This window comes from Pseudofrankia sp. EUN1h (assembly GCF_001854645.1).
In the GTDB taxonomy this organism is placed as follows: Bacteria; Actinomycetota; Actinomycetes; order Frankiales; family Frankiaceae; genus Pseudofrankia; species Pseudofrankia saprophytica.
The window spans coordinates 173014-230171 of the sequence record NZ_MBLN01000077.1; the positions used below are offsets into that span (position 1 = coordinate 173014).

General features: G+C 70.9%; 55 protein-coding genes and 2 pseudogenes (2 of these 57 only partly in view). 23 read left to right on the forward strand and 34 right to left on the reverse strand.

What is annotated here, in order from left to right:
• Positions 1-702 carry the final stretch of an MFS transporter gene (locus BCD49_RS31340; RefSeq protein WP_116439445.1) on the forward strand. 849 nt of this gene lie to the left of the window's left edge, so the window shows 702 of its 1551 coding nt (coding positions 850-1551); its start codon lies off the left edge, out of view; its stop codon occupies positions 700-702.
• A gap of 20 nt (positions 703-722) precedes the next feature.
• Here BCD49_RS31340 and BCD49_RS31345 read toward each other — a convergent pair whose 3' ends face one another.
• The 5 genes from BCD49_RS31345 to BCD49_RS31365 form a co-directional block, all read right to left on the reverse strand.
• On the reverse strand, positions 723-1700 hold the full coding sequence (locus tag BCD49_RS31345; protein WP_083401806.1) for a hypothetical protein: 978 nt from the start codon (positions 1698-1700) through the stop codon (positions 723-725).
• A 122-nt stretch (positions 1701-1822) separates the two neighbouring features.
• A complete protein-coding gene (locus BCD49_RS31350) occupies positions 1823-2467 on the reverse strand; it encodes a LuxR C-terminal-related transcriptional regulator (protein ID WP_027140798.1) in 645 nt (214 codons plus the stop codon).
• A gap of 44 nt (positions 2468-2511) precedes the next feature.
• On the reverse strand, positions 2512-3849 hold the full coding sequence (locus BCD49_RS31355) for a sensor histidine kinase (RefSeq protein WP_007510272.1): 1338 nt from the start codon (positions 3847-3849) through the stop codon (positions 2512-2514).
• Between the two features lie 98 nt (positions 3850-3947).
• On the reverse strand, positions 3948-4604 hold the full coding sequence (locus tag BCD49_RS31360) for a class I SAM-dependent methyltransferase (protein ID WP_007510270.1): 657 nt from the start codon (positions 4602-4604) through the stop codon (positions 3948-3950).
• Positions 4601-4996, reverse strand: coding sequence for an ArsR/SmtB family transcription factor (locus BCD49_RS31365; protein WP_007510268.1), 396 nt, complete (start codon positions 4994-4996; stop codon positions 4601-4603). The genes BCD49_RS31360 and BCD49_RS31365 overlap by 4 nt, the downstream gene beginning before the upstream one ends.
• 100 nt (positions 4997-5096) lie before the next feature.
• On the opposite strand from BCD49_RS31365, the gene BCD49_RS31370 reads away from it, so the two are divergent.
• The 7 genes and pseudogenes from BCD49_RS31370 to BCD49_RS31400 all read left to right on the forward strand — a co-directional run bounded on the left by BCD49_RS31370 (position 5097) and on the right by BCD49_RS31400 (position 11395).
• Positions 5097-5693, forward strand: coding sequence for an ArsI/CadI family heavy metal resistance metalloenzyme (locus tag BCD49_RS31370; RefSeq protein ID WP_007510266.1), 597 nt, complete (start codon positions 5097-5099; stop codon positions 5691-5693).
• 7 nt (positions 5694-5700) lie between these two features.
• Positions 5701-6459, forward strand: coding sequence for an aquaporin (locus tag BCD49_RS31375; RefSeq protein ID WP_007510265.1), 759 nt, complete (start codon positions 5701-5703; stop codon positions 6457-6459).
• Between the two features lie 12 nt (positions 6460-6471).
• The gene (locus BCD49_RS31380; protein WP_007510262.1) at positions 6472-6879 is read left to right on the forward strand and encodes an arsenate reductase ArsC; all 408 of its coding nucleotides are present in this window, start codon (positions 6472-6474) and stop codon (positions 6877-6879) included.
• A gap of 65 nt (positions 6880-6944) precedes the next feature.
• Positions 6945-7187: pseudogene (locus BCD49_RS31385) on the forward strand (FAD-dependent oxidoreductase); the annotation flags it as partial.
• A 68-nt stretch (positions 7188-7255) separates the two neighbouring features.
• Complete coding sequence (locus BCD49_RS31390; protein WP_007510258.1) at positions 7256-8587, forward strand: MFS transporter; 1332 nt, start codon at positions 7256-7258, stop codon at positions 8585-8587.
• Between the two features lie 329 nt (positions 8588-8916).
• A complete protein-coding gene (locus BCD49_RS31395; RefSeq protein WP_071042225.1) occupies positions 8917-10038 on the forward strand; it encodes a hypothetical protein in 1122 nt (373 codons plus the stop codon).
• Positions 10039-10273: 235 nt separating this feature from the next.
• Positions 10274-11395, forward strand: coding sequence for a hypothetical protein (locus tag BCD49_RS31400; protein ID WP_071042226.1), 1122 nt, complete (start codon positions 10274-10276; stop codon positions 11393-11395).
• A 163-nt stretch (positions 11396-11558) separates the two neighbouring features.
• On the opposite strand, the gene BCD49_RS31405 is transcribed toward BCD49_RS31400, so the two are convergent.
• The 3 genes from BCD49_RS31405 to BCD49_RS31415 form a co-directional block, all read right to left on the reverse strand.
• A complete protein-coding gene (locus BCD49_RS31405) occupies positions 11559-12407 on the reverse strand; it encodes a PP2C family protein-serine/threonine phosphatase (RefSeq protein ID WP_007510252.1) in 849 nt (282 codons plus the stop codon).
• 514 nt (positions 12408-12921) lie between these two features.
• Entirely contained in the window at positions 12922-13284 is a 363-nt protein-coding gene (locus BCD49_RS44390; protein WP_007510250.1) for a hypothetical protein, read from the reverse strand.
• Positions 13281-14063 carry a MerR family transcriptional regulator gene (locus BCD49_RS31415; protein WP_027140800.1) on the reverse strand — a complete coding sequence of 261 codons (783 nt, stop codon included), beginning with the start codon at positions 14061-14063 and terminating at the stop codon, positions 13281-13283. The genes BCD49_RS44390 and BCD49_RS31415 overlap by 4 nt, the downstream gene beginning before the upstream one ends.
• A gap of 372 nt (positions 14064-14435) precedes the next feature.
• Between BCD49_RS31415 and BCD49_RS31420 the strand changes: the two genes are divergently transcribed.
• Positions 14436-15485 (forward strand): YihY/virulence factor BrkB family protein, encoded by a 1050-nt coding sequence (locus BCD49_RS31420; RefSeq protein ID WP_007510245.1) that lies wholly within the window; start codon positions 14436-14438, stop codon positions 15483-15485.
• Positions 15486-15554: 69 nt separating this feature from the next.
• Here BCD49_RS31420 and BCD49_RS31425 read toward each other — a convergent pair whose 3' ends face one another.
• On the reverse strand, positions 15555-17084 hold the full coding sequence (locus tag BCD49_RS31425; RefSeq protein ID WP_071042227.1) for an FAD-dependent monooxygenase: 1530 nt from the start codon (positions 17082-17084) through the stop codon (positions 15555-15557).
• Positions 17085-17173: 89 nt separating this feature from the next.
• Here BCD49_RS31425 and BCD49_RS31430 point away from each other — a divergent pair, with 89 nt between their 5' ends.
• The 4 genes from BCD49_RS31430 to BCD49_RS31445 all read left to right on the forward strand — a co-directional run bounded on the left by BCD49_RS31430 (position 17174) and on the right by BCD49_RS31445 (position 21186).
• The gene (locus tag BCD49_RS31430; RefSeq protein ID WP_007510241.1) at positions 17174-17770 is read left to right on the forward strand and encodes a TetR/AcrR family transcriptional regulator; all 597 of its coding nucleotides are present in this window, start codon (positions 17174-17176) and stop codon (positions 17768-17770) included.
• A gap of 83 nt (positions 17771-17853) precedes the next feature.
• Complete coding sequence (locus BCD49_RS31435; RefSeq protein ID WP_007510240.1) at positions 17854-18816, forward strand: LysR family transcriptional regulator; 963 nt, start codon at positions 17854-17856, stop codon at positions 18814-18816.
• Positions 18817-18986: 170 nt separating this feature from the next.
• Positions 18987-19826, forward strand: a complete 840-nt coding sequence (locus BCD49_RS31440) for an MBL fold metallo-hydrolase (protein ID WP_007510238.1) — start codon at positions 18987-18989, stop codon at positions 19824-19826.
• Between the two features lie 121 nt (positions 19827-19947).
• Positions 19948-21186: a sensor domain-containing phosphodiesterase gene (locus BCD49_RS31445; protein ID WP_071042228.1), complete on the forward strand. Its 1239-nt coding sequence runs from the start codon at positions 19948-19950 to the stop codon at positions 21184-21186.
• A 109-nt stretch (positions 21187-21295) separates the two neighbouring features.
• On the opposite strand, the gene BCD49_RS31450 is transcribed toward BCD49_RS31445, so the two are convergent.
• Positions 21296-22822, reverse strand: coding sequence for an MFS transporter (locus tag BCD49_RS31450; protein ID WP_007510234.1), 1527 nt, complete (start codon positions 22820-22822; stop codon positions 21296-21298).
• Positions 22823-22913: 91 nt separating this feature from the next.
• On the opposite strand from BCD49_RS31450, the gene BCD49_RS31455 reads away from it, so the two are divergent.
• On the forward strand, positions 22914-23501 hold the full coding sequence (locus tag BCD49_RS31455; RefSeq protein WP_007510232.1) for a TetR/AcrR family transcriptional regulator: 588 nt from the start codon (positions 22914-22916) through the stop codon (positions 23499-23501).
• Between the two features lie 33 nt (positions 23502-23534).
• On the opposite strand, the gene BCD49_RS31460 is transcribed toward BCD49_RS31455, so the two are convergent.
• Positions 23535-26015: a WD40 repeat domain-containing serine/threonine protein kinase gene (locus BCD49_RS31460; protein WP_071042229.1), complete on the reverse strand. Its 2481-nt coding sequence runs from the start codon at positions 26013-26015 to the stop codon at positions 23535-23537.
• Between the two features lie 183 nt (positions 26016-26198).
• Here BCD49_RS31460 and BCD49_RS31465 point away from each other — a divergent pair, with 183 nt between their 5' ends.
• Both BCD49_RS31465 and BCD49_RS31470 read left to right on the forward strand, forming a co-directional pair.
• Positions 26199-26792 (forward strand): TetR family transcriptional regulator, encoded by a 594-nt coding sequence (locus tag BCD49_RS31465; protein ID WP_007510228.1) that lies wholly within the window; start codon positions 26199-26201, stop codon positions 26790-26792.
• A gap of 40 nt (positions 26793-26832) precedes the next feature.
• Positions 26833-27279 (forward strand): VOC family protein, encoded by a 447-nt coding sequence (locus BCD49_RS31470; protein ID WP_007510226.1) that lies wholly within the window; start codon positions 26833-26835, stop codon positions 27277-27279.
• A gap of 49 nt (positions 27280-27328) precedes the next feature.
• On the opposite strand, the gene BCD49_RS31475 is transcribed toward BCD49_RS31470, so the two are convergent.
• Positions 27329-28225, reverse strand: coding sequence for an LLM class F420-dependent oxidoreductase (locus BCD49_RS31475; protein WP_007510224.1), 897 nt, complete (start codon positions 28223-28225; stop codon positions 27329-27331).
• Between the two features lie 198 nt (positions 28226-28423).
• On the opposite strand from BCD49_RS31475, the gene BCD49_RS31480 reads away from it, so the two are divergent.
• Positions 28424-28771, forward strand: coding sequence for an ArsR/SmtB family transcription factor (locus BCD49_RS31480; RefSeq protein ID WP_007510223.1), 348 nt, complete (start codon positions 28424-28426; stop codon positions 28769-28771).
• Positions 28772-28788: 17 nt separating this feature from the next.
• On the opposite strand, the gene BCD49_RS31485 is transcribed toward BCD49_RS31480, so the two are convergent.
• The gene (locus tag BCD49_RS31485; RefSeq protein ID WP_007510221.1) at positions 28789-29340 is read right to left on the reverse strand and encodes a MarR family winged helix-turn-helix transcriptional regulator; all 552 of its coding nucleotides are present in this window, start codon (positions 29338-29340) and stop codon (positions 28789-28791) included.
• 92 nt (positions 29341-29432) lie between these two features.
• On the reverse strand, positions 29433-30899 hold the full coding sequence (locus BCD49_RS31490; RefSeq protein ID WP_007510219.1) for an MFS transporter: 1467 nt from the start codon (positions 30897-30899) through the stop codon (positions 29433-29435).
• Between the two features lie 298 nt (positions 30900-31197).
• Between BCD49_RS31490 and BCD49_RS31495 the strand changes: the two genes are divergently transcribed.
• The gene (locus BCD49_RS31495; RefSeq protein WP_007510217.1) at positions 31198-31752 is read left to right on the forward strand and encodes a non-canonical purine NTP pyrophosphatase; all 555 of its coding nucleotides are present in this window, start codon (positions 31198-31200) and stop codon (positions 31750-31752) included.
• A 141-nt stretch (positions 31753-31893) separates the two neighbouring features.
• Here BCD49_RS31495 and BCD49_RS31500 read toward each other — a convergent pair whose 3' ends face one another.
• Positions 31894-32262, reverse strand: coding sequence for a DUF4345 family protein (locus BCD49_RS31500; RefSeq protein ID WP_051466326.1), 369 nt, complete (start codon positions 32260-32262; stop codon positions 31894-31896).
• 148 nt (positions 32263-32410) lie between these two features.
• Here BCD49_RS31500 and BCD49_RS31505 point away from each other — a divergent pair, with 148 nt between their 5' ends.
• Positions 32411-33247: an SMP-30/gluconolactonase/LRE family protein gene (locus BCD49_RS31505; RefSeq protein ID WP_071042247.1), complete on the forward strand. Its 837-nt coding sequence runs from the start codon at positions 32411-32413 to the stop codon at positions 33245-33247.
• Between the two features lie 24 nt (positions 33248-33271).
• Here the strand turns inward: BCD49_RS31505 and BCD49_RS31510 are convergent, their stop codons facing one another.
• From BCD49_RS31510 to BCD49_RS31530, 5 genes are read right to left on the reverse strand one after another with little or no spacing between them, the layout of a single operon-like run.
• The gene (locus BCD49_RS31510) at positions 33272-35227 is read right to left on the reverse strand and encodes a flavin-containing monooxygenase (RefSeq protein WP_131803596.1); all 1956 of its coding nucleotides are present in this window, start codon (positions 35225-35227) and stop codon (positions 33272-33274) included.
• Positions 35224-35913: a nitroreductase family protein gene (locus BCD49_RS31515; protein WP_071042230.1), complete on the reverse strand. Its 690-nt coding sequence runs from the start codon at positions 35911-35913 to the stop codon at positions 35224-35226. Before BCD49_RS31515 ends, BCD49_RS31510 begins: the two co-directional genes overlap by 4 nt.
• A 44-nt stretch (positions 35914-35957) precedes the next feature.
• Positions 35958-37139: a DUF1214 domain-containing protein gene (locus BCD49_RS31520; protein WP_007510208.1), complete on the reverse strand. Its 1182-nt coding sequence runs from the start codon at positions 37137-37139 to the stop codon at positions 35958-35960.
• 13 nt (positions 37140-37152) lie between these two features.
• Positions 37153-38307, reverse strand: a complete 1155-nt coding sequence (locus tag BCD49_RS31525) for a sulfotransferase family protein (protein ID WP_007510206.1) — start codon at positions 38305-38307, stop codon at positions 37153-37155.
• 3 nt (positions 38308-38310) lie between these two features.
• Entirely contained in the window at positions 38311-39243 is a 933-nt protein-coding gene (locus tag BCD49_RS31530) for an NAD-dependent epimerase/dehydratase family protein (protein ID WP_007510204.1), read from the reverse strand.
• A 111-nt stretch (positions 39244-39354) separates the two neighbouring features.
• Between BCD49_RS31530 and BCD49_RS31535 the strand changes: the two genes are divergently transcribed.
• A complete protein-coding gene (locus BCD49_RS31535) occupies positions 39355-40254 on the forward strand; it encodes an acyl-CoA thioesterase (RefSeq protein WP_035925025.1) in 900 nt (299 codons plus the stop codon).
• Positions 40251-40862 (forward strand): VOC family protein, encoded by a 612-nt coding sequence (locus tag BCD49_RS31540; RefSeq protein WP_007510200.1) that lies wholly within the window; start codon positions 40251-40253, stop codon positions 40860-40862. Before BCD49_RS31535 ends, BCD49_RS31540 begins: the two co-directional genes overlap by 4 nt.
• A 1065-nt stretch (positions 40863-41927) precedes the next feature.
• On the opposite strand, the gene BCD49_RS31550 is transcribed toward BCD49_RS31540, so the two are convergent.
• From BCD49_RS31550 to BCD49_RS45405, 4 genes and pseudogenes are all read right to left on the reverse strand, one after another.
• The gene (locus BCD49_RS31550) at positions 41928-42692 is read right to left on the reverse strand and encodes a TetR/AcrR family transcriptional regulator (RefSeq protein WP_198536153.1); all 765 of its coding nucleotides are present in this window, start codon (positions 42690-42692) and stop codon (positions 41928-41930) included.
• Between the two features lie 566 nt (positions 42693-43258).
• Positions 43259-44623, reverse strand: a complete 1365-nt coding sequence (locus tag BCD49_RS31555) for a low temperature requirement protein A (RefSeq protein WP_083401810.1) — start codon at positions 44621-44623, stop codon at positions 43259-43261.
• The gene (locus BCD49_RS44395) at positions 44620-45156 is read right to left on the reverse strand and encodes a hypothetical protein (RefSeq protein ID WP_198536009.1); all 537 of its coding nucleotides are present in this window, start codon (positions 45154-45156) and stop codon (positions 44620-44622) included. Before BCD49_RS44395 ends, BCD49_RS31555 begins: the two co-directional genes overlap by 4 nt.
• Positions 45157-45239: 83 nt before the next feature.
• A pseudogene (locus BCD49_RS45405) lies at positions 45240-45452 on the reverse strand (hypothetical protein); the annotation flags it as partial.
• Between BCD49_RS45405 and BCD49_RS45410 the strand changes: the two are divergent.
• A complete protein-coding gene (locus BCD49_RS45410; protein ID WP_232794305.1) occupies positions 45421-45597 on the forward strand; it encodes a DUF6204 family protein in 177 nt (58 codons plus the stop codon). The pseudogene BCD49_RS45405 and the gene BCD49_RS45410 overlap by 32 nt on opposite strands.
• A gap of 116 nt (positions 45598-45713) precedes the next feature.
• Here the strand turns inward: BCD49_RS45410 and BCD49_RS31570 are convergent, their stop codons facing one another.
• The 10 genes from BCD49_RS31570 to BCD49_RS31615 all read right to left on the reverse strand — a co-directional run bounded on the left by BCD49_RS31570 (position 45714) and on the right by BCD49_RS31615 (position 56690).
• Positions 45714-46838 (reverse strand): hypothetical protein, encoded by a 1125-nt coding sequence (locus BCD49_RS31570; RefSeq protein WP_007510189.1) that lies wholly within the window; start codon positions 46836-46838, stop codon positions 45714-45716.
• A gap of 483 nt (positions 46839-47321) precedes the next feature.
• Positions 47322-47663, reverse strand: a complete 342-nt coding sequence (locus tag BCD49_RS31575) for a type II toxin-antitoxin system RelE/ParE family toxin (RefSeq protein ID WP_083401811.1) — start codon at positions 47661-47663, stop codon at positions 47322-47324.
• Positions 47615-48148, reverse strand: coding sequence for a Zn-ribbon domain-containing OB-fold protein (locus BCD49_RS31580; RefSeq protein WP_007510184.1), 534 nt, complete (start codon positions 48146-48148; stop codon positions 47615-47617). Before BCD49_RS31580 ends, BCD49_RS31575 begins: the two co-directional genes overlap by 49 nt.
• Positions 48148-49356, reverse strand: a complete 1209-nt coding sequence (locus BCD49_RS31585) for a thiolase C-terminal domain-containing protein (protein WP_007510182.1) — start codon at positions 49354-49356, stop codon at positions 48148-48150. The genes BCD49_RS31580 and BCD49_RS31585 overlap by 1 nt, the downstream gene beginning before the upstream one ends.
• Positions 49353-50525, reverse strand: coding sequence for an amidohydrolase family protein (locus tag BCD49_RS31590; RefSeq protein ID WP_007510180.1), 1173 nt, complete (start codon positions 50523-50525; stop codon positions 49353-49355). The genes BCD49_RS31585 and BCD49_RS31590 overlap by 4 nt, the downstream gene beginning before the upstream one ends.
• A 99-nt stretch (positions 50526-50624) precedes the next feature.
• Positions 50625-51122, reverse strand: a complete 498-nt coding sequence (locus tag BCD49_RS31595; protein ID WP_007510178.1) for a nuclear transport factor 2 family protein — start codon at positions 51120-51122, stop codon at positions 50625-50627.
• A gap of 62 nt (positions 51123-51184) precedes the next feature.
• The gene (locus BCD49_RS31600; protein ID WP_007510177.1) at positions 51185-52684 is read right to left on the reverse strand and encodes an aldehyde dehydrogenase family protein; all 1500 of its coding nucleotides are present in this window, start codon (positions 52682-52684) and stop codon (positions 51185-51187) included.
• 30 nt (positions 52685-52714) lie between these two features.
• A complete protein-coding gene (locus BCD49_RS31605) occupies positions 52715-53818 on the reverse strand; it encodes an ABC transporter permease (RefSeq protein ID WP_083401812.1) in 1104 nt (367 codons plus the stop codon).
• Positions 53819-53908: 90 nt separating this feature from the next.
• A complete protein-coding gene (locus tag BCD49_RS31610) occupies positions 53909-55423 on the reverse strand; it encodes a sugar ABC transporter ATP-binding protein (RefSeq protein WP_071042233.1) in 1515 nt (504 codons plus the stop codon).
• A 118-nt stretch (positions 55424-55541) separates the two neighbouring features.
• On the reverse strand, positions 55542-56690 hold the full coding sequence (locus BCD49_RS31615; protein WP_083401813.1) for a sugar ABC transporter substrate-binding protein: 1149 nt from the start codon (positions 56688-56690) through the stop codon (positions 55542-55544).
• 285 nt (positions 56691-56975) lie between these two features.
• Between BCD49_RS31615 and BCD49_RS31620 the strand changes: the two genes are divergently transcribed.
• Positions 56976-57158: the start of a TIGR03619 family F420-dependent LLM class oxidoreductase gene (locus BCD49_RS31620; RefSeq protein ID WP_071042235.1), read on the forward strand. 705 nt of this gene lie beyond the right edge of the window; 183 of the gene's 888 nt are visible here — the first part of the coding sequence; its start codon is at positions 56976-56978; the stop codon falls past the right edge of the window.

A 57158-nucleotide genomic window follows, 5' to 3' on the forward strand; every position in this document is an offset into this window, starting at 1 on the left:
ATGTCGCCGGTCTGGCTGTCCATCGGCGTCGGCGCGGCCGTCCTCGTCTGCTTCTTCCGCTACCTGCGCGCCCGAGAGCGAAAAGGCAAGGAGCCACTGCTGCACCGTAGACTCCTCCATGACCGCACGGCCAACCTCGGCCTGGGCGTTCAACTCATCCAGTGGCTCACCATGCAGGGCACCTTCTTCGTCGTCAGCGTCTTCCTTCAACAGGCCTGGAAATACGACGCGATCCGAACAGGCCTGATGCTGACCCCCGCCAGCGTGGGAATCCTGGCCTCCTCCGCGGCGGCCGAGAGGCTCGCCAGACGGCACTCGCAACGCACCCTGATCAGGCAGGGCTTCATCGTCACCACGGCCGGCATGGCCCTGTTCCTAGCCCTGGTCCGGACGACCTCAGGGACCTTCAGCCTCGTCCCAGGGCTCCTCCTGACCGGCTTGGGCGTCGGCGTCATGCTCACCGCCGCGGTCAACCTCGTTCAGTCGAGCTTCCCGGACAGCGACCAGAGCGATATCTCCGGACTGTCCCGAAGCGTCTCCAATCTCGGGTCATCATTGGGAACGGCCCTGGCCGGCTCGATCCTGGTCGCCGCCACCCACCCGGGCGGCCGACCATTCGCTCTATCGCTTACTACGCTGCTGGTTGTCACCGTGATCGGCCTCGTCCTCGCGCTCTTCATCCCAAGCCGCGCAGATAGCTAGCGGCCGCACCATCGAAGGTGTCACAGGCCGCCTTTGAGGGCGCTGAGAAGTGCCGGTGCGGAGTGGGCCGCGGCGGTCACGTTCGCCGTGACGAGGACGCACAGGGCCAGGGTCAGCACCGCGGTCAGGACGCCGAAGGCGCGCGTCACCCGCCTTGCCCTCCGGTCGGCCGGGGCCCTTCTCCACAGCAGCACGCTGACGGTGAGGAGGGCGGCCRCCACGACCGTGGCGACCACGGCCATCGCCACGTGGTAACTAGCGAAGCCGGCCGTCATCACGTCGAGGGCCGGCGCGGTCCGCGCGCCCGCGCGCGAGTCGGCCAACTGTCGCGTGGCCTGGTCGAGCGCGCCGGCGAGCGCCGGGTCGGTCCCGCCCTCCTGCAGCATGGGCACCAGCGAGGAGAACGGCGCCGCCGCGCCCTGGATGTTCGCCATCACCGCCGCGAGCGCGAGCAGCGTGAGCGCCGCCGTGAGAACACCGGCCGACGCGAGACCGGCCCGTCTCACCCTGTCGCTGGCCTTCAGGAAATCCTTCCAGAGCGCGATGGTCAGCACGATGAGGACCACCAGTAGGAGCGCGGAGATCAAGCCCTTGATCAGGTGGAACCGGTACCAGTAGTCGACGACCCGCGCGAGGTGCGGGGAAAGCCGCCGGTTGCCGGAACGCCAGTACTCGACGAACCCGCTGTGCACGGCCGCGATGAGCTGGCGGTGGTTGACGAGATCGCCGTCCCCGGCGCCGGCCGCCAGTCGACTCGGGGCGAGGGCGAAGGCGCCGATGAGAGCGGCGGCGCAGAGGGCGAGTGCCAGCAGCCTGCGGCCTGGGGTGCCCGCCGGGCCGGCGGAACTGCGCGGGGAATGGTGCCGGCTCGATGCTGAGCGGTGGCGGCGGGACAGCCCGCGGCTCGGCTGACTACCGGCGTCCAGGCTCCGGGCGACGCCGCGCGCGGACCGTTCCGGATTCGTGCGTGGACCGGTGGCGGGTGATGATGTGAGCATGGCTTACACGGTGTCGCGGGCGCGTCGCCCGGTCACCGGAGTAGGCCGGACGAAGAAGGTGTGGCAGGCCCTACCCGGCCAACCGGACCATCGCGCGGGAAAGGCCGCGCCGCCGGTCGCCGTCAGGCGCGGAGATAGGCGAGGACGGCGAGCACGCGACGGTGCTGGGCGTCGTCGGGTGGCAGGCCGAGCTTGGCGAAGATGTTGCCGATGTGCTTCTCGACGGCGCTGGCGGACAGCACCAGCCGCTGGGCGATGGCCGTGTTCGAATGGCCCTCGGCCATCAGCGCGAGCAGCTCTCGCTCCCGCGGGGTCAGCGACGCCAGCGCCCTGCCGCCGCGCCGCCCGTCCAGCAGGCGCACGACGACCTGCGGGTCGAGCACCGTCGCGCCGCCGGCGACCCGCTCCAGCGCGTCCAGGAACTCCCCGACCCGGCCGACCCGGTCCTTCAGCAGGTAGCCGACCCCGCCCGAGCCGTCCGCGAGCAGGTCAGCCGCGTAGGAGGTCTCGACGTACTGGCTGAGCACCAGCACCGGCGAGCCGGGCAGGCGCGAGCGGACGTCGATCGCCGCCCGCAAGCCCTCATCCGTGTGCGACGGCGGCATCCGGACGTCGACGACCGAGACGTCCGGGCGGTGTCGCAGCACCGCCTCGATCAGGGCCGGGGCGTCACCGACCGCGGCCACCACCTGGTGGCCCTCCTCGGCGAGCAGCCGGATGAGGCCCTCCCGCAACAGCACGGCGTCGTCGGCCACGACGATCCGCAGCCCGCCCTCGGGCACGGGTCGTTCGGGCGTCTCGTCGGCGGCCGTCAGCGGCACGGTAGTTCCGCGGTGATCGTCGTCGGGCCGCCGCACGGGCTGGTGAGGCGGAGCTGGCCGCCGACCGCCTGCACCCGGTCCCGCAGGCCGCGAAGCCCGTGGCCCTTGTCGAACGCGGCGCCGCCAGCCCCGTCGTCGGTCACCCAGATCCGCAGCAGCTCCGCTTCATGACGGAGCCCGATCACGCACCGGCCGGCCTGACTGTGCTTGGCCACGTTGGTCAGTGCCTCGGAGACGACGAAGTACGCGGCCGTCTCGACGGCTGCCTCCGGCCGTCGGCTCAAGGTTCCCGCGTCGAGCTGGGCGGGAACCGTCGAGCGCATGGCCAGCTCGGCGAGCGCCGTCCGCAGGCCGCGATCGACGAGGATCGGCGGGGCGATGCCCCTCGACAGGGCCCGCAGCTCCTCCAACGCCTCCTCGGCCTGGATCATGGCGTCGGCGAGTGCTTCCCGCACGGTCTCGGGCCTGCGGTCGAGATGGCGCTGCGCACGGCCCAGCTCCATCGCCAGCCGGACCAGGCGTTGCTGCGGGCCGTCGTGGATGTCGCGCTCGAGCCGGCGCAGCGCCACCGCCTCGGCGGTCAGCGCGGCGACGGTCTGCGCCCGGGCGGTGTCGCGCTCCTGCTCCAGCCCGCGGATCCTGCGGTGCCACCGGGAGGCGTCCGAGAGCAGCGCCTGCCCGAGACCGGCCTGCACGGCCACGCACGCCCTGGTCAGCAGCGGCAAGGCCAGTATCAGCAGCAGCCCGACCACGGTCCCAAAGATCATCCGCGTGGTCGGCGAGGTCAGGCCCAGGCTCACGTCGACGTGGTACGGACCGCTGCCCGTACTCAGCGTCATCGGCGGCGGCTTCCCAGCGGCCGTGCCCCAGTTGCGCACCGCGGTCGTCGCGGCGCCGACGCCGACGAGCCACCACAGCGCCGTGATCACGGCGGTGATCAGGGCGACGGGCGGCAGGACCATCGCGTGCACCAGGCCGAGCCACAACCCCAGGTCCGACGCGGCGGCGGCGCCGCTCGGCCTCGGCTGGCGCCCGAGCCGCTCCGGGCCGGGTGCCGCCGCGCGGACCCGGTCGATCCGCCACCGCTCCAGATCGGCGGACCAGTACACCGGCGCCGCGACACCGGCCGCGACCGGTGCCCTTCCGATAACCCGACCCAGCATTCCCACGCACAGACCGCCGAGCACGATCAGCGGGCCCGCGACCGAGCTGACCGGACCCGTCAGCAGGTACAGCGACTCCTTCAGCGTGCGACGCGCTACCCGGGCAACGGGACCGGCACCCGGGAAGGACCGGCCCCAAGCCGCGGTGGAGAACGAGCCGGCCATGGTTTCAGCCTAACGGCGTCCCTTCGTCATGGGGTGTGCTCGCGGCTCGTGACCTTGTGGCCGGGTCTGGGCGGGGCAGAGGGCAGACCGGGGCTGTGTCAGGAGTGGGTTGCGGTGGCTGGGTGGTCCGCGCTGCCGTCGCCGTCGGTGTGATCGGCCAGCGTGAGCCAGGTGAACGGCTGTGTCCGGCCGTTCGGTGTGTGGTGTTGTTCGCGGCTGGTTCGCACGACGTGCAGGTCGGGAAACTGGGCGGCGAGTTCGTCGGTGCTGTAGCGGGCGGTGGGTAGCCCGGAGCAGGCTGTCGGGCCGTCGGCCGCGAACGTTCCGATGATGGCGTGGCCGCCGGGTGCGAGCGCCTGGCGCAGGACGGCGCGGTAGCGGTCGCGGTCGGCGGGGTCGGTGAGGAAGTGGAACACGGCGCGGTCGTGCCAGAGTTGGTAGCGCCGTTGTGGCCGCCATTCCAGCAGGTCGACGGTGAGCCAGTGCACGTCGGCGGCCCGCGGCCCGAGACGGGACCGGGTCACAGCGAGCGCGTCGGCGGCGACGTCGAGCACGGTCACGTCCGTATGGCCGGCATCCAGCAGCCGGTCGACGAGCACGGACGCCCCGGCACCGACATCGATGACCGCATCACGCGGGCCGACGCCCGTGGCCTCGACCAGGGCCAGGGAGCTGGCGGGTTCGTGCTGGTACCAGCTGACCTCGGTCACCACTGCCCGACCGTAGACGTCGTCCCAGTGCGTGCGCTGTGTCATCCGCCCAGCATCGCGGCGAGTGCCGCCATGGCGCCGGGTACGGGGCGGTAGTAGGCCCAGACGCCGCGCTTGTCGCGGGTGATCAGGCCGGCGTCGACGAGGACTTTCAGGTGGTGGCTGACGGTGGGCTGGGTGAGCCCGAGGGGTTCGGTGAGTTCGCAGACGCAGGCCTCGCCGCCGTCACGCGCGTAGATCATCGACAGCAGGCGCAGCCGGGCGGGTACGGCGATCGCCTTGAGCACGGTGGCGAGCTGCTCGGCGTCCGCGGCCGAGAGCGGTTCGCGGGCAAGGGGCGCGCAGCAGCCCGAGAGCGCCCCGGCGAAGGGGAAGGGCGCCGTCTCGGTCCGTGGGGCGAGGACCGGGCTCGCGGCCGGTGGGGATGTCGTCGCCATGGCTCCAGCATGCCTCAGGGATTGACAGCCGTCTATCTCGTCGGTCATCCTCTGCTCGTCAAGACATAGACCGTTGTCGATGCGATCGTGGAGGTGCGTGATGGCGAGGGTGCAACTGGCGTTGAACGTCTCGGACGTCGAGGCGGCGGTGGAGTTCTACGGGAAGCTGTTCGGCACCCGGCCGGCGAAGCGCCGGCCGGGATACGCGAACTTCGCGATCGACACGCCGCCGCTGAAGCTGGTCCTGATCGAGAACCCGGACGTGCGCGGTACCGGGGTCGCCGGGGCGCTCAACCACCTGGGTGTCGAGGTCGAGAGCACCGACGAGGTGTCCGCGGCCGCCGCCCGGCTGGCCGGGGTGGGGCTGACGACCGCGGTGGAGGAGAACACGGCCTGTTGCTACGCGCTGCAGGACAAGGTGTGGGTCGACGACCCGGACGGCGCGCCGTGGGAGGTCTACACCGTGCTGGCCGACGTGGCCGAGATGGCACGTCCAGCCGCGACGCCGTCGGTGGCCGAGCGCGCCGACGGGCCGGGCTCCGCCTGCGACTGCGGCCCTGTCTGCGCTCCCCCCGCGACGGCCGAGAAGCCAGCCGCGACCCCGACGGCGGTCGAGGCGGAAGCATCGCCGTCGGTAGCGGCCGGCACGCGCACGCTGCTGGCGGTCGAGCCGGCTCCGTCCGGCTCGTGCTGCTGAACCGCGGGTGACGAACGCACCGGCTGGCCAGCCGCCGTTGGCGAGACGGCTGGCCGCCGAGGCCCTGGGCAGCCTGCTGCTGGCAGCCCTGGTCGTCGGCTCCGGGATCGCCGCGCAGCAGCTCAGCCCCGGACAGGTCGGCCTGCAACTGGTCGAGAACGCCGCGGCGACCGCCGCCGGCCTGTACGCGGTCATCCTGATGGTCGGACCGGTGTCCGGAGCCCACTTCAACCCCGTCGTCACCGCGGTCGACGCCGCGTTCGGCGGGTTGTCGTGGCGGGACGCCGCCGCCTATCTGCCCGCTCAGGTCATCGGCTGTGTCACGGGCGCGATCCTGGCGAACCTGATGTTCGACCGCCAGGCGGTGTCGATCTCCACACACCACCGGGCCTCCGGCGCGCATCTGCTCGCCGAGGTCGTCGCCACCGCCGGACTGATCCTGCTGATCTTCTCGCTGGCGCGGTCCGGCCGCGGGGAACGGGCGCCGGCCGCGGTGGGTGCCTACATCGGCGCGGCGTACTGGTTCACCAGCTCCACCAGCTTCGCCAACCCGGCGATCAGCGTCGGGCGGATGTTCTCCGACACCTTCGCCGGCATCGCCCCCGTCTCCGTCCCACCGTTCATCGCCGCTCAACTGGTCGGTGGCGCTGTCGGCTACGGCCTGGTCCGCCTGCTCTACCGGTCCGCGCCTGACGGGCCGGGGCAGGCGGACGCCCGGCTGTCCGGCGCTCGGCGGCCGGGCCGGTGGCCTTTCCTCGCCCCATGAAGGGACCTGTCCATGTCCGACAAGCCGTCAGTGCTGTTCGTCTGCGTCCACAACGCCGGCCGCTCCCAGATGGCCGCCGGCTTCCTCACCCACCTCGCCGGTGACCAGGTAGAGGTCCGCTCCGCGGGCTCCATGCCTGCCGAGAAGGTCAACCCGGTCGCCGTCGCGGCGATGGCCGAGGTCGGTATCGACATCGCCGCCGAGACCCCGAAGATCCTCACCGTCGACGCGGTCGAATCCTCGACCGTGGTCGTCACCATGGGCTGCGGCGACACCTGCCCGGTCTTCCCCGGCATCCGCTACGAGGACTGGAAACTCGACGACCCCGCAGGCCAGGGCATCGACGCCGTCCGCCCCATCCGCGACGCCATCCGTACCCGCGTCGAGAAACTGCTGGGCGAGCTCCAGGCCGCCGCCTGACGCCAACCCCACAGCCCCGCCCACGCCGAGCGGCCGGACCGACGATGTCAATGTGAGAGGTGGGTATGGCGGGTTTGCCGGTGGCGGTGATCGGCGCAGGGCCGCAGGGTCTGGCGGCTGGGGCGCATCTGCTGGAGCGTGGTCTGGAGCCGTTGGTGTTCGAGGCCGGCGACGGTCCCGGGGCAGCGGTCGCCGCGTGGGGGCATGTGCGGTTGTTCTCCGCCTGGCCCGAGCTCGTCGACCCAGCCGGCGCCCGGTTGCTGACGTCCACGGGGTGGAACGCGCCGGTTGCGGGATATCCGRCCGGCTGCTGCGCGCCACCCGTCGAGGTGCCCGCGATCGGCCGCGCACCCGCGTCGGCGTAGGCGGGACGCCGGTGCTCGGCACCGCCGCCGCAGGCCGGACGGCGGCCGGTCCCCGGCGGGCGCTGGTCGCACTGTGCGTCACCGAGATCGTCAGCTACGGGGTGCTGTACTACGCGTTCCCCGTCCTCGCCCAGGGCATCGCCGAGGACACAGGCTGGTCACGCACGGCGGTGACGGCGGCGTTCTCGGCCGGGAACCTCCTCGGTGCCGTAGCCGGCGTGCCCGTCGGACGGCTGCTCGGGCGGCGGGGGCCGCGGCCGGTGATGACAGCCGGCTCGCTCCTCGCCGTCGCCGCGCTCGCGGGCGTCGCCGAGGCCCCGTCGTACGGTTGGTTCCTCGCCGCCTGGCTGGTGGTCGGAGTCGCGATGGCCGGAGTCTTCTACCCACCGGCGTTCGCCGCGCTCACCGGCTGGTACGGACCCAGACGCCTGCCCGCGCTGACCACCTTGACGCTGGCGGCGGGCTTCTCGAGCACGATCTTCGCGCCCCTCACCGCCGCGCTCACCACCCACCTGAACTGGCGAGAGGTCTACCTCGTCCTCGCCGCGATCCTCGCCACCATCACGATTCCCGCCCATGCCTGGGCACTGAGCCCACCCTGGCGGCCCGACCAGCACCCGGCCCCCAGCCACACCGGACCGGACCCGGCGCCGCAGCGCAGGGACGATCGCCAGGTGCTGACCAGCCGGCTGTTCCTGCTGCTCGTCGCGGCGATGACGTTGAGCGCGTTCGCGCTCTACGCCGTCGTGGTCAACCTCGTCCCGCTCCTGACCGGCCGAGGCCTGTCGACGACCTTCGCCGCCTGGGCGATCGGGCTCGGCGGAGCCGGCCAGGTCGCCGGCCGGCTCTGCTACCGCCCCCTCGCCACACGACTGACCGTCCGCGGCCGGACCGCCGCCGTCATCGGCGCCGGCGGCCTCGCCATCCTCGTCCTCGGCATCCTCCCCGGCCCGGCCTTCGCGCTGGTCGCAGTCGCCGTACTCGTCGGAGCGATACGCGGAATGTTCACCCTCGTCGAGGCCACGATCGTCGCCGACCTGTGGGGAACCCAACGCTTCGCACGGCTCAACGGCGTTTTCAACGCCCCGGTCACCGCCGCGACCGCCCTCGCCCCCAGCATCGGCGCCGCCCTCGCCGCGGCCATGGGCAGCTATCCACTGCTGTTCGTCACCCTCGCCGCCGCCGGAGGGCTCGGCGCCGCACTCGCGACCGCCGCCACCACCGCAACCACCGCAACCCCGCGACCCACCGCCGCCGTCCCCGCCGGCAACCGCCCGGACGGCGCCGCGGGCGACGGCCACCACCACCGCCCGACGACACCGGTCCGCGTCCGGGGCGAATAACGCAATCTCACCCTCGCCGTCATATCAATCAGGCGGTGACGGCTTTGTGCGGAGAAATTGCCGCTCTACGTTCTGGTTGGACGAGCCCTTCGTGCCCCCGCTAGGCTCTGCGTGCCGGTCGACGTATGGGTCCCAGGTCGACGACGACGGCTTCCGCGACACGTCGATTCGGAACGATGGGAACCGCTCGCGCCGGGCGAATTCCTGATGCCCACCAGTTGCGGTCGACTCGACGACCAACATTGCCGCCGCCTTCCGTTTTCGAAGAAGGCGACGGCGGCCCTGTCATGCCTGCACGACTCCTTTTCGGAATCATTCGGAGGTGCCCGATGGAACTCCTGTCGACCCACACCCACCTGACCAACCGCCAGGTCGCGGAACAGATCATGGAGTCGATCAAAGAACGCCACGGCGTCGACCTGCGGGCGATCTTCGCGAACGACGCGCTCAGCGAGCGGAAGAAGGCCCGGCTAGCCCGGGTCCGGCTCCTGGAAGCCCTGCTGGACGAGGCGAGCCAGCCGAACTCCGGCGCGGTGGACCTCGACGCCGCCGATTTCGACCAGGACACCGCGCTGGYCCGGATGCTGGACACCGAGGTCGACATCGAGCCGAACCTCTCGCTGACCCGCAGCGACGCCACCTACGTCATGGGCCTGCGCGGCGACGGCGTACGCGAGTACCTGACGACGCTCACGAAGCGCTTCGAGAACATGCAGACCGCCAAGACCCCCGGCCAGCTCGCGATCGAACTGACCGCCAGCGGCCTGATCAGCGTCGGCGTCCCGATGGCCTACGAAGTGATCAAGGCGCTGCGTGCCGGGCAGGCGATCGCCGTCGCCATCCGGACCGGCATCACCAACATCGGCCTCAAGACCGCGATCGGCGCCGTCGTCGTGATCCTCGTCGGGTTCCTGCTCTACATGTTCCTCGACAACCCCAAGAAGATCCTCGGAATGGTCCTCAACGACACCGACGAGCACCTCGTCGTCAAGAACTGGGAGAAGGGCGTAGATGGGAAGAAGGACGGCGACCTGTACATGGCCTTCGGCCACATGGCGTCCTTCATGCAGGACAACGAGGGCGGCCTGGTCTCACCGAAGGTGCAGATCAGGGCCCGGGTCAACTTCGGGCCGAACGAGCCGGACAACCTCGTGTTCGCCGGCATCTACTTCGCGGACCGCAACGTCGGACTGCGCGGCGCCGAAGGGGTCATGATCTTCAGCTCGCCCAAGGTCAGGATCGCCCACCTGTTCGCCTGCCCTTACTTCGAGGACAACGGCACCTACCTGGGCTTCGTCAACGAAGGCGAGGACATCGAGAAGATCTACAACGACTTCTACGCCAAGCGCCAGGTCTCCATGTCCCGCACCGAACGCAACTACCGGCTCGGCGCCAACGTCAACGCCCCCAGAGGCGGCGTCGTCTCCTTGATCGCCTCGATCGTCCAGTAAGCACCCAGCAGCGACTCACGAACACCACGTTCGGCACCGCCGGGAAGCCCGACGACAGGAGGCAACCGGCGCTGGCGAAAGCATCAGACCGGTCGACCTCGTAACCGGACCGGTCGCGAGAACCGGCGAGGACCGGTATGCGCCCCGTCCATCTGTGGCCGGATCGCGCCGACCGGTCCTCGCCTGGCTCGGTCCTGCGCGCCATCTCTTTGTCGAGATCATTCGGAGGTGTCTGGTGGAACTCTCGTCGACGCATTCCCACCTGAGCGACCGGCAGTTCGCGGAACAGATCATGGAGTCGATCAAGGAACGCCACGGCGTCGACCTGCGGGCGATCTTCTCGAACGACGCGCTCAGCGACCGGAAGAAGGCCCGGCTCGCCCGGGTCCGGCTCCTGGAGGCGCTACTGGATGAGACCAGTCAGCCGAACTCCGGCGCGGTCGGCCTCGAAGCCACCGACTTCGACCAGGACACCGCGCTGGCCCGGATGCTGGACACCGAGGTCGACATCGAGCCGAACCTCTCACTGACCCGCAGCGACGCCAACCACCTCATGGGCCTGCGCGGTGACGGCGTCCGCGAGTACCTCACCATGCTGGTGAAACGCTTCGAGAACATGCAGACGGCCAAGACCCCCGGCCAGCTCGCGATCGAACTGACCGCGAGCAGCCTGGTCGCCGTCGGCGCGCCGATGACATTCGAGGTGATCAAGGAGCTGCGTGCCGGACAGGTGCTCACCACCGCCATCCGGAACGCGATCACCACCATCGGCCTCACGACCGCGATCGCAGCCGTCGTCGCGGTCCTCACCGGACTCCTGCACTACCTGTCCCTCGACAACCCCAGGAAGATCCTCGGAATGGTCCTCAACGACACCGACGAACACCTTGTCGTCAAGGACTGGCAGGAAGGCGTGGGCGGCAAGAAGGCAGGCGACMTCTACATGGCCTCCGGCCACATGGCCTCCTTCATGCAGGACAACGAGCGCGGCCTGATCTCGCCCAGGGTCCAGATCGGAGCCCGCGTGAGCTACGGGCCGGACGAACCAGACACGATCGTGTTCGCCGGCATCTACTTCGCCAACCGGAACTTTGGACTACGCGGCACCACAGGCGTCATGATCTTCAGTTCGGCCGCAATCAGGGTCGCACACCTGTTCGCCGTCCCCTACTTTGACGACAACGGCACCTACATTGGGTTCGTCGACGAGAGCGAGGACATCGAGAAGATCTACAAGGACTTCTACGACAAGCGCCAGGTCTCCATGTCCCGCACCGAACGCAACTACCGGCTCGGCGCGAACGTCAACGCGCCCAGAGGAGGCATCGCCTCCTGTATCGCCTCGATCGTCCAGTAAGCACCCAGCACCCAGCATGGCCGCGGCGACGACCTCGGTTCGCGCGTGCTCACCGCATCCCGAGGACGTCGCTTCGGCGGCTACGCATCCCGACTCGGCCCCGAAAGCAATGGCGAAGGATGACCATGCGATCAGTACTCGACAAGGTCGGCGAGGGTCCCGGTCAGCTGACCCGCAGTGCCACGACGGTGATGTCGTCGGTGACGACGCTGTCGCAGTAGTCGAGGGCGGCCTGCACGACGGAACGCGCCACGAGGCCCGGTTCGAGCCCACCGACGCGGGCGAAGTGCCCTCGCAGCCGAGGCTCGCCGTATTGCTCGTCGCGGCGACGAGCCTCCGTCACCCCGTCGGTGTAGAGCAGCAGCGTGTCGCCCGGCCGCAACCTGAACCGGTACTCGTTCAGCTGGGGGTCGGCGGTGACGCCGAGCGCGATCCCGTTGGTCGTGATCTCGCGCACCGTTCCGTCGCGGCGACGTACCAGCACCGGCGGATGACCGGCCGAGCACAGTACGGCGCGGTAGCCGCGCACCGCTGGGCGCAGCGTGATGCAGACGGCGGTGAGGAAGCACTCGCTGTCGGGCGCGGCATCGAGCATCGCCGTGTTGAGATAGTCGACGATTCGTCGCGGCGCGGTCTCCCGCCTGGAGACCTCCCGGACTGTTCGTAGCGCTGCTTGGGCGACGCGAGCCGCCTGCAACCCGTTGCCGCACACGTCGCCGATGACCAGCGCGCAGCGCTCCTCGTCGAGGCGCGCCCGGCCGAACAGGTGACGTCCTGAGCGGCCACGGCCGGCGCCGGACCGAAACAGGCCGAAGAAATCACCGGGAACGCCGTCACGGCCGGCCCGGCAGCGTGCCGCGACCTCGACGCCCGGTGGCCATGGCGACTCCACGAGCGAGCCGCCTGTCGAGCCGCCGGTCAAGCCGGCGACGGGGTCCGGTGCGTGCGGAACTCGCGGCCGCGGCACGCGGAAGGCCAGGTACGTCTTGATCGTGCTGTCGACCGCGAACACGGCGGGTACCCCCAGCTGACAATATGGTGACGCGGACCGTTCTCCGGGCACCAGAAAAGGCGGTGCCGGACGGACAGCCGGTTCGCCTGACTGCGCGGTCTGATTCCCCGCGCCGGTTCCCAACGCCGCACGAGCGACGCACAGCTGACCTTCGCGCCCACTCCTCGCCTCTCTCACAGCGGCCCGGTCGCGGGCCTCGCGGAGCGACATTCGCCGGTACTGGATCGCTACGCCGCCGAATTTATTCGTGCACTGTTGAGGAGGAGTGAAGACTTTGTGGAAGGTTCGCGGCGGGCCGCTCGCCGTCGGAGAACTCCCGCACGGGTCGGCGTCGACCACTGTCGGCCGCTGGGAGTCGTTCCGGTGCGAGACGGGGCATCGAGGCCGCCCTGGCCTGCGTTGGGTGGACGAACTCACCGATGTAACGTCGCCTGCCACCTAAGGGGACAACGGCGGCCGCGAGTTGGCGGTCCAGCTCCTCCGCACGTTCACCTGCCGGTTCGTCCCGGCATCCTCACGACCCACTGACACCATCGCGCCCACGACGCGCGGCGGTGTGGCTCTCACCGTGGGAAGGTTCTCGCCGCATTCCGATGGTCCGCGGGGTGGGCAGGCCCAGGTCCACCGGTCCGGGAGCCGTCCGGCAGGCCACCAGGCGGCGACGGCGGACCACCGCGGCGCCGGCAAGCATGGCGGCGGCCACCACGGCCACCACGGCCAGCGCGGGAACCCAAACGGCGGCGACGGTCGCCCCGGCACTGACCGCGCCGAGCACCGCGAGGAGCGGGCCAGCGCAGCACACCGCGCAGGCACCGAGGGCTGCCGCTGTGGCGCCGATCGTCGACCACGGGCGGGAGCGGCCAGCCGTTGGACTCATGCGGACACCCCGAACAGGTCGGCGAGCAGGGCGGTGGCGGTCTCGGGAGCCCGCACGGTCAGGACCAGCGCGGTAGGAGCGAGGTGAAGCGTGAAGGCGAAGAACGCGCAGCAGTCCTGCTCAGCCGCGGCGAGCGCGGTGACCCGCACGGCGAGATCCACGCCGGGTGGAAACGTCACGCGGAGCCCGTCGGCTATCTCCTCCCGACCGACCGCCTCGCCAAGCAGCTCGCGCCAGTGGGCGGCCCGGTTGGCCTGCTCGTCACCGCCGAGAGCGCAGGCGACCGGCGCGTCGCGCCAGGCCTGGTCGTCGGCAGCGAGCCCAGGCCGGACCGGGGACAGCGTGAGCGGCACCGGACCGGCAGATGAGGGGCCGGTCGTGGCGAGGCAACCGCAGCCCGGGCCGCAACCACCCGCGGGCGCTGCCCCCGCGAGTTCGGTGTGGAATGCGGCCAACCGCGCGGCGAAGGCCGACAGTTCGGCCGCACGCTGGTCGGCGTCGACGATCCGGGCGGCGACCAGCGGCGCCATCCGTTCCCGGACCGCCGCGCACACCCCCTGCTCCCACACCCTCAGCAGGTCGCCGATCTCCTCCAATGACAGCCCCAGCAGCTTCCCGGAGGAGATGAACGCCAACCGCTCCACCGCCTCCTCGCCGTAGACCCGGTAACCCGACGGAGCGCGCTCGGCAGACAACAGCCCAGCCGACTCGTAGAACCGCAGCGTGCTGGCCGGCACGCCGACGCGATCCGCCAGTTGTGAGATGCGGTAGGTGCCCATGACCGGACCGTAAACGTTCGACCCGACTCGAAGGTCAAGCCAGCCATGAACCCAAACAGCCATGGAACCCAAAGCTGACGTGGCCGCGGACCCCCGGCTTGTCGCGGTGCCGCCGTGGGCTGCGCCGCGTGGGCCAGCCGGTCCCATCACGACCAGCCTGGGTTGGTGCACCATCAGGTCCAGGCCGACTGGGCCGTGCCCTCCGCGCCACCGCGGCCGCGGCGCACCGTCTTCTGTTCCAGACGTCCAGACTGACATCACAGCCGCCTCCGTTCGCCCGGCGGCACGAACGCGCACAGCCGGGCGTTGACGGAGCCGAACGTGTCATGCGGGGGCAGCACGAGCGCGACCCGCCAGCGATGAGGAGAGCAGATGTCGCTGAGCGGGCGCCTGGACCAGGCACAACGGCGGTTCAGGGCACTCGGCTATCCCATCGCCGTGATCTACAAGTTCTACGACGATCAGGGCGGATATCTCGCCGCCCTGATCACCTACTACGGCTTCCTCTCGCTGTTCCCGATGCTGCTCCTGTTGACGACGGTCCTCGGCTTCGTGCTGCACGGCCACGCGGGCCTCCAGCAGGACCTCGTCAGCTCGGCGCTCGCCCAGTTCCCGGTCATCGGCGCCGAACTGCGTAACGACGTCACACAGCTCAAGGGCAGCACGCCAGCGCTCGTCGTCGGCATCGTCGTCAGCCTCTACGGAAGCCTCGGGGTGGCCCAGGCACTGCAGCACGCCCTGGACAAGGTATGGGCCGTGCCGCGGCAGGCACGGCCCAACCCGCTGCGCTCCCGCCTGCGCAGCCTCGGACTGGTGGGTCTGCTCGGCATCGGCGTCCTCGTCACGGCCGGTCTCTCGACCATCACGACCGGGGCCGGTCTCCTCGGGGCCGACATCGGCCCTTGGTCCCGCCTCGTCGCAGGCCTGCTGTCCACCGCGAGCAACGCCGGGCTGTTCCTGCTGGCGTTCACCCTGCTGACGGCACAGCGGCCCGCCGTCAGGGACGTGTGGATCGGCGCGATCGCCGCCGCCGTCGGGTTCCAGGTGCTGCAGACGGTGGGGGCCTACTACCTGAACCACAAGCTGCGCGGGGCCAGCCAGGTGTACGGGACGTTCGGCCTCGTGCTCGGCCTGCTCGCGTGGATCTACATCGAGGCCGTCATCGTCGTCCTCGCGGCCGAGGCGAACGCCGTGCGACGCCGCCGGCTGTACCCACGCGCGCTGATGACCCCCTTCACCGACGACGTCGAGCTCACCGAGCAAGACCGCCGGGCGTACACGTCCTACGCGAGGGGCGAACAGTTCAAGAAGCACGAGCGGGTCGAAGTGACTTTTCACGAGCCCTCCGCTCCCCCGCGCCACCCTGCCGGGAACACCGCGGATCCCCGCGAGTCCGGCCGAGAAGCCGACGAGGCGGACTAACCCGGATGCCCGTTGTTCGAGGGCAGCAGCGCGACCTCGGCCCGAAGAACTCGGCGCCGGCCGGCCAGTTCACCGGTCGTGGCCAGCCGCCACCAGGTCGGACGCCGAGTGGACCGCGGGCTTGCCATCCGGGCGCAGCGTCAGTGAGCCGCCGGCCGGGATCCCGAGGGCTTCGGCGGTACGCCCGTCGAGGCGCCACACCTTGATCGGGACCCGCGCGGTGAGGGTGGCGCCGAGCGCGGGTCCGAGCGCCTGTCGGTCTGYCGCCATCATGTCCGCGGCCGGTGYGTCCGGGCCGGTGAGCACGGTCAGGCCTGGCCCGAGCAGATCGAGGGTGGAGATTCGCCCGGAGACGCCGGTGCCCCGGTGCGTGGCGACGCCGCCGTCCGTGTCGCCGTTCTGGTTGCCATCCGCGTGGTCGACCCAGGCGTGGGTCACCCGGCCGCCGAGGTCGAAGTCCAGCTCCTCGGCCGGGTCGCGGTAGGAGCCGACGGACTGCGCGGACAGCGTCGTGTTGCGGCGGCCGACCGGCTCGCGCTCGGTCTCGTAGCTGTCCAGCAGTTCGGGGGACGCCCAGCCGAGCGTGACCCAGGCCAGTTTCCAGCCGAGGTCGTGGCCGTCGTGGACGGCGGTGTTCAGCCCGGTGCCCCCTCGCGGGGTCATCCGGTGCGCAGCGTCGCCGACGAGGAAGACCGCGCCGTCCCGGTAACGGCGGGCCATGGCGGCGTCGAAACGGAACGTTCCCGTGCGCAGGACGGTCGGCCGCAGGCCCGGCAGGCCGATCGCCGTCGCGATCTGGTCGGCCAGGACCTCGTAGGCGGGCGTGGGCGCGTCGAGGTCGCAGTCCTGCCCGAACAGCCAACGGCCGTCGCCGGCGGGGAGCAGGACGCCGCTCGCCTCCGGGTTGGTGACCGTGTAGATCAGGTGCCGGCGTTCACCGAGGACGTCCCACAGTGACCCTTCGGGAAGCGTCGCCGTGAACAGGGTCGCGCGGGCGCCGAGCCACGGCGAGCCGAGCACCCCGCGCGGGCCGTCGCCGCCTTCCACCTCCTCCGTCTCGATCCCGATCGCGTTCCGGACCGGGCTGCGGGCACCGTCGGCGGCCACCAGGTAATCCGGCCGGTACCCGCTGACCGCGCCGGTGCCGACGTCGCGAAGCGTGACCTCGACAACGCCGTCGGCCTGCCGCACCGCGACCAGCTCGGTGCCGAACCGCACCTCGACGTGGGCGAACCCGGTGAGGTGGTCGAGCAGGACCGCCTCCAGGGCGTCTTGCGGAACGCAGGCCGGCGCGGTGGGGCTGAGCCGGGCCACCACGTCGGGGTGGGGCCAGACGGTGTCGAGCTCGATCCCGTGCGGCGAGACCAGGCTCGGCCCGATCCAGGCCTGCCAACGGACGTCGACCCCGCCGGCGCGGACCCGTTCCTCCAGGCCCCAGGAACGGACGAGCTCCATGGTCCGGGTGCTGATCCCGGTCGCCCGGGGAAGCGGAGACGGCTCGGGCCGGCGCTCCACCACCAGTGTGGGCACCCCGTAGCGGGCGAGGGTGATGGCGGTGGCGAGCCCGGCCGGGCCGGCCCCGACGACGAGAACGGTCATGATGACCCCATTTCGCGCGACAGCTTGTCTTTCGCTGCACATGCTGTCTTCCATCGGGCAGACCGTCCATCGAATGTAAGGTTGGCGTCATGACCACCCGGCGGTACGAGCAGCGGCTGCGGGCGCAGAGCGCGGAGCAGACCCGGCGGCGCGTCCTCGACGCGGTGTACGACCAGCTCCCGAAGATCCCCAGCGTGGACGCGGTGGCCCGCCAGGCCGGGGTGGCCCGCTCGACCGTCTACCTGGTCTTCGGCTCGCGCGCCGGGCTGTTCGACGCGCTGCTCCAGGACGTCAGCGAACGGGGCGGCTTCGCCGACCTCGTCCGGGCGGTGCAGGACCCGGACCCGCTCACCCACCTGCGCGGCGCCGTCATCGCCAGCACCCGGATCTACGGCCGGCAGCGGGACGCGCTGGTCGCCCTGCGCGCGGAGGCGGCCGCGCTCGAGGGCGCGCTGGAGCGGACCGAGCAGAACCGGCTGGGCGGGCTGGTGCACCTCGCCAACCGGCTCGACGAGAACGGCCTGCTGGCCGTCGCGCCGGACGTGGCCGTCGACGTGCTGTGGGCGCTCACCGGCTTCGACGCGTTCGACGCCCTGCACACCGGCCGCGAGCTGTCGGTGGACGACGTCGCCGCCCGACTGCTCCTCACCGCCGAGCGCACCCTCCTGCGGGTCCCGCCAGCCTAGGGCGCTTCCGGCAGCCAGCTTGCCTCCACGTCCGATTCATCCCTCGTTGCGGCGGCCGGCCTACGGTTGGCCCGGGAGGTGGAATGGACACCCGGCTGGAGCTCAGGCAGCTGACGTACTTCCTGGCTGTCGCGGAAGAAAGGCATTTTGGGCGGGCGGCCGCCAAGCTGTTCATCGGCCAACCGACGCTGAGCCAGCAGGTACAACGCCTCGAGCGCCACCTCGGCGTGCCGCTGCTGGCGAGGACCTCGCACGACGTGCGGCTCACGCCGGCCGGGGAGGCCTTCCGCGTCGAGGCCGAGCGGGTACTGGAACACGCGCGCAGGGCCGTGGAGGTGGCGCGCGAGGCCGCGTCCGGCCGGCTGGGGAAGATCACGGTCGGTTTCAACTTCGCCGCCGGCCAACAGGTCCTCCGGCCGACTCTTCGCCGGCTGGGAGCGGACTACCCGGAGCTCTCGACGGTCCTGTGGGAGGGCCTCAGCGGCCCGCAGCTCGCGGCCGTGTCCGACGGCAGGATCGACATAGCGCTCATCTACTCCGGCATCCCGCCCAGACCGCTGTTGGCCCGGCGGGTCTCGACCGCCTCGCTCGTCGCCATGGTCTCCCGTGACCATCCCTGGGCCACCCGCGCGCAGGTCGACTTCGCCGAGCTCGCCGACCAGCCGATCGTGCTGCTGCGCCGGGAACGCAGCCCGGCCATGCACGACGCCGTGTTCGCGGCGGCCGAGCGCCGCGGGATCTCCCTGACGGTCGCGGCCGAGGTCGAGGACAGCGGGGCGACGGCGGTGATGGTGGAGACGCTGCGGGCGGTCGCCTTCGTCTCGGACGCCCGACCCCGGCGGCCGACCGACGACCTGGTCGCGATGCCGATCGTGAACCCGGTCCCCCGGGTCGACGTGCGGGCCATCTGGCGCCCGGACCCGCGGCCGGCCGTCGGTGCCTTCCTCGCCAGCCTGGCGGCGGTCGCCCCGCTTTCCTCGCCGCCCGACGACCGGGAGGCGGCGCCCGCGGCCGCCCCGGCTCCCGAAGGCGACCAGGGCCAGTAGTACAGGCGATCGGGCGGCGTGAACGGCGAGGACGTCAACGATTCAAAATCGGATTCGCGATCGACCGATCGCCTGTCTGTGATTGAAGCCCGGTTTCCCCGCTGACACCATTTCACCGGAGTCGACCGGCCGAGGTCGGCTGAACCCGATCTGGAGAAATGGGACCACGCATGCGGTTGACCGTTTTGGGCTGCCGGCAGGGAATGCCCGCGGACGGCCAGGCCAGCTCCGGCTACCTCGTGTCGACGGGGTCGGCCCGGCTCCTGCTGGACTGTGGCCCCGGCGCGGCCACGGCGCTCAGCGCCCTCGCGCACCCGAGCGACCTGGACGCGATAGTCATCAGCCATCTTCACGCGGATCACTGCTACGACCTGTTGACCCTGGGCAAGACCCTGCTCTCCGGTCGTCTTCGTGACCCGAAGCTTCTTCCCACTCTGCGCGGCGCGGCCCAGGTCGAGTGGCCTCCGGTCCCGCTGTACGTGCCGAAAGGCGGCCGGGCCAGGCTCGACATCCTCGCCTCGGTCTTTCCCGTCCCGTCGTTTCCCATGCTGGACCGGTCGTTCGACGTCGCGTTCGTGGTCCATGAATACGAGCCGGCCGACATTTTCACCATCGGTGACTGCGCGATCAGCCTGCATGGGCTGAACCACTCGCTGCCCAACTGCGGGACGCGCATCGAGAGCCCGGAAGGATCGTTCGCCTTCACCGGGGACACCGCCTACACGCCCGATCTCGTCCCGCTCGCCCAGAACGTCGACCTGTTCCTGTCCGAGGCGACCCTCGAGAAACCGGACGTGACCTCGCACGGGCACCTCTGCGCGGCCGAGGCGGGCGACGTGGCCGCTGCCGCCGGCGTGGGGCAGCTCGTTCTGACCCACTTCGTCACCGCCGACGAGACCTGGCTGAAAGCGCGCAAGGCCGACGCCGAGCGTGCCTTCCGGGGACCGGTCCATCTCGCCGCCCCCGGCCGCACCTTCGAGGTTCGCCCCTCGGGAGCGGAGCGCCGATGAGGTGGACGTCGCCGCCGCGATTCGGCTACGTAGACCGCACCTGACTCGGTCGGCGCTCGCCCAGGGTGAGCGGGTGTGGAAAATACGTGGTCGGGTAGCCCTGGCATCGGGGAGGAGACGGATGTCGAGCTGCCCGAGCTGTCTGGGGCCACACTCCGAAGTTCAGGAGCCGAGTGCGGCCGTCACAGACCTGCTCGAACTGCTGCGACGGCGGATGCGGATGGATCTGGCCGGGCTCGGTCGGGTCGACGGCAGTCTGCTGATCATGCAGGAGGCCAGCGGGAACGCTCGCATGTTCGGGTTGACGCCCGGGGCCAGTCTGCGCCRCGAACAGGGACTGTTCGGACGTGTCCTGACCGGCGAGCTTCCGACGCTGGGCCGGAACACCCGCCGCGACCCGCGGACAGCTGACTCCCCTTCCGTCCGCGAACTCGGCATCGGCGCATACGCGGCGATGCCGGTCTTCGACGCCGATGGCAACGTCTACGGCGTGGTCGGATGCATCAACCGGGAGCCACGGCCGTCCCTCGGGCCCCGCGACATTCGGTTCCTACGCCTCCTGGCGGACTTCCTGACCGAGTACGTCAGCGACCTGCACAGGATGTGGGAGACGCGCAGCCTGATCTGGCGCCACGTCCATGACGTGATCGACGGCGGCGGCCCGCAGATCCACCTGCAGCCGATCGTCGACCTGAGCTCCGGCCAGCCCGTCGCGGTGGAGGCGCTGTCCCGGTTCTCGGACGCCACCCGCCCGGGACCGCTGTTCGCCGACGCCACGGCGGTCGGCCTGGGTGCCGAGTTGGAGATGACCGCCATCCACCGCGCCCTCGCCATGCTGCCAGGTCTCCCCCCTGGCGTGCGCCTGGAGGTGAACGCCTCGCCCACGACCGTGACCAGCGGACTGATCGACAGTCTTCTTTCCACCGGCGCCCCGCAGCGCCTTGCTCTGGAGATCACCGAACACGAGCACGTCGGCGAGGACCACGACCTGCTCGCCGCCGTCGGCACCCTGCGGGCCCATGGCGTGCACATCGTCATCGACGACATGGGCACCTGCTACTCGGGCCTCAAGCTTCTGCTCCAGCTACGCCCGGACGTGATCAAAATCGACCGGTTCATCGTCCGCGGCATGTCCACCGACTCCGCTCACTGGGCCGTCGCCGAGGGCATCGCCAGGATCGGCCACGGCATCGGCGCACAGGTCGTCRCCGAAGGCATCGAATCCCGCGCCGACCTCGACGCCGCGCGCGCCGCCGACGTCGACTACGGCCAGGGGTTCTTCCTCGGCCGCCCCACCGCCGACCTCGCCGCCGCCTGCCTGGCGACCCAGCCCGCGCTCGCGTCCGCCGGCCCGTACTGATCGGCCCGCCCGGACCGCTTGTCAGCCGAGCGGCGCCGCCACGTGGACGGCGCTGTTACGTGAACGGCGCCGTCGACGTGGACGGCGCCGTTCACGCGGGAGGTGCTGGTCACGCGAGCACCGAGCTGGGCGTCGGCTCGGGCTCGACTACCTGCGGGCGCTGACGTCCCGGCAGGGCGGACGCCGCGAGCGCGCCGGCCCAGCAGACGGCCGCGCCGACGACGCACCCGAGGTGGAACGCGGACTGGAACGAGCTGTTGACGGCGTCGACGAGCGGGCCGCCGCCGGCCTGCTGGGCCACCTCGAGCGCCGTGCCCACCGATGAGGTCGCCTGGGCGAGCAACCCGGCGGGCAGCTGCGCGAGACTGGAGTCGCTGAGGTGGCTGGCGAAGATCGAGGCGTAGACGCTGCCGACCACGGCCACGCCAAGGGTGCCGCCGGCTTCCCGGGTGGCGTCGTTGATGGCTGATCCGACGCCGGCCTTGGCCGCCGGGAGCACGGACAGGATGGACTCGGTCGCCGGAACCTGGGTGAGTCCGAGACCCAGACCCATCATCACCATCTGCCCGACGATCAGCAGATAGCTCTCGTCCAGTGGTGAGGCCGCGATCCAGGCGAACGAGCCGCCGAGCAGAGTGAGCCCGGCCATCACGACGGGACGGGTACCGAACCGGGCCACCAGCAGCGGTCCGGCCGCGGAGCCGGCCGCGATGGTGCCCGCGACCGGCAGGATGCGCACGCCGGTGGACAGCGGGCCATAGCCCCGCACGAACTGGAAGTACTGGGTCACCAGGAAGATGAAGCCAAACAGGGCGAAGAAGGCCACGGTGACCGACATGCTCGCCGCGGTAAACGCCCGGGTGGCGAACACCGACACGTCGAGCATCGGGTGCGCGACGCGGCGCTCGATCATCACGAACACGGCGGCGAGCACGGCGGTCGCGACGAAGCCGGCGATCGTGAGCGGGGCGTGCCAGCCGCGGTGCGGCGCCTCGATGATCGTGTAGACGAGCAGGCCGATCGTCGCGGAGCCGGCCAGGACGCCGGGCACGTCGATCCCGGGAGCCGCCGGGTCGCGCGATTCGGGGACGAGCCAGACCGCGAGCCCCGCGGTGACGATCGCGACGGGAACGAGCGCGACGAACACGCTGCCCCACCAGAAGTGCTCGAGCAGCAGGCCGCCGACGACGGGGCCGGTGGCGACGGCGACGCCGGTGACGGCGCCCCAGATCCCGATGGCCTTGGCCCGTTCGCGCCGGACAGGGAAGGCGTTGGTGATGATCGACAGTGTCGTCGGGAAGATCAGCGCCGCGAACACGCCCATCACCGCCCGTGCGGCGGTGAGCTGCCCGGAACCGGTGCACAGCGCGCCTAGCCCGCTGGCGGCCCCGAAGCCGAGCAGACCGATGATCAGCGCGGGGCGCCGCCCGAACCGGTCGCCGAGGCTGCCCGCGCCCAGGACGAGGGCAGCGAAGGCGAGGTTGTAGGCGTCGACGACCCACTGCAGGTCCCGCGTGCTGGCGCCGATCTCTCGGGTCAGGGACGGCAGCGCGACGTTCACGAGGTTGGTGTCGAGGTTGATCGCGAAGGTCGCGAGACACGCGACCGTCAGGACTGCATATCGGTTACTCGCCATCCCAGATCCTTAGCGTCGACAGCCTCAATGTTGACAGTGGGTACTTCGGGCATGGTGGACCGGGGAAGTTACCTGTGTCAACATCTAGGCGATGCCTTATCACCACGGAAATCTGCGCGAGGCGCTCATCGCGGCCGCCACGCAGCTCGCCGCCGAGCACGGCCCCGACGCGGTCGTGCTGCGCGAGGCCGCGCGCCAGGTCGGCGTCTCGCACAACGCCGCGTACCGACACTTCGCTGACCGCGACGCCTTGCTGCGCGCCGTGTCCGCCCGGGCGATGACCGAGTTCGGGCAGCTCATGGCCGACCGGATCGCCGCGGCCGCCACCGGGGACGGCGCGCAGGAGGCCCTGGCCCGGATGGAGGCGTCAGGGCGGGCCTACGTCGAGTTCGCCACGACCCGTCCGGGGCTGTTCCGCCTGGCCTGCGCCCGGTCGCTCAGCCTCGACCCGGACGCCGTCGTCAACCACCCCTACGCCCAGCTCTCGGAGCGCCTCGACGAGTTGGTCTCCGCCGGGTTGATCACACCCGACCGGCGCGAGAACGCCGAGATCGCGGCCTGGTCCGCGGTGCACGGCTTCGCCATGCTCGTCCTCGACGGCCCGCTGAGCACGGTCTCACCCGAGGAGCGAGAACGCGGCCTGGCCGAGGTGCTCCGAGTCGTGCGCGAGGGCATCTGAGATGGCCTCACGCGGCCGCCGGTCGCGCACCGACTAGTCGCACACCGGTCGATACGCGATTTCCGGGAGGTAGGTACGCCATTCCCGCGGGCTGAGAGCGTCAGCCGGGACGCCGCAGAGCCGGCGGAACACGTGGTCGGGATCGAGGTCCCACAGCCGGACGGTCTTGTCGGTGCTGGCGGTGGCGAGGATGCCCCCCGCGGGGCTGAACGAGGTCGCGCGTACCGGGCCGGTGTGGCCGCCGGTGAGCCTGCCGAGGCGCACGGGGGCATGCGGGTCGCGGACGTCCCACAGCCAGACTGTCGTGTCGTAGCTGGCGACTACCAGCAACGGACGCGCCGGATCGAACGCCACGGCGGAGATCAGCGCGGTCGGGCCGGCCAGCGGYTGACCGAACGGTCGCGGATGGGCCGGGGCATGGACGTCCCACAGCCGGGTCTGCGTGCCGGCCGCGCTGGCCAGCACCTGCCCGCCGAGGCCGAACGACGTCGCGGTGAGCTGGYCCTGGTGGTCGAGCGGCGGGCCGACGGGCTCGATGTGGCCCAGGTCGTGGGTGTCCCACAGGCGCGCGGTGCCGTCGGCGCTCGCGCTGGCCAGCACGGCGCCGTCCGGGCTGAACGCGACACCGACGACGGCGTCGCCGTGGCCGGTCAKCGGCTGTCCTACCGGGACCGGGCGTGCCGGGTCGCGGACGTCCCAGATCCGCACGGTCCGATCCTTGCCGCCTGCGGCGAGCAGGTGGCCGTCCGGGCTGAACGCGAGCGCCCGGACCGCGGAGGTATACAGCTCGGGGCTGGGATGGCCGGTCAGCGGCGGGCCCGCGTCGACGACCCGGGCCGGGTCGCGCACGTCCCACAGGTGCACCGTGCCGTCGTCGCCGGCGCTGGCGAGCACGGCGCCGTCGGGGCTGAAGGCCAGCGCGGCGAGCCCGGCGACGTGCCCCCGCAGGGGTTCGCCCACGGGCGCCGCGCGCAGGGCGTCGTCGATGGTCCACAGCCGCACGGTGTGGTCCACGCTGGCACTGGCCAGCAGGCGTCCGGTGGGACTGAAGGCGACGGCGTTCACTCCGGCGGTGTGGCCGGTGAGCGCCGGCCCGATGGGCGCCAGCGGGGCCGAGGCGAGCAGGCTGGCCACCGCTTCGGGGACGGGAGAGACGCGGTACGCGGCGAGGGCGAGCCGGCGGGCCAGGTCGGGCTGCCGGTCACGCACCGAGTCCGCGGCCGCGGCCGACCTGCGCGCGATGTCGTCCGCCGACGGTGGGAGGTCCGGGGCGCTCGGGTGTGCGGTGCTGGCGGCCGACTGCCGGTCCGCGGTGACCGTAAGCGGTACCGCGACACCGGTGGCCACGGCAGTGGCCACCGCCAGCGCGGCGGCCACGACGAACCGCGGCCGGCGGGAGCGGCGCCGTCCGAGGCGCCCACCGGCCGCCGACGGCGACGCCGGAGTCGGAGTCGGAGTCGGCTCCTCGACCGTGACCTGCCTGGTCTCCTCGGCGCGGCCGGGGCCGTCGGACTCCGCCGCCGGGCCGGAGTCGTGGCCTGGATCCGGGCCGGCGTCGTGGCCGAGGTCCTGGCCGGTGTCGTCGCCGGTCGTGGCGTTGACGACGTCGATGCTGACCTGGACGGGATATCCGCAGGAGGCGAGCCAGTCGGAGCCGAACGCACGAACGGCGGCGTCGGTCAGGGCCAGGGCGCACGAACGGCCGTCCGGGAACCGCGAGCCGGGGTCCTTGGCCAGCATCCGTTCGATCACCGTGGCGACGGGGCCGGGCACATCGTCCGGCAGCCCTGCCGGCGGCGCCTCCAGATGAGCCTGGCGAAACCCCTCATAGGTCGACGGCGCCGGGTGGAAGGGATGCCGGCCGGCGAGGAGCTCGTACAGAACCACGCCGAGCGCGTACAGGTCGGTCGACGGTCGAAGCGGGCCCAACGTGAACTGTTCCGGAGCCATGTAGCGCGGAGTTCCCGCGGTCTTGCTCGCCGCCACGGCCGAGCCCTCGAACGCCTTCGCTATGCCGAAGTCCGCGACCTTCACGGTCCCGTCGGCGGCCATCAGCAGGTTCGTCGGTTTCACGTCACGGTGCAGCACGCCACGCTCGTGCGCGTGGTGCAGCGCGTCGGCCACCGCGAGCCCGAGCCCGCACACCGCCGGAGCCGACAGCGTCCCCGTGCCGGCCCGAGCACCGGCACCGGCACCGGCACCGGCACCGCGTAGGCTGCCCCCGCTCACCAGCTCCATGACGATGAGCGCGAGGCCGTCTCGCTCCACGAAGTCGAACACGCGCACCACATGCGGATGATCGAGCCCGGCGAGCAGGCGCGCCTCGGCCTCGCCCGTCAGCCCGGCCTCGGCCGGCTCCCGGGAGTCGGACCACGCCGGCATCGCCTTGATCGCGACGTCGCGGCCCAGCCGGTCCCGCCCGGCGATCACCAGGCCAAACGCCCCTCGCCCGAGCTCACGGTCCACCGTGTATCCGGGCAGCGCGGCCCGCACGACGGCGCGGTCGATGAGCATGCGCCCTCCCCCGACCCGCCCTGCCCGCTCGCACATCCACGCCCAGCGTCGCTCCGACGCCGTCACGTGACACCGATTGTCCCATTGGCGCTTGTTTGGTCGCCATCGGCGAGCCAAAGCCGTCGCCAGGGCGACACTCCTCAGAATTGACAGTAGGACTGCCATGACGGCAGTCTTACTGTCATGACGTCAGGTTCACTGTCGGAGGCACGGTCGGCGCTGGTCCGAGACCGGGTGCTCGACGCCGTGGCCGAAATCCTGGCCGCCGGCGAGGAGCTCACCTTCGCCAAGGTCGCGAAGGCGGCGGCGGTGCCCGAACGAACCGTCTACCGGCACTTCCCCTCCCGCCAGGCGCTGCTGACCGAGATCTTCGCCTGGGCGAACCGCCGGATCACCTTCGACGGGCCCCTGCCGGCCGACGGCCGCGAGGCCGCCGCGCTCGTTCGGCACGTGTTCGCCGGGTTCGACGACATCGCGCCCGTCGTCCGCGAGCTGCTGATGGCCCCGGAAGGGCTGCCCGCCCGGCTGTCCGACAACGACCGGCGCCGGGCCACCGCGCGCGCGGTGGTGGACCGGGAGGCGCCCGGCCTGGACGAGGTCAGCGCTCGCCGGGTGGCGTCGATCGTCCAGGTGCTCACCGCCGCGGCGACCTGGCAGACGCTGCGCGACTACTGGGACCTGGACGGCGCGGAGGCCGGCGAGGCCGCCGCGCTGGCGCTGGAACTGCTCCTGGAGGGCGCCCGGGCCAGGGCCGCCGGCGATTCGCCGGCCAGTTGACCGCCAGTCACCACCACAGCAACCATTTCAGGAGGCATTCATGACCCTCGTCCAAGGCGTGAACCACGTCGCCGTCATGACCGACGACCTCGACCGCTTCGTCGATTTCTACGCACAGGTCTTCGACCTGCCCGTGGTGTTCACCGAGGAGACGCCGGCGTTCCGCCACGCGATCCTGCGCACCGGCCCGAGTTCCTGGCTGCATCCCGCCGAGGTCTCCGGCAACCCGCATGGCGCCGCGATCCCCGCCATGTTCGACCGCGGGCATCTGGACCATCTCGCGCTCGCCGCCGCGTCRCCGGAGGCCTTTCAAGCCGCCCGCGACCGCCTCGTCGCGCGCGGCATGAGCGACGGCACCATCGAGGACCTCGGCGCGTTCCACAGCTTCTGGTTCCGCGACCCGGACGGCATGCGAGGCGAGGTCACCCTCATCACCGATCCGGAACTGCGCGGGATCCACGAACCTCGCCCCCTGGTGGCCGGCTGACCGGTCCCAACGGTGATCAGGTGCTCGCTTGGCCGGGTCGCCGGCCGGCTCAGAGGAGTGCGCCGGCGAGCTCGCGCCATTCCGCGCGGGTGGGCCAGCCGGCGCGCTCGGTCGGGTTCGCTCCGGGCACGATCGCCTGGACGACGACGTGGTCGGCGCCCGCCTCGAGATGTTCGGTGACGCGCTTCGCCACCTGCTCGGCGGAGCCCCGGGCGACGAGCGCGTCGACGAGCCGGTCGCTGCCGTCACCCGCCACGTCGTCGTCGGTGAAGCCGAGCGCGAGCAGGTTGTTGACGTAGTTCGGGAGCCGCAGGTAGTAGCGCACGGTGGCACGTGCCAGTGCCAGCGCCTCGGTCGGGTCCTCCCTGAGCACGACCTTCTGCTCCGGCACGAGCAGCGGTCCGTCCCCGAGGATCCCGCGGGCGAGGTGGGTGTGGTCGGGGGTCGTGAGGTAGGGATGCGCCCCCACGGACCGCTCGCCGGCCAGCCGCAGGGCCTTCTCCCGCAACGCGGCCAGGATCCGGCGGTCGGCGGGTACCGGCCGCGGCGCGGCGTCGAGCGCGTCCAGGAAACCGGCGAGGAAGCCCAACGGCCGGGTGTAGGTACGGCCCAGCGGCTGCACGTTCGCGGCGTGGCCGGCACCCAGGCCGAGCAGGAAGCGCCCGGGATGCGCGTCGGCGAGGCGGTGGTAGTTGACCGCGAGCTCGTCCGGTTCGACCGTCCACACGTTGACGATTCCGGTGGCGAGCACGAGCCGGCTGCTGGCGGCGAGCAGATGTTCCGGAAGCCGCAGCGCCGGGTCGGACGACCCGAGCCAGAGCGCGCCGAACCCCAGGGCCTCCAGCTCGGCCACCGCGTCGGCGGCGTCGTCCACGAGCCGGCCAGAAGGATCCGCCCAGGCGAACGACGGGCTCCAGATGCCGATCCGGCCGAGGTCCAGCGTCATKACGTGCTCCTGTCGTCGTGGTGGCCCGGCTGTCCCGATCGCCTCGTCCAGCCGGTCACCGGCACACCCACATTATGTTCGATGTGGATCGAACACTGGCCGAGTGTACGATACGAATCGAACACTCGCGAGAGTCAGGGGCCGCGCGGATCCGGAGCCGGGCGGGTCTCCAGGAGGGTCCGGGAGGGAGGCGACGCCATGACGCCCGCGGCACGTCGAGCGCAGAGCCTGCGGCACACCGACCCCGGTGAAGTGACCCTGCAGGACGCGCTGGAGGCACTGGCCGACCCGGTCCGCCGGTCGATCCTGCGCACGCTCGCGGGGGAACCGGACTTCTCCCGCGCCTGCGGCACCTTCGATCTGCCGGTCGGCAAGGCCACGGCCAGCCACCACTTCGCCGTGCTGCGCGCCGCCGGGCTGCTGGAGCAGGTCGACCAGGGCTCGCGCCGGCTCAACCGTCTCCGCCGGGCCGAGTTCGACGACCGATTTCCCGGGCTGCTGGCGCTGGTCCTCGCCGAGCAGACGCCGACGGCCGCTGGGCGGTGACGGTCGGAACCCGCGGGTCAGTCGCCGGCTGACGGCGCGGCGGCGGTTGGCGTCGCGGCCGTCATGGTGGTCGCACGGTCGAGAGCGTCGTTGAGGGCGCCCAACTCGGCGGCGAGGGCCTGGACGCGGTCGGGCCCGAACTCGGCGAGCGCCTTCTTGAAGACCTCGCCCCGCAGTGTGCCTTCATACAGATAGGCGCTGTCACCCCGCGCGGTCGGCCTCAGCAGGCGGCGCCGGGTGCCGGGAACGGAGTGGAGCTCGATGAGCCCACGGCCGATCGCCGACTTCACCTGGCGGCTGACCGTGGACTGCTCCAGCTGCAGCACGTTCTCCAGGTCCCCCATCGACAGCGGGCCCATCTCCGTCAGCGCCCACAGGATCCGGAAGCTGGACCGGTCGAGGATCGACCCCTCGGGCGTCTGCACCCGCCGCCTGCTGAGCCGCAGGACCTCCCGTCCGATGGCTCGCAGCAGCGTCTCCTCGATGGGCGGTTCGGCACCTGTGCGCGGCTCKGTGCCCATGGGCGGTTCGGTGCCTGACGGGGCGCCCTCGCCGGCGTTCACGCTCACCCGTCCCACCTCGCAAGTGCCCTCGTCCGACGTGCCCCGATGATGTCCTCCCCGAACCGCGAGCGGCAAGGATGGGCGGGGTACGGCGCGGTTCAGACGGCGGAGGTGACGTTCTCCCTGTCGGCGGGGGCCGCTGCCGTCGCGGCGGCGGCGGCGCCGTCCGCCGACCGACGGCGAGGGATGAACGCGGCGAGCACGACCCCGAGGAGGGCCGCGGCGGCGCCAACGACGAAGCACAGCGTGAACGCGTGCTGGCTGGGCAGCTGTGCCGACCCGAACGCGGTGGTGTTGCTGGTGAGCAGGGTGCCCATGAGCGCGGCGGCCACGCTGCTGCCCACCGAGCGGGACAGGGAGTTGAGCCCGACCGCGGCCGCGGCCTTGGCCGGTGCGGTGGCGTCGAGGATGAGGGTGGGCATGGCCGCGTAGCCGATGCCGACGCCGGCCGACGCGACGCAGGTGACGATGAGCAGCTGCCACGGGGCGCCCGTCAGCAGGGTCCCCAGACCGTAGCCGGCGGCCAGGACGAAGGCACCGATCATGAGTGTGGCCTTGGGGCCGATGCCGCCGATCAGCGCGCTGGAAATCGGGGCGAACAGCAGCATCATCAGGCCGGCGGGCGCCATCCACAGCCCGACCGCCTGGATGGACTGCCCAAGGCCGTAGCCGGTGCCGTCAGGCAGCCCGAGCAGCTGCGGGATCACGATGGACTGCGCCATCATGCCGAAGCCGACGGCCACGGCGGCGACGTTGGTCATCAGCACCGGCAGCTTCGCGGTGGACCTCAGGTCGACCAGCGGCTCGGCCTGACGCAGCTCGAAGACGCCCCAGGCCGCCAGCACGACCAGGCCGGCGGCGATGGCGCCGAGCGTGCGGGGGCTGCCCCAGCCCCAGGCGGTGGCCTTCGAGATGCCGATCAGGAACGCGACGAGACCCACCGCGAGGCAGAGCGCGCCGACCAGGTCGAAACGGCCGCGGTGGCCGTCGTGGACGTGTGGGACCGCGACGACCACGAGCACGAGCACCAGGCCCGCCACGACCGTCGAGACCCAGAACAGGGCGTGCCAGCTACTGACGTTGACGATCCACGCCGCCAGCGGCAGGCCGATCGCGCCGCCGACGCCCAGTGTCGCGCTCATCGTGGCCAGGGCGGTGGGGGCCATGCGCGGCGGAGTGATCTCCCGGATGAGTGAGATCCCCACCGGGATGAAGCCGAGCGAGATGCCCTGCAGGGCGCGGCCGACCAGCATCGGCGTCAGCGTGTTCGAGAGCGCGCACACCAACGATCCCGCGACGAGCAGGGCCGCGCTCACGATGAGCACTCGCTGCTTGCCGAACAGGTCAGCCAGGCGGCCCGCGACGACCATGGCCACCGCGGCGGCCAGCAGCGTGATCGTCACCACCCAGGGAGCGTTGGCCGGCGAGGTGCTGAGCAGGTGCGGCAGCTCCGACTGAATCGGAATGACGAGCGTCTGCGTGAAGGAGACCGTCATCCCGCCGGCACACAGCACAGCGACCGACACGGCCGGCGGCAGGTTCCGGGCACGTGAAGCAGGAGGCATGATCTTCCTTCCGCGAACGTCAACATGCATGGTACATGCATGCATGGTCCGCCGAGGCTGGTCCGCACCACAAACGGAGGGAGATCCTCCACAGGTTGTCTGATCGTCTGACCACCAGAAATTCGATCACCGGCAGGCGACGGGCGCACCAGTGCTTACCGTCTCCCTGGAGTAGCTGTGTGGCACGCATGCGGGCCGACCGGCCGACGCGCCACCAACGCCGAGCCCTGCCCACCGACTTCACCCAGCACTGCCTTCGCATCAGGAACTCACCACCATCCCCCGAAGGAATACTTAGATGATCGAGCGCATCTCACTGATCACGGGAAACAAAGGCAAGGCGGCCGAGTACGCCACCCTGCTGGGCATCGACGTACGGGCCGCCAAGGAAGACCTGATCGAGATCCAGTCTCTCGACGTCGCGGCCGTCGTCGAACGGAAGGCCGCCGACGCCTATGCCAAGCTGCGCGGCCCGGTGCTCGTCGACGACACAGGCCTGACCGTGAATGCCTGGAACGGCCTCCCCGGGGCACTCGTCGCCTGGTTCCTCGGCTCCGTCGGTACCCAGGGCATCCTCGACATGGCTGCCAGCCTGACCGACCGCGCCGCGAGCGTCACGACCGCACTCGGCTACGCCGACGCGAACGGAATCCGAGTCTTCACCGGAACCCTCCAGGGAACGCTGGCCACCGAACGGCGCGGCACAGGCGGCTTCGGCTACGACGAGATCTTCGTACCAGCCGGCGGAGACCTGACCTTCGCCGAGATGTCCAGCGAGCAGAAGAATCTCGTCTCCCACCGCCGGCGCGCGGTCGACGCCCTGCGCGCAGAATTCGGAATCCCCGGCTCCTGACCGTCGCGACACCGCATCGCCATCCCGCTCGACGCGAGGTCGTCGTCCACGGAAGATCGGCCAATCAACAGGCAGGACATCCTGGCGGCCCATGCCTCCGGTGTCGGCCGTGGGAGGCGGACGGTGCGCGCTGCCTCGGTCTCAGTCGGCCGTCGTCTCTCCCGCCGCGGGCCTGGATACCAGCGCCGCTGTGCCCAGCCCGACCTCCATGGCGAGGGAGAGCCAGAAGATCCAGTCGGTGCGCGGGCGGTCGATCTTCAACGAGACCAGCCGGGCCGCGGCCGCGCCCAGCCAGGTCACGCCGACGGCGGTGCGGGCAGCCGGAGCGCGGCTGACCAGCGCCCATCCGCCGAGAGCCGCGTAGGTGCCACCCAGGCCGGCCCTCGTTTCGGCGCGGCCGCGGCCGGTCGTGGCTGGCAGGTCGAGCGCGGTGGCGAACCTCACCGGCATGACGACTCCGGCCGCCCCTGACATCATCAATGCCGCGCTGCTGAGCCGGCCCGTGTCCATACCCGGACGCTAACACGCACCGCGCCTCTGGGTGATCATGGCCGAGCCACGCGCGGGCCCGATCGGTGCGGGAGCGAGCGAGGAGGAGGGGGCGATGAGTTCCGGCGCCCGGCCCGGTCTGTCCCTGTACCAAGCCGAGGGAGGCGGGATGAGCGCGCCCCAGGTCCTGATGGACGGCGTCATGTTCGGTGAGTCGCCCCGCTGGCACGACGGGCGGCTCTGGTTCTCCGACTGGGGGGCCAACCAGGTGATCGCGATCGGTGCCGACGGTGGCCACGAGGTGGTGGTGACCGTCCCCTCGTTCCCGATGTGCATCGACTTCCTGCCCGACGGGCGGTTGCTCGTCGTGGACTCGGCGCGGCGACGGCTGCTGCGCCGCGAGCCGGACGGATCCCTGGCCCAGCATGCCGACCTCGCCGCGGTCTCGGAAAAGCCGTGGAACGAGATCGTCGTCGACGCCCGGGGCAACGCCTACGTCAACACCATCGGCTTCGACTTCCCCGGCGGCGACTTCGCTCCGGGCCTCATCGTGTTCGTCACGCCGGACGGCGACGTCGGTCAGGTCGCCGACGACCTCGCGTTCCCCAACGGCATGGCCATCAGTCCTGACGGCGCGACGCTCGTCGTCGCCGAGTCGTACGCGAACCAGCTCACCGCCTACGACATCGGCGGCGACGGCGGCCTCGGCGACCGGCGGGTGTGGGCGAAGACGCCCGGCGACCATCCGGACGGCATCTGCCTGGATGCCGAGGGCGCCGTCTGGTACGCCGACGTCGGCAACCAGCACTGCGTCCGGGTGCGCGAGGGCGGCGAGGTGCTGGCCACGGTCGACCTGGATCACGGCGCGTTCGCCTGCGCGCTCAGCCGCGACGAGGACCCCCRCCTGTTCGTCGTCGGCCAGACCTGGGGCGCAGGCGGACCGACGCAGTCCAGCGGCCGGGTCGTGGCGTTCCCCGCGCCCGCGCCCGGCGCCGGCAGGCCCTGACCGGCGCGCTGGTGAGGAGCTCCCTCACCGGGCGCGGACGGTGTAGTCCTCCGGGTCCGGGGCGCGAGTGAGGCGCCAGTAGTCGTAGAGGTTGAACGGCCAGTTCTGCGCGATGCGCCCCTTGGCGTTGCGGTACCAGGTGTTCACGTCGGAGACGCCCCACGCACGCTGGTCGGTGGCCATGTCGATCCACCGGTTGTAGCGGTCGTGTGCCTCCGGCCGGCAGTCCAGGGAGGCGGCGTCGCGCTCGAGCAGCATGCCGACGCATTCGGTGATGTACTGGGCAGCGCATTCGGAGAAATAGATGATGCTGCCGTTGACCACGATGTTCGTGTTCGGCCCGTACATGAGAAAAAGATTCGGGAAGTGCGGCACCGTGATACCGAGGTGGGCACGGGCGTCACCATCCCACCAGTCGTGCAGGTCGAGGCCGTCCACCCCGATCACGCGCATCGGCGTCAGGAAGCGCGAGGCCTGGAAACCGGTTCCGTAGACGATGACGTCGTGGTCGACGTGCCGGCCGTCGGCCAGCTGAATACCGGACGGGGTGACCCGCTCGATCCCGGTGGTTTCCAGGGTGACGTTCGGGCGCTGCAGGGTGCGCGCGTAGGTGCCGTTGTCGGGGAGCATGCGCTTCGCGCCGTACGGATGGGTCGGCAGCACCTTGGCGCGCAGGGCCGGGTCGGGGAACGCCACCTCGTACCACGCGGTCAGCCGCCGCCGCGCCACGTCGTTGGCCGCGCTGACCGAGTTGTTGGACCGGTCCCAGCCGGGATCCACGACGGTCTGCGGGAGCGTGCCTTCCTGGAGCCGGCCGAAGGTGCCCAGCCGGTCCCAGCGGGCGTAGTCGGGTACGTGCCGCAACAGCCACTGGATGCCGGCGGGCAGGTCGTCGAGATAGTTCGGGATCGGCAGCAGCCAGGGCGCGGTCCGTTGGTGCACGGTCAGCGCGCCGGCGCGCTCGGCCAGCCGGGGCACGAACTGGACGGCGCTCGCGCCGGTGCCGATGACCGCGACCCGCAGCCCGGTGACGTCGACGTCCGGCCGCCAGCGGGCCGAGTGGAACGATGGCCCGCGGAAGCTGTCGATCCCCGCGATGTCGGGCAGGCTCGGGCGGTTGAGCTGGCCGACCGCGCTGACCACCGCCTCCGCCTCATGGGTGCTCTCGCCGCCGGAGGCGTCCCGTACGCGCAGCGTCCAGCGACTCGTCCGCTCGTCCCAGCGAGCCTCGACGACCTCCGCCCCAAAGCTGATCAGGCCGGCAAGCCCGAACTTCTCGACACAGCTTCGGAAGTAGTCCAGCAGGACGGGCTGGGTGGAGTTGAACTGCGGCCAGTGGCCGGTCTGCGCGAACGAGTAGCTGTAAAGGTGGTTGGGCACGTCCACCCGGCAGCCGGGGTAGGAGTTCTCCAGCCACGTCCCCCCGACGTCGGGGTTCTTCTCGAAGACCCGCACGTCGACGCCCGCCTGGTTCAGCCGGTGCGCCATGACGATGCCGGACGTCCCCGCGCCGATGACGGCCACGCGGAACCGGCGCCGCGGTGCCCTGCTGGCGGCATGCCACCCGGGCGCCCGTGGATCCAGGCCGCCCAGCGCCAGCTCCTCCTCGAGCAGCTCCAGGTAGTGGTCGTCGAGGTCCGCCGGCGCGACGACGAACTCGACCAGCGCCCGCAGCTGCCGGGGAGTCGGATCGACGGGCCGCGGGCAGCCGCGGTCGCGGTAGCGGATCAGCGCGTCGGCGGCCCGTTCGCGAGATCTCGCCGCCATCTCGGCTGGGTAGCCGTAGTCCGGAGCCATCCACGGCAACGCCGGGTCGGGCCGGATGTCGTCGGCCAACAGATCATATTCGCCGGTGAGGTGCGCGACGGAGGCGAGAAGCGGCCCCACCGGAGCCTGGCCGGCATGAGCCCGGATGGTCGCGTCGTCGGCGTCGATGTCCTCGCGGGTGAAGTCCAGGCGCATGGATAGCGGCCCGCTCACCCGGCCGGGCGCTCGTCCGATCGCTCGGCCGGCGGCCAGAGCGGTGACGGCACCTCGAAGCCCAGCGGGCCGTTCCAGCGGTTGCGGGCGGCCACCTCATGCACGGGCCGCCGCGCGGCGACGCCCCAGCGTCCGGTCGGGTAGCCGAAGCTGACGCAGCAGGCGTTGATCCACCCCTCGTCGGCGGGGACCTCGAGGATCTTCAGCACCTCCTCCTTCGCGAACGCGCCCAGCACGCTGGTCAGCGAGCTCCCGATGCCCTCGGCTCTGGCGGCCAGCTGCGCGTTCCAGACCGCCGGGTAGATCGATCCGCCCGTCGGGTCCCGCTGCACGAACGCGAAGAGGAAGAGCGGCACCTCGGCGAAGTGGTCGGCCAGCCAGTCCGACGAGCGCTGGATCCGCAGCAGTGTGGCGCTCTCGTCGTCGTCCGGGTTCGCTCGGGYGGCGGCGAGACGGTCGGCGTAGAAGGTCTCCCACAGCCTCGTCAGGGCCTGTCGGTAATGGACGCCCAGCTGGCCCTTGACCGCGGGATCGTCGACGAGCAGGAAACGCCACCCCTGGGTGTTGCCGCCGCTCGGGGCCCGGATGGCCGCGTCGAGGATGCGGGCCTGGGCGTCGGCCGGGATCGGGTCGKGGCGCACCCGCCGCATCGCCCTCGTCGTGTAGAGCGCCTCGTGGATCTCCATGCCGGTTCTCCGCTTCTGCTGTTGGGTCTTTCCTGGTGAGTCGGTCACCAGATTCGGCGAAGCTGGGCGCCCTCCCGGCGGACACGCAGCTGTGCCGCGCGCTCGGCTGGGTTGACCTGGGGTGTGTCGGCCGGCAGGTACCTGCGCAGGTCGGCGAACGGTACCTTCCTGATCGTGGGGTCGGGATGGTCGCTGGCATGGTTCCAGCGCAGCTGGATGACCCCCCAGGGGTAGTCCGCCTTGTCGAGCCAGTTGGGCACACCCGGGTCGAGCCGCGAGATGACGGCGCGGAACCTGCCGTCGCCGTCGAGGCGGGCCTGCGTGTCGTTGAGGCTGGACTGCCGGTTCACCCAGTCGACCGTGCAGAACCGGTCGTCGGCGACGAGTGCCTGCCAGTAGCGGCTCCGCCTGGGCAGCTCGGTCTCGATGATCAGCGCTTCGTCGTCGCCGATCTCGTGGATGCCGTCGTAGTAGACCTGCGCCGGCAGGCCACCCATCTCGTCGATCTTCTTGGAACGCAGCAGCGTGTTGACCCCGTGGTGCTCGCGGTAGTAGCGCACCAGCTTCATGTCGAAGGCGATCATGCCTTCGACCCAGGCGGCCAGATCGGAGAAGCGCCGGGCGACCTCGCCCGGCGACATGTCGGTGCCCCCGTCGTCCAGCCGGTTGATCGCGACCCGGGCGTCCTCCTCCCGGACCCAGTCGCACGAGCACTTCCGCATGAGCAGGCGACGCGTGGTCGGCTCCAACCGCCACCAGTCCCCTGTGTGGCCGTCCGGCCGCTGGGCGCTGAGCAGCACGCTGAAGCGGCCGTCCGCGCCGAGCTGGAGATCGTCCAGGTCGTGCGTCGCCGGGACCGGACCCCCGCTCATGTCCGCCGGGCTCATGATGTCGAAGCTCTGCTGGGTGATCTCGACGAACCGGGTCGTGCCGCGGTAGCCGGAGATCTCGTACACGCCGTCGGCGGCGACCTCGGCCGTCGAGTAGACGTAGTCGGGGTCGGGGCCGCCCTGGTTGAACGCGTAGTTCCACAGCGGCATGAACACGGGCCGGCGGGCGTCGGTGTAGACCCGGCACAGGTAGCCGCCGGCCAGGATCGACAGCGCGAGCTTGTTCATGTCCTGCGTCTCGGCCTCGGAGGCGCCCCCCGGCCGCCACTGGGCGATCAGGTTGTCGGCGACGCCGTCGAGAGCCTTCATCTGCTCGGACCACGTGGGCAGGCTCATCGTCCGTATCCCCTCAGCGTTCGACCTTCTTGCGCTCGACCTCGATGCCGAAGCGCCGGATGTAGAACTCGTAGTCGGCGCGGATCTGCTCCTCGTCCAGCCCGAACTGCTCGGCGGTGTAGTGGTGGACGCCGTGCGCCCCGGTCCGGTTGGCCGCGTGCCAGTCGGCCATCGCGCGCTCGACCTCCGGCCGCAGTTCGAGGCCGAGAAAGTCGTAGACCCGCCGGACTGTGCCCATCGGGTCGGCGACGAACTCGCGGTGATGCACGTCGAAGAACCGGTCCTCGCCCAGGCGGGCGCGCGCGGCGACCGCGTTCTCCATGCCGACGCGCAGATGTTCGCAGATCTCCTGGCCGAGCCGCCGGTGGTCGCGCTCCCCCGCCGCCGGCGGGAGGATCGCGGACACGATGCTGGCGTAGGACGGCACCGCCTTCGCGGGGTCGCGGTGCGTCATGACGAACCGCGCGTCCGGGTAGGCGGCGGCCAACGGCTCCAGGTGGAACTTGTGGTGTGGTGCCTTGAACAGCCAGAGGTCCGGCGGCCGGCGCGACTGCAGGAGCTTGATGGCGCGCCGGTGATGCTGGAACGTGTCCGCCAGGTCGGCGCCACGCCACCAGGCGTGGTAGCCGTACACCGGCAGCGTCATCTGCTGGCCGTGGAACGACATCCCGAGGATCTCGCTGTCCTCCATCGTCGCGTCGGCGTCGTAGAGGTGCATCGCCTTCAGGTCGGCGGAAGTCTCCGCGTACTCCTTGACCAGCGCCAACCGCCGCGGGTCCGTCAGCTCGGTGTCGAGCTCCGGCGGCGGGCACGGCTTCGACTGCTCCCAGCCGCGCAGCCCACGGAACTGCGGATCGAGCGACAGGATGTTCGCGAGTGCGGTCGTGCCGGTCCTCGGCAGGCCGTTGACGTCCACCGGCCCGCGCACGGGCAGATCCTCGATCTCGGGGTGCTCGCGATACCACGCCTCCAGTTCGAGACGGTTGACGAGCCGGCGGTGGAAGACCCCGATGACGGCGGCGTCGGTGTCCGGGCTCAGGTCGCCGTCGCGATCGAGGCTGTCGAGCAGCACGTCGAGGCCCTCGCGGAAGTCGCCTGGGCCGAAGTCGGTGAGACCGGTCGCCGTGACCGCCGCGTCCAGCAGACGCTCGCTGGTCGGGTAGCGCATCACTCAGCTCCCCGCCACGCCCACGCGCACCCGGTCGGGGTACAGGCGCTCGACGACGCGGCGAAAGCCCTCCCGCCATCCGACCTGGCAGGGGCCGGTGATCGAGACGCGCCTGGTGGAGTCGCCGACGGAACCGATGGAGGCACCCGGGATCGGGTCCACATCCACCTCGGCCCGGGCGCCGAGGAGCTCGCCGAAGTACGCCGACCACTGCTGGACGCTCACGGCCTCGTCGCCGCACCAGTTCACGATCGTCGCCGGCACGCTCGCGGCGTCGAGCAGGGGCTCGACCTGCGCGCAGATGTCGTCGTCGTGGATCGGGCTGTACGGCATCGGGTCCCACCGGGTCCTGACGTGCTCCCCGGCCGCCACCGCAGCCAGGTGCCAGACCGGGAGGCCGTCCTCGTCGCTGTACGCRCAGCCCATCCGGGCGATGGTCACCGGGAGGTCGAACGACCGGGCGCAGTACCGGGCCACCGCCTCCTGGGCGATCTTGGAGACGGAGTACGGCGCCGAGGGGGGCGCCATCGCGTCCCCCAGCGGATCGCTCTCCTGGAAGGCGTGCCACGGGTCGGGGTGCGGCTTGTAGGTCGAGACCGTCGACATCACGAGCGCCGACTTCGCGGACCGGCAGTGCTCCAGCAGGCGGCCGGTCGCCTCGGCGTTCACCCGGATCGCCCGGTCGTAGTCGTCGGCGCTGAAGTCGGCCGCCAGGTGCAGGAGGTGGGTGAAGTCGGTGGGCAGGTCGTCGAGCGGTCCGTCGGCGATGTCGACGGCCCTGGTCGTGACGCCGAGCGCCTCGACCTTCGCCCGCGCGGACGGATCGGTGAAGCGGGCGATGCCCCAGACCTCGTTGTCGCGAGCCAGCGAGCGGGCCAGGCCGTAGGCGATGCGGCCGGCCGGACCCGTGATCAGGATCTTCTCGCCGGCTAACACGGTAATCGTCCTTCTTGGCATCCCACGGGACGTGGAGCCTAGTTTGGAGGAWCGACCGGCGCGAGGCATGGATATTTGATCCAAACCGTGGACGGATGGTGTGATGGCCGCGTGAGCATCGACCCCGCCCTGCGCCAGACGGTCCTCGATTCGCTCGACGGGCTGCTCGCCGCGTTCGAGCTCGAGCCGCTCGGCGCCGACCGGTTCCGGGTCCGCTCCGAGCCGCCCCGGTTCAACCGTGTCTTCGGCGGGCAGTCGCTCGCCCAGGCGCTCGTGGCGGCACGCGCGACCGTCACCGGCCAGGAGCCGTCCTCGCTGCACGCCTCCTTCGTCCAGGCCGGCAAGCCGGGGGTCGCTGTCGAGCTGGTGGTCGACCGGGTGCGCGACGGCCGGTCGATGTCGACGCGTCAGGTGACGGTCCGCCAAGGCGACCGCGTCCTGTTGGCCGCGATCGTCACCTTCCACGCGAACGGCCCCGGCCCCGAGCCCCCGGTCGACCCGTCGGTCCCCACCGCGGACCCCGAACTGCTGCCGCTGCTCCAGGACTGGGCGGTCAAGGCCCCGCCGGAGCTACGGCCGCAGGCACTGTTCTGGGTCGACCGCCCGCCGCCGCTCGAGATGCGGCTCGCCGAACCGGTCGTCTTCATGGGCGGCACTCCGGCCGCCGGGCCGCGCTCGCACTGGATGCGCCTGCCCCGCGACGTCGGCGCCGACCCGGGCCTGCACGCGGCGCTGCTCACCTACGCGAGCGACTACTTCCTGCTCGACATGGCCTTCCGGTCCTATCCCGACGGCGCCACCCCGGACTACTCGTCGGCCTGCAGCCTCGACCACACCATCTGGCTCCACCGCCCGGTACGGTTCGACCGCTGGCACCGGCACACCCAGGAGGCGGTCGTCGTCGCGGGTCACCGCGGCCTCGTGCGCGGCGCGATCCACGACGCCGACGGGCGCCTGGTGGCCACCGTGGCTCAGGAGGTGCTCGTGCGCCCGAAGGGAGCGTCGACGTGACGACCGAGATCCCGGCTGGCCCGTTCCCGCCGCTAGCGTTCCAGCACCCTCTCTTCCAGCAGCCCTGGCCGGAGGGCGAGTACCGGCTGTTCCAGCTCGGCTTCGTCGTCGACGACCTCGTCGCCGCCGCCCGCCGATGGGCGGCGGTGTTCGGCGTCGGCCCGTTCCACGTGCTGCCACCCATCGAGCAGGCCTGCACCTACCGTGGTGCCGCCACGGGGATCAACCTCCAGGTCGGCGTGGCCCAGGCCGGCCCGGTCCAGATCGAGCTCATCACCCAGCGCTGCGACCGCGACAGCATCTTCCGCGAGCAGGCCCTCGCCGGCCGGGCGGGCTTCCACCAGCTCTGCACGGTCACGCCCGACTACGACGGCAAGCGGGCCTTCTACCAGGGCAACGGCTACGAGCTCGCCTGTGAGCTCACCTCCGCGGATGGCATCCGCGTCGGCTATTTCGACACGCTCGAGGACTTCGGGTTCGTCACCGAGGTCGTCGAGCGCACCCCGGGATTCCTGAAGCAGCTCGCGCGCGTCGCGGCCACCTGCGCCCAGTGGGACGGCACCGACCCCGTCCGCCTTCTCACCCGCGACGGCTACCGCGTGCCCTGACCGGGAACTCATGATCCTCCGGTCGTGGTTCGAGCCCCACCCGCCCCACCACGCTTCGCGATGAACCGTCCGACCTGCATAAATAGGTTCGACCTATCGGCGTGAACGACCCGGATGGCGGCAAACGGGCAGGTCCTCGGGTCGGACTGGTGGTTCGAGTCCCTCCTGGCTCCCGAGCAATCGACTACGAACGGTAGCAATTGGTGACCACGGTCTCGCCGGGTAACAGCGGGCGCGGTTCCGGTGTGGCATCTGGGGTGTGCGAACAGTCCCCGTCGAGCATTTCCAGGATCTGCCCGAGGTCCAGAACTGGGCGGGGCCGGCAGAACAATGACCCCGCCAGCCCTGACCGGTGCCATGGGAAGGACAGCCCGCCTCGATTCCAAGTTCCGGCCGCGGCTGCGTGTGGCTGCCGCGACCGGGGCTGGTGACGGAACAGCCGCCGGAGTGGTGATCTGGCTGGCAGCGAGGCTGAAAGGGCGGAGCCGAGCGATGGTCAGGGTATGTCGAGGACGTCGTCGACAGGCCGGCGCGGGGTCGCCAGACGTCCCGCGGCCGGGTCGGGGTATCCGACGCGCAGCAGCATCTGGACATGGCCCGTCCCTCCGGCCGTCTCGCCGAGCAGGGAGCGGGGAGAGTGATGTCGACGACCTGGCCGAGCGGGGAGGCGGCAGCGCCGCGCGCAGTCGCGGCGAGCAGCAGCCGCCCAAACGCCGTGCCCGCGAGGAACTGGTCGGCCGGCCGGTCGAAGTGGGTGCCGACCGCGATGACGGTCGGACGTTCGACCGTGAAGTCCGCTACCCGCGTGCCCGCCTTGTCGATCACGTCGAAGTCCCGCAGCACGAATAGCGACTCGCGGGTCTGCGCCGTGGTGACGACCGAGTAGCGCGGAATGCCGTCTGCCGCGTCGCGCTCGGCCCGGCTCCACGACGTCAGTTCGGCGACATAGGCAGGATCGTGGCTCTCGATCCAGTCGGTGTGTGCCGGCAAGACAAAGCCGCCGACGCGGCTGAGGTGATCCTGGACCCGAGCAGCGGCCCGACCCGCCTGGCGACGCTGGCACGGCTAGCCTCGCGTGGCCGGATCGTGGTCTAAGGCAACATCGCCACCTTCGAGCCGGTCACCGTGTCGGCCAACGAGCTGCTGACGCATGGGCAGTCGCTGACGACCTACAACAGCTGGCCGGCAGGTAGACGGGCCGGGCGCTGAGGCGAGGTTGGTCGTGTCGATGAGGGCGGCGGTGTCTGCGGGTCGGGTGTCCCACCGCAGGAGGTCGGCGGTGAGAGTGCCGATCGTCCAGTGTTCCCACCGCTCCGGTGTCCACCCGCGGTCGGCGGTGAGCGCCAGATACACCTCGAAGCTCACCAGAGCGAAGAGGATGTCGGCGGCCTCGTCGACTGACAGTCCGCCGCGTAGGCCCTGCTTGGCGGCGAGCAGTTCGGCGATGACGCGATATGCGGTGAGGCGTTGCCGCTTGTTGACCTCCCATTGTTCGGCCATGTCCGGGTCGGCGCCGGCGGCGTCGCGGACGATCCGCATGAGTGGACCGACCCTGGTGAAAAGGGCCCGGCAGTGTGCCATCCAGAGCGCCAGCGCCTGATGGGGGTCGGGTTCGTCGCGCACCTGGTCCATCCAGGGCCGGTCCAGGACCGCCACGGGTTCGTCGTCGCCGGCCGCGAGGATGTCGACGCCCTCCTTGAGCACGGTCCGCTTGTTGCCGAAGTGGAAGTAGACGGTCTGGACCGCCACCCCGGCCTGCTCGGCGATCTCGTCGAGTCTGGTGGCGGCGTACCCCTGCCGCAGGAACAGCTCCAAGCCCGCGTCGATGATCCGCCGCCTAGTGGCGCGGGCCTGCTCCCCGCGTCGATCCGCTCGACCGTGGAGTTGACGAGATCGGTGAAGTAGAGGGCGCCGTCAGGGTCGATCCGGTAGATCACGGCGCTGCCGGAAAAGGAGTTGCTGGACACGTACAGCGTGCCGTCCTTGCTCACCGCCACGGCCTCCGGGTCGAAGCCCTCGATCTCGATGCCTCGCCGACGTAGGCGGGCCCGGGGCTGGGCGGCCGGGTGCGGGTAGGTGCCGGGGGGACGGACTGCACGGCGGGGGTGGTTCCGGCCGCGGCGGGCGTGCCCGCCGGCGAGTCGTCCGAGTGGCTGACGATGAACGCGGTCATCCCCACGGCCATAAGAACGACGACGGTGACGAGGACGGGCGGGATCAGCCAGGTCCGTCGGCGGCGGTGCCCCGCGGGGCACCGCCGCCGACGGGAGCCGGGGGGACTACGCCGGAGGGGGTGACGTCGGTGTCGCCTGGCGGCGCGCTGATGACGCCGCCCGGGCGCGTCGACCCCCACCCGCTGCACGCCAGGTCGCATGAACTCGGGCCGGTGTCGGCCCCTATCGGCCGGGTTCCTGGCGGGGTTGCGGGACTGGTTCGGCGAGGTCCGCCGGGGTGAGGTGCGCGAGGCCATCATGGTGGCGGATGACGTCCCGCGCTTTGGCAAGGCGGACGTCGTCGAACGCGGTCACGCCGGCCATCGTCACCGTGACCAGCCCGAGTGCGGCGAGCGCGGGCAGACGGCTCAGCGCGGGGATGATCGCGAGCAGCAGCACAGCGACGACCAGCCTCGGCAGATTCGGCTTTCCGACGTTGCGCCACCGGATGGAACTGACACCAATGAGATACAGCGCCGGTCCCAGCCCGAGCGTCACGGCGGCGAGACCCTTGACCGGATCGGTCAGGTCATGGTCGGTCGTGTCCGCGACATAGCCGGCCACCTTCTTTATGCCGAGCGCGGTCGTCAGGATCCCGAGGACCAACAGGAAATGCAGGTAGGTGTAGGTGTCGCGGGCCATCGCCGACCGGGCGGCGCCGGTTCGTCGGCGCAGGATCCGCTCAGCGACGAGCGCGACGACGTCGAAGTACAGCCACCACATCGTCGCCGACACCGCGATCGCCAGCGCCATCATGGCGAGAACGGCCCAACTCACCGGATACGCCGCGGCGCCGGCGCCGAGGGCGACGACGGACTCGCCCAGTGCCACGATCACGATCAGCCCGTGCCGCTCGGAGAAGTACCCCGGGGCATRCACCCGCCAGCCCTCGCCCGCGGTCACGAAGATGCCGCCGTAGTCGACGGCGAGCGCGGCGAGCCAGATCAAGGTCCGAGTCCCGCCGTCGGCGAATGCGCCGACGACGAGCAGGACCGCGGCCACGGCGACGGGCACGGCCGCAACCACGATCTGGCGCAACAGCGCGGCATCCCCACGCGCCGCTACCGCGTAAACCAGGAGATGCTCGACGCGGACGACGACGATCGCCAGCGCGAGCACCACCGGGGCGTCAAGGCCGCCGGGCAGGTCGTTCCACGCCTCCGGCACCGCCAGCGACGCCGCGGACATCGCCATCATGGCGGCGATCAACGCCGCCCGCAGCACACCTTCGTCTGCCCGCGCCTGATTGCCCAGCCAGGCGTAGCTCATCCAGGCGAACCACAGGATCGCGAGGAGCAGCAGGCCGCGCAGGGCGCCGCGCGCTGTCGGGTCGTCGGCGACCAGCGCGGTCACCTGGGTGAAGGCGAAGACGAAGACGAGGTCGAAGAAGAGCTCGAGGGTGGTGACCCGGTGCGTGGAGTCGGTCGGGACGATCCGGCCCGTCATCCTCACCGGCGCCCGGCGCCGGCCGGCCGGCTGGGCCGGGACGTCCGGGCTGTCGCCACCGGCGGGGCCAGCGGGCGGGGGAGCCTGGTCCGATGCGGTCACGGGTGGAGTCCTCCCACTGCGGTCACCGACAATCGTCGGCCGCCGGGAAACGATCCGCCCGCGGCCGGCGGGCGGGCCAGCGGATCGGTCCGCCCAGATGGGCCGCTGTTCATCGGATCTTCCAACCCGGCCCGGCTACTCATCACGTCCGTTTGCGGTCGGCGGCGGCTCGCTTGCTGGCTGTTTCGGCCCGCGATCGGTCTCATCGGAAGCGCCGTGTGGTCAGATCGGGGCTGGGTCGTCCTCCCGGTTGATCGTGAGGTGCTACTGAAGCTGCCTTCTCCTTGGCCGACGATCTCCGGTTCGACGGGTCGCTGCCCCGCCGGCCAGACACGCACGGCGCGGTAGGGGTAGCCGTCCTGGCCAGGCGCCTCCCAGTCCAGCTCGACCTGCTGCCCGGCATGCAGGCTGCCGTAGCCGCCGATCAGCAGGTGGCCGAACTGGGCCCAGCAACCGCCGGGGGTCTCCGGTGAGTCGATGACTCCCCAACCCCGCTCGTTCGACAACTCCCGAACGGTGCCGCGCGTCGTCACGAGCCGATCATCCCACAACCGCAGCAGGATCGCGGCGGCCCGCCAGCGACCCCGCCGTCCAGCCCGGCCAGCAGCTCCAGGTTGGCGGTCCGCTCGGGCGCGGGGTCGATGCCCACGTCGCGCAGGATCTCCCAGACCGTGGACGGAGCAACCTTGATGCCGAGGACCAGGAGTTCGCCGTGGATCCGCCGGTAGCCCCAGCCGCTGTTCTCCCGGGCCAGCCGCAGGACCAGGGCGCGGCCGTTCTTCAGCTTCCGGTTCCAGATCACCGCCGACTCCGACGCGGAGGCGGCGATCGGCCAGGCCGAAGGCCGCGCGCGGGCCTGGCTGGACGAGCATGGTCACGGCTACAAGCATCTGACGAGCCGGGTCGACGAGGTTCCGCGGACCCCGCCCGGCGCCCGGGCGCGCCGTGAGCAGCGCCGCAACCCGCGCGCCTGACCTGCCCTGAAGTCGATCACCGGGTGGACCCCACCGCGCTGCCGGAACGCGAATGGCGGGAGCTGGCGCCGGCGCTGCGGGACCTCGCCCCGACGCGACAGTGCGCCGCTCCCGCCCTAGCCGACCTTCCCGGTCGGTGGAGGGCATGCGGCCGGTGGCGCATCCGCGAAACCCGTGGCCAGGTAGCCGCCGGCGGCCTGGCGCATGGTGACCCGCAGCCGGTGCCGGATGCCGATCTCCCCGGTGGGCTCGGACTGCCGTATCGTCTCCCGCTCGGTCTCGTCCACGCAGCTGTCCACCGCCACGGCGCCGTTCTCCTGTGACACCCCGGTCACCATCAGATGCAGCGGGCCACGGGTGGACCGGCCCGGGTCGCTCCGGGACTGGTCGAGAATGGTAGTCAGTGTGCCGAGAAACTCCGGGTCAACCCGATCCCGCAGAGCGCTGAACTCGGCGCGGTTGCCTTCCTGGATCGCGGCAAAGGTGGCCCAGAACGCGAGATGATCACGAATCACCGGGCTCGTCGGGTCCACCGCCGCCGCGGTCGTCATGCGCACTGAGCCCGCGACGACGGGAGCAGCAGCCGGGGCCGGGATGTCGGCCGGCTCCCCGGCTGGTGGCGAAGTCCCCGTCCCGTCCCAGGAGGTGAACGCCGCCAGCGCGGACACGAGCTGACGGTCGGTTGGTGCGCTGAACACCTCCGCGCCGGACCACGCGACCTTCACCGAGGTCGGACATCCAGCCGCGGCCGGGTCCACCGGGATGGTGGCGACGACCTTTCCCGAATGCGCCTCGCGCACCGTGATCCGGTAGGAGGTGCGGAAGAACGGCACCCGGTCCTGGCTGCCGATGTCGAACCGGCAGGCGACCTCCGTCGGCGTGCGGTCGGCCCGCTCGGCGCACGCGACAAGCTGGGTCCGCGCCGTCGGCGACTGGAACGGCTCCTGCTCGGCCTGGCCTACGTTGCTCAGCACCCGGATGGGGAACGTCGGCCCGGTGGGATCGTTTCCCTGCTGCTGGCTGAACACTGTCACCGGATGCGGCGCCGGCCCGGAGTAGGGAGGCGCGGAGGTCAGGGCGGTTCTTCCATCGCAGATCTCGCCCAGGCTGCCTGTGTCGACCGGTCCGTCCACGGCGCGAATGTTGCCACCGTCCGTTCCGCCGCCGGCACCACTACTGCTTCCGCAGGCGACGAGGCAGCTGATCGCTGCCACCGCGAGCGCCCTCAACGCCAGCCGCACGCATCTCTCATCCCGCAGCCGACAAATGACCGACCGCTGACTACTCCGTCCAGGAAAGGAGATTCGCACCTTATCAGGTGAATAGAGGGCTGCGGTCACATGCTCAGGGGCCTCGCGTCGCTGATGGGCCGGGTGTCCCGACGGCGTCGTGCGCGCCGGTGGCCGCGGCGAGCCGCGTGCTGGACTCTGCCCGTGCTACCGCCTGCCCGAGACCACCCGGGCAGCTGACCGCCTCGGCCGCGCGCGGGCGCGGAACGTCGTCTTCGCAACGCCGATCGTGGGCAGGTCGAGCGTGACGCCCAGAGCGAGCAAACAGCTAGTTCGGCCGCTGATCCCGGGCGTGCCCCACGCTGCCGCGTTGCTCGGCGAGGGTTCCGAGGTGCTCGGCTTCGACGACGAGAGCCCTCCTCAGCCGGCTCGGACACCGGCCCGACGGCCCRCTCGGCCATCCGCCGACCGCGCAGCCGCGCCCAGTCTCCGCGCTCAGYCGCGGCCCTCGCCTCCCTCACGCCGGTCGTCCTCGTCAGCGGTGTGCCGCTCCGCCAGGCAGCGGGCCAGCGTCCGCTTCGCGCGGTCGACCTGGCCGCGTTCGCGCATCTGGGTCTTGGTCAACACCGTCAGCAGCACGGCCTGTTGCCCCGGGGCCAGCCAGTACGTCACCCGCACCGCCCGGCCGTCCAGGTAGAACCGCGGCTCACGCAGCTTGCCGTCCAGCTGCCGGCTGTACGGCTCACCCAGCAGCGGGCCACGGCTGGCAAGCACGTCCACGTAGAACGCTACGGCCGCAAACTGGCCGGTCGGCAACCGCTCCAGCCATTCCCGCACCTCCGGCTCCAGCTCGAGAGTTCCCCAGGCGGGACGGCACCGACCCCGTCCGCCTCCTCACCCGGCTGGGTGATGTCACCGACCGGTCGCCACTGCGGCACGACCGCGCCCGTGGTGTCGTCGAACCAGACCCGCATGCGCTGGCCCGGAACAAGGTCGGGGGCACCGGGAAGGTGGCCGACGAACCGGACGGACGGGACGTCCTCGAGCTCGACGAGGACCACCGTGTAGGGCACCGGGTACAACGGGTGGACCTGGTGCTCGACGACCGTCCACGAGTACAGGGTTCCGAAACCCGCCACCGGCCGCCAACGGCCGTCCCAGCTTCCACAGGTGTGGCAGTAGGCCCGCGGCAGGTGGAGAACGGCACCGCAGCCCGCGCACACCCGGATGACCAGTTCCTCGCGCCGGGCCGCTTCGAAGAAGCCCCCGGTGTCGGGATCGTCGTCGACCGGGACGAGGTGGGTGCGTCGGATCCGGTCCATCACGCCGCTCGCAGCATCAGCGCGCTGCCCGGCGGCAGCGGGGTCGAGGTGACCAGGCACACCTCGGCGCCCGGGACCTGGGAGGTGGACTCTCCACGGATCTGGCGGACCCCCTCGAGGATGTGGTTCATGCCGTGGATGTAGCCCTCGGACAGGTGGCCGCCGCCGGTGTTGATCGGAATGCCGCCCCCGAGATCGATCTCGCCGCCGGCCACGAACGGCCCGCCTTCGCCCTTCTTGCAGAAGCCCCAGTCCTCGAGCTGGAGCAGGACGGTGATCGTGAAGCAGTCGTAGATCTGGGCGACGTCCACGTCCTGCGGGCCGAGGCCCGCCCGTCGGTACAACGTGCGAGCGACCGAACTAGCCGGCAGCTCGGTGATCGACTTCCGCATCAGGACCGGGAACTGGATTCCGGGCTGCGGGTCGGGCACGCTGCCCTGGGCGACCGCCCGAATCAGGACCGGAGGCTTTCGACAGTCACGGGCGCGGGCGGCGCTGGTCACCACCACGGCGCAGGCCCCGTCGGTCTCGAGGCAGAAGTCGAACAGCCCGAGTGGCCGGGCGATCGGGCGGGCCGACAGGTACTGGTCCATGGTGAGGGTGCGAGCGTGCATCTGCGCCGCGGGGTTCGCGTTCGCCCTGGCCCGGCAGGTGAGCGCGATGTGGCCGATCTCCTCCTTCTTCGTGCCGTACTCGATCATGTGACGCTGGGCCATGACGGCGAAGATCTGCCCGGGAGTGAGCAGCCCGTAGGGAGCGAAGAACTCGTCGTAGCTGCCCCATCCACCTACCTTCGCCCCGCCCGCCTTCGCCTCGGCCGCCGCGGACAGCCCGAACCGGCGCCCCGATCGGCCCCTGAGTTCCCGGAACACGAGGACCGTCGTCGCCTGGCCCGAGAGGATGGCGCCCACCGCCTGCCCGACCATGGCGCACGGCGCCACTCCCCCAGGCCCCACCTCCGCCCAGTAGGTGAGTTCGTCGATCCCGAGCGAGTCGGCCAGGTCGTTGTGCAGGACGGTGTCCATGTCGCAGCGGACGATGCCGTCGATGTCGCCCGGCGTCAGGCCGGCATCCTCGATGGCGGCCAGCGCGGCCTGGGTCGCGAGGGTCAGGTCGCTGCGACCGGCGTCACGCGAGTAGTCCGTGGCGCCGATCCCGACGATCGCGCAGCGGTCGCGGTGCTGGAACTCCTCGTTCGTCGCCGTCATCGGACGCGGTAGAGGCGAGCGGCGTTGTCGTGCAGGATCTTGCGCAGCGTCGCCTCGGGCAGGTCTCCGAAGGAATTGTCCAGGAACTCGTTCGGAGCGACCGCCGTGCTGGCCGGCCCGGGCGACATGCTCGTCGGATGCGGGAAGTCGGTCTCGTAGAGGATGTTGTCGGGGCCGAGCCGCTCGATGGCGTAGCGCGCGTTCTCGGCCTCGAACCAGAAGCAGCCGTAGATCTGCCGGCGGAAGTACTCGCTGGGCAGCAGCTCGTATTCCGGGTGTTCCTTGGCGACTCCGCAGTTCTTCCACTGCCAGTCCAGCGCGTCGAGCGCATAGGGGATCCAGCCGACCCCGCTCTCCACCGACACGAAGTCGAGATTCGGGAACCGATGGCAGATCCCCCCGCACACGAGCTGGGCGATCGTCCGGGCGTTGCTCATGAAGAACGAGACGCCGACGCTGGCGTAGTTCGCGTGCGGGCCGTTGTCCGGGTGCCCGCCCGCCATGGGTGAGAGGTCTCCGGACGCGATGTGGAAGTTGACCGGGAGGCCCATCTCCTCGGCCGCGGCCCACATGGGGTCCCAGTGCCGGTCCGTGAGGACCGGGAGACCGAAGTAGCCGGGGTCCTGGCTGAAGATGACGCCCCGGTGCCCCATGGCCCGGCAGCGCTCCATCTCCGCGATCGTCGCCGAGAGGTCCCAGAACGGCAGCGAGGCCACGGGAAGGTACCGGTCGGGGGCCACGCTCCCCCACTCGACCTGGAAGTCGTTGTACGCGCGCACGCACTCAAGCTGGAGCCCGGCGTCGCGCATCCCGAGGATCTTGCTGGCGTCGAACAGCGCGACGTTCGGGTAGAGCACCTGGGCATGGATGCCGTAGGAGTCCATCCGCTCGAGGCGTAGTCGTGCGTCCCAGGTCACCGGGTCGATGTCCGCCCACCGCCGCGGGTGGTCCGGCGGGTACTCCCCCCACCCGGCCATGGCCGGATTGCCCACCGCGGCGAGTCGCTGGTCGCCGATGAACCAGGCCTCGTCGCCGGCCCGGTCGTCCCAGCGCACATGCGGCACGTCCTGGGCCGATGCACTCGACACCCGGGAGGTCCACAGGTCGGGCGGTTCCACGACGTGCGTGTCGGCATCGATGACCGCGATACCGCGGATGACAGAAGGCATCGGAGCACCTCTCGCGTCGGCTCGGCCGGCCGGCCCCTCCCCCGGGACGAGCCGGCTGGCCGCGATCCACAACGAAGCTCATGAATCATGAGGAATTTGTCAGAGTGCCGGCGGAGTCGACGGGAGGGTCGCGGGACCGCGGCCCCCGACCTCCGCCAGGTAGCCGGTGGAGTCGGTCCTGCGGTCTCCCCACCCGATCTCGAACACGAGCCTGCTGATCCGCCAGCCGTCGGAGCCACGCCGGAGCTGTAAGTGATACCGGCCGACGAGGATGTGCATCGTGCCCGGATTGCCGCCGAACTCCTGGTGGGAGGTGTGATAGACGAGCGCGTCGGCCACGTCGCCGTCGACGTCGACGTGGTACACGCTCAGCAGGTGGTGCTGGTACAAGGCGTCCCGCGTGAACTCGTCGATCCACTTCACGACGTTGTCACCGCCGACGATCGGGTCGGCGTTGCCGTACTGCGCCCACAGGTCGTCGGCGAGCACGGCGCGTATCCCGTCGTTGTCCCGGCGGTCGATGCACGACGCGTACCGGTAGATCGTGTCGGTGATCTCGGTGCGGTCGATGAGTGCCTGGATCGCGTTGTCAGCCATCAGTGTCTCTCCGTTTCCGTCCCGCGCCGGCTGCCCGCCGGGCGTGCCGAAGCAGCGAAAGGTCAGCCGTCTACCTTCATCCACACGCTCTTGACCTGGGTGAAGTCGTCGAGGGACGCGGCGCCGAGGGTCCGGCCGTGGCCGGACTGCTTCACCCCGCCGTAGGGCACGGTCGGGTGGACCATCTGGTAGGTGTTCACCCAGACCGTTCCCACCCGCAATGCGCGGCTGGCACGGTGCGCGAGGCCGAGGTCGTTGGTCCACACGCCGGCGGCCAGGCCGTATTCCGTGTCGTTCGCGATGGCGTAGGCCTCCTCCTCCGAGCCGAACGGCAGGACGCACATCACCGGCCCGAAGATCTCCTCCTGGGCGATCCGCATGTCGTTGCGCACGCCCGTGAACACCGTCGGCTCGTGGAAGAAACCCACCTCGCCGTACCGCTGCCCCCCGAGAGCCAGGTCGGCACCCTCGTCGCGGCCGACAGCGACGTACCGCTGGACCCGTTCCAGCTGCTCCGCGGAAACCAGCGGTCCCACCTCGGTGGCCGGGTCGAAGCCCGAGCCCAGCCGCAGCGCCCGTGAGCCGTCGAGGATCCGCTTGACGACCTCGTCGTGCACGCTCTCGTGCACCAGCACCCGAGAACCGGCGGTGCAGACCTGCCCCGAGGCCCCCCACACCCCGGCCATCGCCGTCGCGGCGGCGGCATCGAGATCGGCGTCGGGGAAGATGATGAACGGGCTCTTGCCACCGAGCTCGAGGCATACCCGCTTCACCCGCTTCGCCGCGGCGGCCTGGATCGCGCTTCCGGTGGCCACCGAGCCGGTGAAGGAGATCGTGTCGACACCGCGGGCCTCGACCAGGGCGGCGCCGACGACCTCGCCGACCCCCTGGACGACGTTGAAGACGCCGGGCGGAATGCCCGCCTCGAGCGCCAGCTCCGCCATCAGGACCGCCGCCATCGGGGTCTGTTCCGCCGGCTTCAACACCACGGAGTTTCCCGCGCTGACGGCGGCGGCGACCATCGCGAAGACGGCCGTCGGCCCGTTCCACGGCGTGATGAGTCCCACCACGCCGATCGGCTCGCGGTGCTGGTAGACGGCGAACTCGGACGGGACCGGCGGAATCGCGCCCTGCAGCTTGGACGGCCAGCCGGCGTAGTAGTCGATGCCGTCAACCGCGAACTGCACGATGAAGCCGGTGTACATCCGCAGCAGGCCGGCGTCGAGCACGTCGATCTCGGCGAACTCGGACCCACGTTCGGCCACGAGGGCCCCGAGCCGACGCAGCCGGCGCTCCTTCTCCAGTGGCGCCAGGTTGCGCCACCGGCCGTCGTCGAAGGCGGCCCGCGCGGAGGCGACCGCCCGGTCCACATCGGCCGCCGACCCGGCCGCCGCGACGGCGATCTGGCTTCCGGTGGCGGGATCGATCACGGGCATGGTCGCCCCGTCCAGGGACGGCACGACCGCACCGTCGACGACGTGGCCGAACAGCGGACGGCGAAGGAGTCGAGCCGTCGTCTCCGAGATCGGGTAGGTGGCGGGGTCGGCCAGTGTGCTGCTCATCCGAATCACCTCAGTTCGATGGATGGATTGTCAGGATGCCGGCTGCCTCGTGGCATCCGCGGCCGCGGCCGCCGCCTGGGTGCGGCGGCTGCGCCTGGTCTGGGATATCTGGCGGCTGGCGAGACCGACGGCGACGAGCAGCGCCGCGCCCTGGAAGAGCGGCTGGATCCAGAATGTCCCCGGTCCGAAGGACAGCTGCAGGCCCTTGACGCCGAAGGCGAGGGCGAAATAGGCGACGAGGGTGCCCCAGACGTTGGGACGGCCGGAGAACTGCGAGGCGCCGAAGAACACGGCGGCCAGCGCCGGGAACAGCAGTCCCGGGCCTGCCTGCTCGCTGTAGGCGCCGACCCGCATCGCGTAGATGATGCCGGCGATCGCGGCTATTCCGCCGGACGCCGCCAGCGACCCGTAGGTGAGCCTGGTGGTCGGCAGACCGGCCAGGCGGGCCGCTTCGGGGTTGCTCCCGACCGCGAACAGGTAGCGCCCCACCGGTGTGTGTTCGAGCACGAACCAGATGACCGCGGCCAGCACGAGCAGGTACAACACGACGATCGGCACACCGAGGACAATCTTTYCCCCGAGCTGTCCGAACCTGTCGGAGAAGGCACCAGTGATCTGCCGGTTGTTCGAGACCTTCAGCGTGACGGCACTGAGGACCTGGCTGACGCCGAGAGTGGCGATCAGCGAGTTGACGCGGAACTTCACGATGATGAGACCGCTGACGAGGCCGATCAGGCAGCAGAGGACCACCGTGCCCACCGCGACGAGGCCGATGGGGATGTCGGTGTTCGCGCCGAACCAGTTCATCATGACGAGAGACGTACCCATCATCGCCCCGACCGACAGGTCGTACGTCCCGGCGGCGAGGGGGATGAGGAACGCCAGGGCAACGACCGCGGTGACCACCCCCTCGCTGAAGGTGATGCGGAAGGTGCTGGCGGTCAGGAAGAGATCGGGTTTCAGCGCCCCGAAGACGATGACGAAGAAGGCCAGCAGAAACAGCGCGCTGTAACGCCCCAGCACCGCGCTGATCGGTTGGCGGAACCGCGGTACTGATTGCGCGCCGGCGTGCCCGGCGCTGTCGTCGCTGTGTCCGCCGTCAGCTTTGGGGCGGACGCTGGCCTGGGTTGACATGGGCCTACCTCGGAGACTGGATGGCAGGATCTGAACGACGGGGATCTGAACGGCGGAGGTGGTGCTGGGCGGCGACGAGGTCCGGACGCGTCATGCCGCGGTCGCCGCTACCTGGGCAAGGTCGATGGCTTCCGGACTGAGGTCGCGGCCGCGGCGGATCTCCCGAGCCACCCGCCCGTGGCTCATGACGAGCACCCGGTCACAGAGGCGGGCAAGTTCGGCGCTGTCCGTCGAGACCAGGAGGACCGCCAGGCCGGACTCCGTGCTGCGCTCGATGATCTGGTGCACGGCGTCCCGCGCCTTGATGTCGATGCCCGCGGTCGGGTCGTCCAGGACGAGCGCCTTCGGTTCCAGTCGCAGCGCCCGGGCGACGAGCACCTTCTGCTGGTTCCCACCCGACAGACTGGTGATCGGGACGTCGGCACCGCGGGTCACGATGCCGAGCTCCTCGATCCACCCCTGTACCTCGCGACGCTCGGATCGAGCGTCGATCCGGCCGCGGCGCACATGGCGCCGCAGGGATCCCACGGTCAGGTTGTGGCGGACCGTCATCGACGGGAACGTGCCGTACCGTGCCCGCTCGCCCGGCACGAACGCCAGGCCCGCGGCCAACGCGGCCGCCGGGGCCGCCGGCGCGACGGCGGCCCCGTCGACGAGCACGCCCCCGGTACGGGGCAGCCGGCCGCTCACCATCGCCCCGAGTGCCTCACGCCCGGATCCCGTGAGGCCGGCGATCCCGACGATCTCACCCCGCCGGACCGTGACCGACACCGACCGGACCGTTCCTCCGGCGACCCCGTCGAGGTGGAGAACACCCGGCTCGGTCGAGGCCACCGTCTCGTCACGCCCGGTCGATATCGTCAGGTCGTGGCCGACGATCAGCCTCGTCAGGCCGTCGTGGTCAACGCCCGCCCCGGCGGTCGAGGTAACCCTGCGCCCGTCTCGCAGCACCGTGATCTGGTCGGCGACGTCCAGGACCTCGTCGAGGTGATGGGACACGAGCAGGATGCTGTTGCCGGCCGCCCGCAGCCGCCTGATCGTGGCCAGGAGGCGCTCCACCTCGTCCGCGGGCAKGGACGCGGTGGGCTCGTCGAGCACCAGCACCGCTCTGCCCAGGGCGGGGTCGGGCAGCGCCCGGGCGATCGCGACTCCGGTGCGGTCCGCCAGTCCCAGCTCTCCGACCGGCCGGCGCACGTCGGTCTCCAGGCCCACCCGCGCCAGCATCTGCCCGGCCAGCAGCCGGGCCTCCCGCCAGCGAATACGTCCCGGGAAGGCCCTTGGATAGGGCCTCGTCAGCATCAGGTTCTCGACGATGCTGAGCTCCAGTACCAGGCCGAGGTCCTGGTGGACGAAGCGGATCCCCCCGTCGTGCGCCGCCGATGCCGACCCGAGCTGCAACGGCCGGCCGGCCACCGACGCCGAGGCTCCCGGATCCGGCTGGTGGTAGCCCGCCAGAACCTTGATCAGGGTTGACTTGCCGGAGCCGTTCTGCCCGACGAGGGCGTGCACCTCCGCCTCGCCGAGGACGAGGTCCACCCGGTCCAGTACCACCTGACCGGAAAACGTCTTGGACAGGTTGCGGATCTCTAGGGCTGGCTCATTCATCCGTTCTCCTACGACACGGCCACGACGGCACCGGAAACCGGCCCATCGGGGAGCCGGTGGGATCCGCCGGCGGCGCAAAAGTGCTTCGACCCCGCGCCGCCGGCGGAAAGGACTCCGGTCAGACGCCCCACAGCTTCTTGAGTGTGTCCTTGAAACCTTCCGGCCCAGGCCAGCCGTGCTCTAGGCCCACGAGATCCTTCGCCAGCTCCGGTGAGTCCACGAGGTAGAACGGCGGCACGGCGGCCGCGCGCTCGTCCTTGAGCGACCACTTGTTGACCGAGAGCCGGGCCATCTGGTCCGTCATGGTCCACATGGCGAACTCCTCCGGAAGCGCGCTCCACGCCGCCGAGGTACCTTTCGCCACCTCGGCGAACTGCGGCTGGTTCCCCTGCGTACCGACCAGCTTCACCCTGTCGGTCAATCCGGCCGCCTTCAGCGCGGCGGGCACCCCGCCCTCAAGTCCGTTGTAGGTGAAGTAGACGTAGTTGATGTCGGGGTGCGCCTGCAGGTAGGAGGTGACGTTCTGCGGGACGGCGCCGCCGGCGAGGTCGTTGACCGTGACTTCCAGCTTGTCCAGCTTGCAGCCTGCGCAGTTCTTGCCCAGCTCCGCCTTGACCGCGTCCACCTGGGCGGTCAAGATCGGGTAGGAGGGGATTGTCACCGCCAGGATCTTCGCCGACCCGCCAGAGTCCACCGTCATCCAGTCCGCCATCGCCTGGCCATAGACGTTGGACGCGGTCGCGTCGTAGCAGTCCGAGTAGAGGTTGTTCTCCGGGCCTTGCGGCACGTCGGTGTTGTAGCACTGGAAGAGTGGGATCCCCGCGGACTTCGCCTCGTCCATCTGCGGCTTGTAGAGGGCGATCGGGATTCCGGTGATGCTGATGTAGTCAACCTTGGCGTCGATCGCCTGCTGGATGRCCGCGCCGAAGTCGCCGCCACTCGCGCTGAACGTCACCAGATCCCAGCCCAGCGCGCCGGTGGCGTCCTTCATGAACCCGGCGAGAGTCGCGCAGTTCGGGTCCGCGCACTGGATGAAGGCCACCTTCTTCTTCGGCGGCACCRCACCCAGCGGCTCGTCCTGCACGATGCTGGTCGGCACGGACGAGTACTTGTCCGCGACGGCCTGCGCCGCCGCCACGTTGGCGGAGGCCGCGCCCGATGCACTGGCGCCGCCCCCGTCGGACGAGTCAGAGCTCCCACACGCCGCCAGCACGGCGACGAGTAATCCGGCGACCAACGCGGTCGCGCGTCGAGCGGAAGTGCGCATGCTGTAACCCCCAGTGTTGCACTGTTACCGGAACGTCGTTGGAAGTGTGGTCACCGGGTCATCGTCGTTGCTCACCGTTATCGTTTGGGCCCCCGCAGCCGCGGCAAGGGGGGCCCGTCCACCGACGGGGGCTGCGCGTCCCGTCCCGGCGGCTCCGGCCGTGACCCAGGTCACGGACACCATAAACATCATGAGGAATCATGGCAAGGGGTCCAAGCAAGCTCTTGCGACGATTCCTCATGACGTTTAAGGTGCCGGCGTGAGCTTCGACACGGTAGCAATCCGGTGAGCATCGGCCTGACGGTGTACGGCCTGCACCCCCGGGACCTGCTGGACCTGGCCGTTGCCGCCGACGAGCTCGGCTTCGACGCGATCTGGCTGGGCGAGCACGTCGTGCTGCCCTGGGGGTACTCGAGCGAGCACCCGACCAACGACGAGACCACCCCTCAGCACATCGCCGGACCGATC

Bases quoted from the DNA above. Each gene is read 5' to 3' on its own strand.
- BCD49_RS31355 (WP_007510272.1), bottom strand. From the start codon at position 3,849: ATGGCCGGCTCGTTCTCCACCGCGGCTTGGGGCCGGTCCTTCCCGGGT.
- BCD49_RS31360 (WP_007510270.1), bottom strand. From the start codon at position 4,604: ATGACACAGCGCACGCACTGGGACGACGTCTACGGTCGGGCAGTGGTG.
- BCD49_RS31365 (WP_007510268.1), bottom strand. From the start codon at position 4,996: ATGGCGACGACATCCCCACCGGCCGCGAGCCCGGTCCTCGCCCCACGG.
- BCD49_RS31370 (WP_007510266.1), top strand. From the start codon at position 5,097: ATGGCGAGGGTGCAACTGGCGTTGAACGTCTCGGACGTCGAGGCGGCG.
- BCD49_RS31380 (WP_007510262.1), top strand. From the start codon at position 6,472: ATGTCCGACAAGCCGTCAGTGCTGTTCGTCTGCGTCCACAACGCCGGC.
- BCD49_RS44390 (WP_007510250.1), bottom strand. From the start codon at position 13,284: ATGAGTCCAACGGCTGGCCGCTCCCGCCCGTGGTCGACGATCGGCGCC.
- BCD49_RS31415 (WP_027140800.1), bottom strand. From the start codon at position 14,063: ATGGGCACCTACCGCATCTCACAACTGGCGGATCGCGTCGGCGTGCCG.
- BCD49_RS31420 (WP_007510245.1), top strand. From the start codon at position 14,436: ATGTCGCTGAGCGGGCGCCTGGACCAGGCACAACGGCGGTTCAGGGCA.
- BCD49_RS31430 (WP_007510241.1), top strand. From the start codon at position 17,174: ATGACCACCCGGCGGTACGAGCAGCGGCTGCGGGCGCAGAGCGCGGAG.
- BCD49_RS31435 (WP_007510240.1), top strand. From the start codon at position 17,854: ATGGACACCCGGCTGGAGCTCAGGCAGCTGACGTACTTCCTGGCTGTC.
- BCD49_RS31440 (WP_007510238.1), top strand. From the start codon at position 18,987: ATGCGGTTGACCGTTTTGGGCTGCCGGCAGGGAATGCCCGCGGACGGC.
- BCD49_RS31450 (WP_007510234.1), bottom strand. From the start codon at position 22,822: ATGGCGAGTAACCGATATGCAGTCCTGACGGTCGCGTGTCTCGCGACC.
- BCD49_RS31455 (WP_007510232.1), top strand. From the start codon at position 22,914: ATGCCTTATCACCACGGAAATCTGCGCGAGGCGCTCATCGCGGCCGCC.
- BCD49_RS31465 (WP_007510228.1), top strand. From the start codon at position 26,199: ATGACGTCAGGTTCACTGTCGGAGGCACGGTCGGCGCTGGTCCGAGAC.
- BCD49_RS31475 (WP_007510224.1), bottom strand. From the start codon at position 28,225: ATGACGCTGGACCTCGGCCGGATCGGCATCTGGAGCCCGTCGTTCGCC.
- BCD49_RS31480 (WP_007510223.1), top strand. From the start codon at position 28,424: ATGACGCCCGCGGCACGTCGAGCGCAGAGCCTGCGGCACACCGACCCC.
- BCD49_RS31490 (WP_007510219.1), bottom strand. From the start codon at position 30,899: ATGCCTCCTGCTTCACGTGCCCGGAACCTGCCGCCGGCCGTGTCGGTC.
- BCD49_RS31495 (WP_007510217.1), top strand. From the start codon at position 31,198: ATGATCGAGCGCATCTCACTGATCACGGGAAACAAAGGCAAGGCGGCC.
- BCD49_RS31500 (WP_051466326.1), bottom strand. From the start codon at position 32,262: ATGGACACGGGCCGGCTCAGCAGCGCGGCATTGATGATGTCAGGGGCG.
- BCD49_RS31520 (WP_007510208.1), bottom strand. From the start codon at position 37,139: ATGAGCCTGCCCACGTGGTCCGAGCAGATGAAGGCTCTCGACGGCGTC.
- BCD49_RS31525 (WP_007510206.1), bottom strand. From the start codon at position 38,307: ATGCGCTACCCGACCAGCGAGCGTCTGCTGGACGCGGCGGTCACGGCG.
- BCD49_RS31580 (WP_007510184.1), bottom strand. From the start codon at position 48,148: ATGGACCGGATCCGACGCACCCACCTCGTCCCGGTCGACGACGATCCC.
- BCD49_RS31585 (WP_007510182.1), bottom strand. From the start codon at position 49,356: ATGACGGCGACGAACGAGGAGTTCCAGCACCGCGACCGCTGCGCGATC.
- BCD49_RS31590 (WP_007510180.1), bottom strand. From the start codon at position 50,525: ATGCCTTCTGTCATCCGCGGTATCGCGGTCATCGATGCCGACACGCAC.
- BCD49_RS31595 (WP_007510178.1), bottom strand. From the start codon at position 51,122: ATGGCTGACAACGCGATCCAGGCACTCATCGACCGCACCGAGATCACC.
- BCD49_RS31600 (WP_007510177.1), bottom strand. From the start codon at position 52,684: ATGAGCAGCACACTGGCCGACCCCGCCACCTACCCGATCTCGGAGACG.